General features: G+C 72.4%; 46 protein-coding genes, 1 tRNA gene and 1 pseudogene (1 of these 48 only partly in view). 37 read left to right on the top strand and 11 right to left on the bottom strand.

The genetic code is table 11. The features are described from left to right. Positions 1-64: 64 nt before the first annotated feature. Both ACWDRW_RS12145 and ACWDRW_RS12140 read left to right on the top strand, forming a co-directional pair. A pseudogene (locus ACWDRW_RS12145) lies at positions 65-1,645 on the top strand (PTS fructose transporter subunit IIC); the annotation flags it as partial. A gap of 121 nt (positions 1,646-1,766) precedes the next feature. Continuing rightward, on the top strand, positions 1,767-2,021 hold the full coding sequence (locus tag ACWDRW_RS12140; RefSeq protein ID WP_451722399.1) for a hypothetical protein: 255 nt from the start codon (positions 1,767-1,769) through the stop codon (positions 2,019-2,021). A gap of 78 nt (positions 2,022-2,099) precedes the next feature. On the opposite strand, the gene ACWDRW_RS12135 is transcribed toward ACWDRW_RS12140, so the two are convergent. The 4 genes from ACWDRW_RS12135 to ACWDRW_RS12120 form a co-directional block, all read right to left on the bottom strand. Beyond that, positions 2,100-2,846: a DUF6227 family protein gene (locus ACWDRW_RS12135; RefSeq protein WP_451722398.1), complete on the bottom strand. Its 747-nt coding sequence runs from the start codon at positions 2,844-2,846 to the stop codon at positions 2,100-2,102. A gap of 157 nt (positions 2,847-3,003) precedes the next feature. Further along, a complete protein-coding gene (locus tag ACWDRW_RS12130; protein WP_451722396.1) occupies positions 3,004-4,224 on the bottom strand; it encodes a L,D-transpeptidase in 1,221 nt (406 codons plus the stop codon). 340 nt (positions 4,225-4,564) lie between these two features. Then, positions 4,565-5,602: a P1 family peptidase gene (locus ACWDRW_RS12125; protein ID WP_451722395.1), complete on the bottom strand. Its 1,038-nt coding sequence runs from the start codon at positions 5,600-5,602 to the stop codon at positions 4,565-4,567. Positions 5,603-5,642: 40 nt separating this feature from the next. Next, the gene (locus ACWDRW_RS12120; protein WP_451722393.1) at positions 5,643-6,881 is read right to left on the bottom strand and encodes a low temperature requirement protein A; all 1,239 of its coding nucleotides are present in this window, start codon (positions 6,879-6,881) and stop codon (positions 5,643-5,645) included. Positions 6,882-7,046: 165 nt separating this feature from the next. Here ACWDRW_RS12120 and ACWDRW_RS12115 point away from each other — a divergent pair, with 165 nt between their 5' ends. Next, positions 7,047-7,229 carry a hypothetical protein gene (locus ACWDRW_RS12115; protein WP_451722391.1) on the top strand — a complete coding sequence of 61 codons (183 nt, stop codon included), beginning with the start codon at positions 7,047-7,049 and terminating at the stop codon, positions 7,227-7,229. Positions 7,230-7,278: 49 nt separating this feature from the next. Here ACWDRW_RS12115 and mscL read toward each other — a convergent pair whose 3' ends face one another. The 6 genes from mscL to ACWDRW_RS12085 form a co-directional block, all read right to left on the bottom strand. Continuing rightward, positions 7,279-7,755, bottom strand: coding sequence for a large conductance mechanosensitive channel protein MscL (gene mscL, locus ACWDRW_RS12110; protein WP_451722389.1), 477 nt, complete (start codon positions 7,753-7,755; stop codon positions 7,279-7,281). Between the two features lie 138 nt (positions 7,756-7,893). Continuing rightward, a complete protein-coding gene (locus ACWDRW_RS12105) occupies positions 7,894-8,460 on the bottom strand; it encodes a hypothetical protein (protein ID WP_451722388.1) in 567 nt (188 codons plus the stop codon). Positions 8,461-8,612: 152 nt separating this feature from the next. Continuing rightward, the gene (locus ACWDRW_RS12100; protein ID WP_451722387.1) at positions 8,613-9,446 is read right to left on the bottom strand and encodes an S-methyl-5'-thioadenosine phosphorylase; all 834 of its coding nucleotides are present in this window, start codon (positions 9,444-9,446) and stop codon (positions 8,613-8,615) included. Between the two features lie 99 nt (positions 9,447-9,545). Then, positions 9,546-9,854 (bottom strand): FmdB family zinc ribbon protein, encoded by a 309-nt coding sequence (locus ACWDRW_RS12095; RefSeq protein WP_451722386.1) that lies wholly within the window; start codon positions 9,852-9,854, stop codon positions 9,546-9,548. 67 nt (positions 9,855-9,921) lie between these two features. Then, positions 9,922-11,214 carry an MFS transporter gene (locus ACWDRW_RS12090; RefSeq protein WP_451722385.1) on the bottom strand — a complete coding sequence of 431 codons (1,293 nt, stop codon included), beginning with the start codon at positions 11,212-11,214 and terminating at the stop codon, positions 9,922-9,924. Positions 11,215-11,558: 344 nt separating this feature from the next. Continuing rightward, entirely contained in the window at positions 11,559-13,154 is a 1,596-nt protein-coding gene (locus ACWDRW_RS12085) for a potassium/proton antiporter (protein WP_451722384.1), read from the bottom strand. 217 nt (positions 13,155-13,371) lie between these two features. Between ACWDRW_RS12085 and ACWDRW_RS12080 the strand changes: the two genes are divergently transcribed. Beyond that, on the top strand, positions 13,372-16,167 hold the full coding sequence (locus ACWDRW_RS12080; RefSeq protein WP_451722383.1) for a penicillin acylase family protein: 2,796 nt from the start codon (positions 13,372-13,374) through the stop codon (positions 16,165-16,167). Positions 16,168-16,258: 91 nt separating this feature from the next. Here ACWDRW_RS12080 and ACWDRW_RS12075 read toward each other — a convergent pair whose 3' ends face one another. After that, positions 16,259-16,840, bottom strand: coding sequence for a 5-formyltetrahydrofolate cyclo-ligase (locus ACWDRW_RS12075; RefSeq protein WP_451722382.1), 582 nt, complete (start codon positions 16,838-16,840; stop codon positions 16,259-16,261). Between the two features lie 132 nt (positions 16,841-16,972). Here ACWDRW_RS12075 and galU point away from each other — a divergent pair, with 132 nt between their 5' ends. The 33 genes from galU to ACWDRW_RS11910 form a co-directional block, all read left to right on the top strand. After that, complete coding sequence (gene galU / locus ACWDRW_RS12070; RefSeq protein WP_451722381.1) at positions 16,973-17,875, top strand: UTP--glucose-1-phosphate uridylyltransferase GalU; 903 nt, start codon at positions 16,973-16,975, stop codon at positions 17,873-17,875. Positions 17,876-17,880: 5 nt separating this feature from the next. Then, a complete protein-coding gene (glp, locus tag ACWDRW_RS12065) occupies positions 17,881-19,203 on the top strand; it encodes a molybdotransferase-like divisome protein Glp (protein ID WP_451722380.1) in 1,323 nt (440 codons plus the stop codon). A gap of 129 nt (positions 19,204-19,332) precedes the next feature. Next, complete coding sequence (gene moaC / locus ACWDRW_RS12060; protein WP_451722379.1) at positions 19,333-19,812, top strand: cyclic pyranopterin monophosphate synthase MoaC; 480 nt, start codon at positions 19,333-19,335, stop codon at positions 19,810-19,812. Beyond that, positions 19,809-20,324: a MogA/MoaB family molybdenum cofactor biosynthesis protein gene (locus tag ACWDRW_RS12055; RefSeq protein WP_451722377.1), complete on the top strand. Its 516-nt coding sequence runs from the start codon at positions 19,809-19,811 to the stop codon at positions 20,322-20,324. Before moaC ends, ACWDRW_RS12055 begins: the two co-directional genes overlap by 4 nt. Further along, a complete protein-coding gene (locus ACWDRW_RS12050; protein ID WP_451722414.1) occupies positions 20,321-20,989 on the top strand; it encodes a GNAT family N-acetyltransferase in 669 nt (222 codons plus the stop codon). The genes ACWDRW_RS12055 and ACWDRW_RS12050 overlap by 4 nt, the downstream gene beginning before the upstream one ends. 184 nt (positions 20,990-21,173) lie before the next feature. Beyond that, positions 21,174-22,406, top strand: coding sequence for a divisome protein SepX/GlpR (gene sepX / locus ACWDRW_RS12045; protein ID WP_451722375.1), 1,233 nt, complete (start codon positions 21,174-21,176; stop codon positions 22,404-22,406). Between the two features lie 171 nt (positions 22,407-22,577). Next, a tRNA-Ala gene (locus ACWDRW_RS12040) sits at positions 22,578-22,651 on the top strand. A 489-nt stretch (positions 22,652-23,140) separates the two neighbouring features. Then, positions 23,141-23,317, top strand: a complete 177-nt coding sequence (locus ACWDRW_RS12035; protein WP_451722373.1) for a hypothetical protein — start codon at positions 23,141-23,143, stop codon at positions 23,315-23,317. Between the two features lie 173 nt (positions 23,318-23,490). Continuing rightward, entirely contained in the window at positions 23,491-24,528 is a 1,038-nt protein-coding gene (locus tag ACWDRW_RS12030; protein ID WP_451722371.1) for a LuxR C-terminal-related transcriptional regulator, read from the top strand. Between the two features lie 319 nt (positions 24,529-24,847). After that, positions 24,848-25,117, top strand: a complete 270-nt coding sequence (locus tag ACWDRW_RS12025) for an acyl carrier protein (RefSeq protein WP_451722369.1) — start codon at positions 24,848-24,850, stop codon at positions 25,115-25,117. Between the two features lie 34 nt (positions 25,118-25,151). After that, the gene (locus tag ACWDRW_RS12020; RefSeq protein ID WP_451722368.1) at positions 25,152-26,402 is read left to right on the top strand and encodes a beta-ketoacyl-[acyl-carrier-protein] synthase family protein; all 1,251 of its coding nucleotides are present in this window, start codon (positions 25,152-25,154) and stop codon (positions 26,400-26,402) included. After that, entirely contained in the window at positions 26,399-27,580 is a 1,182-nt protein-coding gene (locus ACWDRW_RS12015; RefSeq protein ID WP_451722366.1) for a beta-ketoacyl synthase N-terminal-like domain-containing protein, read from the top strand. Before ACWDRW_RS12020 ends, ACWDRW_RS12015 begins: the two co-directional genes overlap by 4 nt. Continuing rightward, entirely contained in the window at positions 27,577-28,644 is a 1,068-nt protein-coding gene (locus tag ACWDRW_RS12010; RefSeq protein WP_451722365.1) for a beta-ketoacyl synthase N-terminal-like domain-containing protein, read from the top strand. Before ACWDRW_RS12015 ends, ACWDRW_RS12010 begins: the two co-directional genes overlap by 4 nt. Before the next feature lie 119 nt (positions 28,645-28,763). After that, positions 28,764-29,561, top strand: coding sequence for an alpha/beta fold hydrolase (locus ACWDRW_RS12005; protein WP_451722364.1), 798 nt, complete (start codon positions 28,764-28,766; stop codon positions 29,559-29,561). A gap of 1 nt (position 29,562) precedes the next feature. Continuing rightward, entirely contained in the window at positions 29,563-30,537 is a 975-nt protein-coding gene (locus ACWDRW_RS12000) for an acyl-CoA thioesterase (RefSeq protein ID WP_451722362.1), read from the top strand. Then, positions 30,534-31,721 carry a beta-ketoacyl-[acyl-carrier-protein] synthase family protein gene (locus ACWDRW_RS11995; RefSeq protein ID WP_451722361.1) on the top strand — a complete coding sequence of 396 codons (1,188 nt, stop codon included), beginning with the start codon at positions 30,534-30,536 and terminating at the stop codon, positions 31,719-31,721. The genes ACWDRW_RS12000 and ACWDRW_RS11995 overlap by 4 nt, the downstream gene beginning before the upstream one ends. A 168-nt stretch (positions 31,722-31,889) precedes the next feature. Continuing rightward, positions 31,890-32,924, top strand: a complete 1,035-nt coding sequence (locus tag ACWDRW_RS11990; protein WP_451722359.1) for a beta-ketoacyl synthase N-terminal-like domain-containing protein — start codon at positions 31,890-31,892, stop codon at positions 32,922-32,924. Next, the gene (locus ACWDRW_RS11985) at positions 32,918-33,748 is read left to right on the top strand and encodes an SDR family oxidoreductase (protein WP_451722357.1); all 831 of its coding nucleotides are present in this window, start codon (positions 32,918-32,920) and stop codon (positions 33,746-33,748) included. Before ACWDRW_RS11990 ends, ACWDRW_RS11985 begins: the two co-directional genes overlap by 7 nt. A gap of 32 nt (positions 33,749-33,780) precedes the next feature. Next, entirely contained in the window at positions 33,781-34,893 is a 1,113-nt protein-coding gene (locus ACWDRW_RS11980) for a beta-ketoacyl synthase N-terminal-like domain-containing protein (protein WP_451722355.1), read from the top strand. A 292-nt stretch (positions 34,894-35,185) separates the two neighbouring features. Then, positions 35,186-35,461, top strand: a complete 276-nt coding sequence (locus ACWDRW_RS11975; RefSeq protein ID WP_451722354.1) for an acyl carrier protein — start codon at positions 35,186-35,188, stop codon at positions 35,459-35,461. Then, positions 35,458-35,874, top strand: coding sequence for a 3-hydroxyacyl-ACP dehydratase FabZ family protein (locus ACWDRW_RS11970; protein WP_451722353.1), 417 nt, complete (start codon positions 35,458-35,460; stop codon positions 35,872-35,874). The genes ACWDRW_RS11975 and ACWDRW_RS11970 overlap by 4 nt, the downstream gene beginning before the upstream one ends. Then, positions 35,871-36,374, top strand: coding sequence for a 3-hydroxyacyl-ACP dehydratase FabZ family protein (locus ACWDRW_RS11965; RefSeq protein ID WP_451722351.1), 504 nt, complete (start codon positions 35,871-35,873; stop codon positions 36,372-36,374). Before ACWDRW_RS11970 ends, ACWDRW_RS11965 begins: the two co-directional genes overlap by 4 nt. 13 nt (positions 36,375-36,387) lie before the next feature. Further along, on the top strand, positions 36,388-37,140 hold the full coding sequence (gene fabG, locus ACWDRW_RS11960; RefSeq protein WP_451722350.1) for a 3-oxoacyl-[acyl-carrier-protein] reductase: 753 nt from the start codon (positions 36,388-36,390) through the stop codon (positions 37,138-37,140). Further along, positions 37,137-37,877, top strand: coding sequence for a DsbA family protein (locus ACWDRW_RS11955; RefSeq protein ID WP_451722348.1), 741 nt, complete (start codon positions 37,137-37,139; stop codon positions 37,875-37,877). Before fabG ends, ACWDRW_RS11955 begins: the two co-directional genes overlap by 4 nt. Before the next feature lie 253 nt (positions 37,878-38,130). Beyond that, positions 38,131-41,601: an AMP-binding protein gene (locus tag ACWDRW_RS11950; RefSeq protein WP_451722346.1), complete on the top strand. Its 3,471-nt coding sequence runs from the start codon at positions 38,131-38,133 to the stop codon at positions 41,599-41,601. Next, positions 41,598-43,343 (top strand): acyl-CoA dehydrogenase family protein, encoded by a 1,746-nt coding sequence (locus ACWDRW_RS11945; RefSeq protein WP_451722345.1) that lies wholly within the window; start codon positions 41,598-41,600, stop codon positions 43,341-43,343. The genes ACWDRW_RS11950 and ACWDRW_RS11945 overlap by 4 nt, the downstream gene beginning before the upstream one ends. Then, positions 43,340-43,621, top strand: coding sequence for an acyl carrier protein (locus ACWDRW_RS11940; protein WP_451722344.1), 282 nt, complete (start codon positions 43,340-43,342; stop codon positions 43,619-43,621). Before ACWDRW_RS11945 ends, ACWDRW_RS11940 begins: the two co-directional genes overlap by 4 nt. Before the next feature lie 15 nt (positions 43,622-43,636). After that, positions 43,637-44,620: a 2,3-diaminopropionate biosynthesis protein SbnA gene (sbnA, locus tag ACWDRW_RS11935; protein ID WP_451722342.1), complete on the top strand. Its 984-nt coding sequence runs from the start codon at positions 43,637-43,639 to the stop codon at positions 44,618-44,620. Positions 44,621-44,623: 3 nt separating this feature from the next. Continuing rightward, positions 44,624-45,949, top strand: a complete 1,326-nt coding sequence (locus tag ACWDRW_RS11930) for a condensation domain-containing protein (protein ID WP_451722341.1) — start codon at positions 44,624-44,626, stop codon at positions 45,947-45,949. Then, positions 45,946-46,731, top strand: coding sequence for an FkbM family methyltransferase (locus ACWDRW_RS11925; RefSeq protein WP_451722340.1), 786 nt, complete (start codon positions 45,946-45,948; stop codon positions 46,729-46,731). Before ACWDRW_RS11930 ends, ACWDRW_RS11925 begins: the two co-directional genes overlap by 4 nt. A 63-nt stretch (positions 46,732-46,794) precedes the next feature. Next, complete coding sequence (gene sbnB, locus ACWDRW_RS11920; RefSeq protein WP_451722339.1) at positions 46,795-47,793, top strand: 2,3-diaminopropionate biosynthesis protein SbnB; 999 nt, start codon at positions 46,795-46,797, stop codon at positions 47,791-47,793. 49 nt (positions 47,794-47,842) lie between these two features. Beyond that, entirely contained in the window at positions 47,843-48,061 is a 219-nt protein-coding gene (locus tag ACWDRW_RS11915) for an MbtH family protein (RefSeq protein WP_451722338.1), read from the top strand. A gap of 41 nt (positions 48,062-48,102) precedes the next feature. Further along, a protein-coding gene (locus tag ACWDRW_RS11910) for an amino acid adenylation domain-containing protein (protein ID WP_451722336.1) crosses the window boundary here: on the top strand, positions 48,103-48,756 show its start. The gene runs 4,377 nt beyond the window's last position; 654 of the gene's 5,031 nt are visible here — the first part of the coding sequence; the start codon lies at positions 48,103-48,105; its stop codon lies off the right edge, out of view.

Below are 48,756 nucleotides of genomic sequence, written 5' to 3'. Positions count from 1 at the left end.
ATGACCACGTCCGGAATCCAAACCCTCACGCCGGGTGTAAACACCGCGAGCGGCCACACCGCCCCCCCCGGCGCCGGGCGCGGACGCCGAGAGCGCAACCGTCCCGGCGCCGGGCGCCTCAGCCGCCACCGGCGAGCGCCCCTTCCGTATCGTCGCCGTCACCTCCTGCCCGACCGGCATCGCCCACACGTACATGGCGGCCGAGTCCCTCGAGAACGCCGGCCGCGCCGCGGGCGTCGAACTCGTCGTCGAGACCCAGGGCTCGGCCGGCTTCACCCGGCTCGACCCGGCGGTCGTCGCGGCGGCGGACGGCGTGATCTTCGCGCACGACGTGCCCGTACGGGACAAGGACCGCTTCGCGGGCAAGCCGACGGTCGACGTCGGCGTGAAGGCGGGCATCAACCGCCCCGCCGAACTCATCGCCCAGGTGCGCGAGAAGGCGGCGCGCGGGGAGGTGAGCGCGGGGGCGCCCGCTCGCACCGGCACGCCGGTGGAGCGCGCCGGTGAGCCCGGCGAGGGCTACGGCACCAAGCTCCGCAAGTGGCTGATGTCCGGCGTCAGCTACATGGTTCCGTTCGTCGCGGCGGGCGGTCTGCTGATCGCCCTCGGTTTCGCGATCGGTGGCTGGGAGATCAACAAGGCTCCCTCGGTGATGGAGCACTTCGACTGGACCCAGGTGGACAGCTGGGGCGCCCTGCTCTTCCAGATCGGCGGTGTCGCCTTCGGCTTCCTGGTCCCCGTCCTGGCCGGTTACATCGCCTACGGCATGGCGGACCGACCGGGCCTCGTGCCCGGCTTCGTCGGCGGCGCGATCTCGCTGACCATCAACGCGGGCTTCCTCGGCGGTCTGGCGGCCGGTCTCATCGCCGGTGGCGTGGTGATGGCGATCCAGCGGGTGCGGATCCCGCCGGTGCTGCGCGGCATCATGCCGGTGGTGGTGATCCCGCTGATCTCCACGCTGATCGTCGGCTTCCTGATGTTCGTGGTGATCGGCAAGCCCATCGCCGAGGCTCAGCAGGCCATGACGGACTGGCTCGACGGCCTCTCCGGGGCCAACGCCGTCCTGCTCGGCGCCCTGCTCGGCCTGATGATGTGCTTCGACCTCGGCGGCCCGGTCAACAAGGTCGCGTACGCCTTCGCCACGGCCGGTATCGCCGTCGCCGACCCCAGCGACTCCGCGATGAAGGTCATGGCCGCGGTGATGGCCGCCGGCATGGTCCCGCCGCTGGCGATGGCCCTGGCCACCACGGTCCGCGGCAAGCTCTTCACGCAGACCGAGCGCGAGAACGGCAAGGCCGCCTGGTTCCTCGGCGCCTCCTTCATCTCCGAGGGCGCCATCCCCTTCGCGGCGGCCGACCCACTGCGCGTCATCCCGGCCTCCATGGCGGGCGGGGCGGTCACCGGCGCGCTGTCCATGGCCTTCGACGCCACCCTGCGCGCCCCGCACGGCGGCATCTTCGTCGTCCCGCTGATCGGCAACCCGCTCCTCTACCTGGTCGCCATCGCGGTCGGCGTCTGCGTCACCACGGCCCTGGTCGTCGTACTGAAGGGCATGCGAAATCCGGCCCCGGGCGCCACACCCCCCGAGCCGGGCGCCGACCTGGCGGCCTCGGCGGCGGAGCCCAAGCAGCCGGTGGCGGCCTGAACATCACGGCCCTGAGTGCTCCGAGGCGCCCCTATTGGGGAGCTGTGAGTGGTTCACGGCACCTGCGAGATACATCACGGTCCGGGCCCAAAGTCCCGGACCGTGGTGTGTACTGGGGCGCATGCCTGAGCACGTCTCGATCTTCCAGCTGCTGGGCGTCGGTCTGCTCGCCCTGCTGACCGTCGCCTGGGTGATCGGGCTGGCCCGCGTCCTGCGCGCCAGCCGCCCCACCGCCGCCGCGTGGTCCCACGGCTCCGCCCTGCACGCCCTCCCGCAGCAGCGACAGGCGCCCCCGCTCCTGGAGTCGGTACAGCTCACCCCGGCCGAACAGGACGCGTTCGCGGGCCTGGTGCGCCGGCTCAGCGACGGCCGCTGAGCGCGGAGCGCGGCCTTCGCGCCGGGCGTGGCCACGGGAACCCGAGCACCGGCGCGCCACCACGCAGGCCGGCGCGCGCTACGACAGCTGCGCCGCCCGCCGCTCCATCGCGTCCCGGGCCGCGTCCTCGCTGACGTACACCTCGCACATGTGCCGCCCGTCCGGCGTGGCCGTGTGCTCGACCTCCCACAGGGAGATCTCCTCGCCGTCGCGCAGCAGGAAGGCGTGCTCGTAGAGCGAGAAGCACAACCCGGCGCGCCCCGCACGGCAGGGGCGCCCGAAGGCCTGCGTGATCTGGTGCGCGAAGGCCGTCGTCAGCAGCGCGGCGGTGTCCGAGTCCGGCCGGTCGGGGTTCTCCGCGCGGCGCAGGAGCCGGCGCGCGTGGTCGGCGGAGTCGTCCGGCACGTACGCGTGGCGCGGCGCGTGCACCGGCGACAACTGGACCGTCACCGGCAGCTCGAAGTCCGGCGCGTCCGGCGGCAGGGGCAGCCGCGCGGTGGCGGCGCGCAGCTCCTCCTCGTCGGCGTACACCTCGTGCTGCGGGGCGCTGCCCGGCGCGGTGTTGTGCACGAGCTCCCACAGGGTGAGCGCCGAGCCGTCGGCGAGCAGCCAGGTGTGCCGGTACGTCTCGCGGTGCCGGCCCGCGCTGTGGTGCGCGGAGTGCAGCGAGCTGTCGTGCGCGAGCGCGCAGTCGAGTCGCCCTATCACCTCGTCGGGCAGCTCGAAGGAGTTCAGGGCACGGCCGAGGAGTCGCGTGAGGTGCTCCTCCGGAGACTCCGGCGACTCATGGGATTCGTACGCTGCCGTCTCGTACGGAACGCTCAAGGCTTCTCCCGGCGTTGCTGCATGTCACCTTGTGGGTGCATACCGTAGCCCCTCGGTCGGACATCATGTCCGGGAACCGAGAAAACGTACGCACGTAAAACGCGCGGGCCGCGCGGATCGTTCCCGCGCGGCCTTACGCACCGTCAGAAGTGCCTGCTCAGGCGCCACTTCCCGCGGTCCACTCGCTCCACGGCATGTTCCATCCGTTGAGCCCGTTGTCCGGCGCAACCGACTTGTCGGGGGAGTTCTTGACGATCACCACGTCGCCGATCAGCGAGTTGTCGTAGAACCACTTCGCCGTCGTGTCGCCCTGCGCGCCCCGCACGTCCTGGAGTCCGACGCAGCCGTGGCTGGTCCCCTGCCGGCCGAAGGGCGGATTGCCCTTGTTGTACCAGTAGTTGCCGTGGAGGAAGGTCCCCGACGTCGTCAGCCGCATCGCGTGCGGCACGTCCGGGATGTCGTACGCGTCGGCGAGGTTCACCGTTCGGCTGTTCATCCGCGTCTGGACGAGCTTCTCGGAGATCACCATCTGCCCGTTGTACGTCGGGAACTCCGCGCTGCCCGCCGATATCGGCACCGACTTGAGCGTCTTGCCGTCCCGCGTGACCGTCATCGTCTGCGTGTCGACGTCGACCGTCGAGACCTGGGAACGTCCGATGGTGAAGGTCACGGTCTTCTTCTGCACCCCGTAGACGCCGTTCGCGCCCTCGACCCCGTCCAGGTCGATCTTCATCGTGACCTTGGAACCGGCCTTCCAGTACTCCTCGGGCCGGAAGTCGAGCCGCTGCCCCCCGAACCAGTGGCCGACGACCTCCTGCCCACTGCTCGACGTGACGGTGATGCCCGACTGCACGGCCTTCTTGTCGCTGATCGCCTTGTCGAAGGTGAACGACACCGGCATCCCGACGCCCACCGTCGTCCCGTTGTCCGGCGTGTACGTCCCGATGAAGCTGCTCTCCGGCGTGACCGTCGTGAAGCTCGACTCGGCCGCTGTGGTCTTCCCGTCCGCGTCCTTCGCCTTCGCCGATATCTCGTACCTCGTCCCGCGCTCCAGCTGCTCCTTCGGCTTCCAGCTCCCGCCGTTCGCCGAGATCGCCCCCGGAACGGGCTGCCCCGTCTCCGCCACCGTCATCTTCACGTCGGTGAGCTCGCCGCCGCTGACCTTCACGCCGGTCGAGTTGATCGACGCGCCCGACGAGCCGTCCTTCGCCGAGATCACGATCTTCGCGGCCGACGACTTGGCCGAGCCGCCGCCCCCCTTGTCGTCGTCGTTCTTGGCGTCGGCGCTCCCGCCACAAGCGGTGAGGGTGAGGGCGCCGACCATCAGGACGGCACAGGTCCCCAGTGCGCGCCGCGCTGCTTTGTTCGGCGTTGTCACAGTCTGCTCCAAGTTCGCGTGATGTGCGTGTTCCGATCCGGTGCGTGCAGATAGAGGGAATCCGCGACGGGTCGGGTTCCCTCCATTCGCCATGAACGCCATCACGTGACAGAACCGGGACATCCGGGAGCGGGGTGGGGTGAGGGTGGCGGGAGAGGCGGGTCGCGGGGGCGGGCGCGGCTCACGCTCTGACCGTGCAACCGACTTGGCGACTACGGTCGTTGGGTGCACCCGCAGCCCGCAGCCCGCAGCCCGCAGCCCGCAGCCCGCAGCCCGCACGCCACTCACATCCGCGCCCCGTTGTTCCGCGAGCCCGGGGCCGCCCGGCGTCTCGGGCCCCTCAAGACCGTCGGCCGACCCCGTACAACTCCCCGTACGACGACCACGCCCCGCCCGTCCCCTCCACCGACTCGGCGGCGCGCACCGCGCGCACGATCGCGCGGGTCACCACATCGGCGCCCGCGGCAAGGATGTCGTTCAGCGCGAGCGGGCTCGCGGCGTCGAGCGTGCGCGCCCCGGTCGCCAGCGCGAACACCGTGTCGCCGTCGTTGAGCAGGTGCACCGGCCGCACGGCGCGCGCGATGCCGTCGTGCGCCGTACCGGCCAGCTTCTGAGCCTGCGCCTTGGAGAGGTCCGCGTCGGTCGCGACGACGGCGAGCGTCGTGTTCAGCGGGGGAGGCGCGTTCTTCGCCGCGGTCTCGGCAAGCCGCCGGCGCGCCGCCTCATGAACGCGCGCCTCGGGATACTCCACGCGCCCCTGGTACAACTCCCCGTACAGCACGCCGGTTTCCGGATCCAGCGCGCTCCCCACCGCGTTCGCCACCACCAGGGCGCCGACGGTGACCCCCGAGTCGAGCAGCATGCTCGCCGTCCCGACCCCGCCCTTGAGCGCACCCAGCACCGCCCCCGTACCGGCGCCCACGCACCCTTGCCGTACAGGGGCGCCGGTGGCGCTCGCCGCGGCCTCCTCGACCGCCGCCCGCCCCGTCGCCGCGTCCGGCCTGGCCCGGAAGTCGCCGCCGCGCCCCAGGTCGAAGACGCACGCCGCGGGCACCACGGGCACGACATGCGCCGGATCCGGCCCGACGCGCACCCCGCGCCCCTGCTCCTCCAGCCAGGCCATCACACCGGAAGCCGCGTCCAGTCCGTACGCGCTGCCCCCGGTCAGGACGACCGCCTCGACCTTCTGCACCACGTTGCGCGGGTCGAGGGCGTCGGTCTCCTTGGTACCCGGCCCGCCGCCCCGCACATCGACCGCGGCGACGGCCCCGCCCTCCGGAGCGAGGACGACAGTGGTGCCGGTGAGCCAACCGTCGCCGGTCCGCGTGGCGTGTCCCACCCGCAGACCGGAAACGTCCGTCAATGCGTCAACTGTCATGGGGCCAGTGTCGTCCAGCCCGGCGCGCGCTCCGGCGACGTCAACCGGTCGGCGTCGCCGCCGAGGGCGCCGAAGGCTTGTCTCCCCGCGCGGTGCTGCGGGCCGTCAGCGTCGTCCCGGCCGCCACCGCCAGCGCCGAGACGATGCCCGCCGCGAGCACTGCCCAGTCGCCGAGGAAGGTGCAGGCGATGACGAGCAGGGCCGTCGTCGGCAGCACCAGCTGCTGCGCGATGCCCACCTTGAAGTGCCGCGAGTGCAGCGCCCAGACCGTGAGCAGGTACAGCGCCGTCGGCAGGGTCACCGCGGCCGACGCGGCCAGCGTGGAGATGTGCGCCTTGCCGACGGTCTGCTCGACGGCGACCTCCAGCCCGGCGCCGATCGCGGCCGCCGACGCGAAGATCAGGTAGTGGCCGTAGCCCCAGAGGAAGGACTGCCGGTTGGAGCGCAGATGGCCGTGGATCGGCACCACGAAGTAGATCCACCAGGCGGAGAAGATGATCAGGAGCCCGCCCGCGGCGATCGGCAGGAGCTCGCCCAGTGCCTCGTTCTCGTCGAGGGCGGTCTTCACGGCGACCGTGGCCGCGGCGATCGTCTCGCCGAGCACGATGATCGTGAACAGGCCGTACCGCTCGGCGATGTGGTGCGGGTGCCACGACGTCGCGTGGTCCTTCTCCGCGTACGCCGGAACGCACATCTCCAGGATCGCCATGACCAGGAACAGCCAGGGCCGGGCGCCCTCGGGCAGGATCACCAGTCCCAGCCAGCCGATCTGGCACAGGAACACCCCTCCCGCGTAGCGCAGGGCCGCGGTTCTCTCCGGCCCGGTCGTGGAGCGCGCCACGCGCAGCCACTGGGTCGTCATCGCCAGCCGCATGATCACGTAACCGAGCCAGACGGCCAGGAACTCGTGGTCCTCGAACGCCTTGGAGACCCCGGCCGCCAGGACGAGCACGCCGGCGATCTGCACCAGGGTGACGACGCGGTAGAGGACGTCGTCGTTGTCGTAGGCCGAGGCGAACCAGGTGAAGTTCATCCACGCCCACCAGATGGCGAAGAAGACCATCGCGTAGTTCAGGATGCCCTCGCCGGGGTGTGCCTCGGCCACCGAGTGCACGAGTTGCAGACCGGCCTGGGCGATGGCGACGACGAAGCACAGGTCGAAGAAGAGCTCGAGCGGGGTGGCGACTCGGTGCGTCTCGCCGCGGCCGCGGGATGTGAGCTTGCGCAGGGGGCCGCGGCTCACGGGTGCGCCGGACGAGGGGGACGAACTGGAGGTCATGGGTCCAAGCACAGCAGATAGGGGGCCGAAAATCTTGTGAAGCGATTCACAAGAGGTGCGGGGGTCCAAAGCCCCTTCGAAAAGGCCAGGTCAGCCGCCATGCCCGCCGATGAGCCCACGGACGGTCCGTGGCCGGGGCGCGGGCCGGGGCCGTACTCTTGAGGCATGGACACCGCCCCCGCCCCCGAGCCGCGCGAGCCGAAGGCCGCGCTGATCTTCGACGACCCCCTGGACCAGCAGTCCTCGGACGACACCGACCGCGGGTGGGGCGAGCGGCCGAGCGGGACGAGCGACAGCGCGGCCGACCTCAAGCGCTTCCTCGACGAGAAGCCGCCGCACCACATCTGAGCCCGCCGAGCCCGGCGCGCGCCCGTGCGCGGCGCACCTTCGAGCGTCGCTACGACTCGTTGCGCCCCGGTCCGCGCTGCGCGACCAGCTCGTCGCGGATCTCCTTGAGCACCTCCAGCTCGGTCACCTCGATGATCTCGTGGGTGCCTTCCTTCGCCTTCCGGCGGGCTTCCTGGCGGGCCAGGTACTTCGCCATCGGCAGCACCATCAGGAAGTAGACCACCGCCGCGGTGATCACGAAGGAGAGCGTCGCCCCGAGGACCGAGCCCCACAGGATCATGACGCCGCTCGTGACCGTGCCGTCCGCGGCCTTCTCGCACGGGCCCTTCAGACAGGAGCTGTAGCTGTCGAGGTTCTTGGTGCCGATCGCCCCGACGAGCGGGTTGATCACGCCCCTCACCACCGAGTTGACGATGTTGGTGAAGGCGGCGCCGATGACCACCGCTACTGCCAGGTCGACGACGTTGCCGCGCATCAGGAAGGCCTTGAAGCCGTCCAGGACGCTCGGTTCCTTCTTCTCGCTCACCTCGGGGACTCTCCTCGCACGCGCAAGTTGTGGAACGGACCGCTCCGCAACCTACGTCAGCGCTGGGCCATTCTGTCCAATCCGGTAGCTCGAAAGAGCGTCTTGACACCCAGTCACGCATAAGACGCAACACACGGTTCAGCACAGCGTCACCGCCAGTCGTGCCGTCGCGCTCGCGCCCACGAGACGAGCCGCGGTGGAGCGCGGCACAGCGAGCACGACGAGCGCGCCACTGTCGACCGCGTCGCCCAGCGCCTCGGGCACCTTCGTCACCCGCACGCCGCGGGCGACCACCTGAGCGTCGCCGCCCGTGGCCGTCTCCTCGGCCGCGACGACGTCGACCCGGTCGCCGGGCCGCAAGAGCCGTACCGTCGCCCCGTCGGCGATCCGCACCGGCGCCGTCACCATCTCGACGGCGCGCCGCTCGCGTACGTGCTCCGCCGGGGGACGTCCACGCGCCCGGTCGGTGTCCCGGGGGCCCGCCGCCACGAGCGCGGCCGCCGTGACCGCGAGTCCCGCGGCCACGGCCCGCCGTCGGTGCCGTACGAGCCGGCGCGGCCGGAACCGTTCGCCGCGCACCCGCACCGGAGCGAAGTGCGGCACCTCGCAGGTCGGGGGAGCGTCGGTGCCGAGCGGGCGCGGGGGGAGGAGAGAGGCGGACGCGGAGGAGAAGGAAGAGGGAGTAGGGGACGGACCGAAGGACATGGGGTGCCACCACCTGCCACGAGGGAACGGCTTGCGAGGCCCACGATGAGGCTTCGCGCCGACGCCCGTTGAGGCCGGTGGACGGCCGAGGGGTTGTGGACAACTCCCTCACCCGAAGGGGAGGTTCCGCCGTCCGCTCCGGTCCTGGCGCCCTACGGAAGCTCGAATCCCGGGTCCATCCCGCCGAGCGCGGAGGCGCACAGGCAGTCCCGCTCCTCGGTCGAGGGCAGCGCCGCCACGGCGTCGAACAGCACGCCCCGCAGCCGGTCCACGTTCGCCGCGAACACCCGCAGCACCTCGTCGTGGGAGACGCCCTCGCCGGTCTCGGCGCCCGCGTCCAGGTCGGTGACCAGGGTCATCGACGTGTAGCAGAGCTCGAGTTCGCGGGCGAGCGCCGCCTCGGGGTGACCGGTCATGCCCACCACGGACCAGCCCTGCGACTGGTGCCACAACGATTCGGCACGGGTGGAGAAGCGCGGCCCCTCGATCACGACCAGCGTGCCGCCGTCCACGGGCTCCCAGTCCTGGCCGCGCGCCGCCTTCAGCGCGGCGGCCCGGCCGGCCGGGCAGTAGGGGTCGGCCAGCGACACGTGCACCACGTTGGGCACGGCGCCGCCGGGCAGGGGCGTCCCGTCGAAGTACGTGCCCGCGCGGGACTTCGTACGGTCGACCAGCTGATCGGGCACGAGGAGCGTGCCCGGCCCGTACTCGGCCCGCAGGCCGCCGACCGCGCACGGGCCGAGGACCTGGCGCACCCCCACCGAACGCAGCGCCCACAGATTGGCCCGGTAGTTGATCCGGTGCGGCGGCAGATGGTGGCCCCGTCCGTGCCGGGGCAGGAAGGCGACCCGGCGGCCGGCGATCTCGCCCAGGAAGAGGGAGTCGCTGGGCGGGCCGTACGGGGTGGCCACCTGGATCTCGGTCACGTCGTCGAGGAACGAGTAGAACCCGGAGCCGCCGATTACACCGATCTCTGCGTTCGCCATGCGGTCACCCTAACTGGCGGCCCATCGCCGCAGAGAGGGGCTGCGGGAAACGTCGAGAACCCCGCCGTCCTGCGACGGCGGGGTCCCGGAAGCGAAGTGCTACGCGGCGGAGCTGCTGCTGGTCGAGGTGCCCGAGCTCGACGGCTTCGAGTCCGAGGACGACGAGGAGGAGGACGTCGTGGAGGACGTCGACGACTTCGACGACGACGCCGGCGAGCTGCTCGACGAGGAGCCGCGGCTGTCATTGCGGTAGAAGCCGGAGCCCTTGAAGACGATGCCTACGGCGGAGAACACCTTCTTCAGGCGGCCACCGCAGTTGGGGCACTCGGTCAGGGCGTCGTCGGTGAACTTCTGCACCGCCTCGAGGCCCTCGCCGCACTCGGTGCACTGGTACTGGTAGGTCGGCACTGTCTTCCTCCTGGCACTCTCACTCAATGAGTGCTAACGACGGTCCATAGTGACGTATTCCTCGGGATCAGTCCACCGTCACCGGCGTGCGGTGACCGACGCCACGTGCGACGGTACGGCTGCGGGGGCGCGCCGCCAGCCGCGAACGCAGCGCCAGGAGCGTGGCGAGGGCGAGCAGCGTGCCGCCCATCGGCACCAGGAATCCGGCACCGTCCCAGAAGCGGTCCTCCAGCTGTCCGGCGACCGTGACGGCGGCCGCCTGGCCGAGCGCCACCGCGCCGGTCAGCCAGGTGAAGGCCTCGGTGCGCGCCCCGGCCGGGACCAGGCCCTCCACCAGCGTGTAGCCGGTGATCAGGGCGGGGGCGATGCACATGCCGACGAGGAGGCCGAGGCCCGCCAGGACCAGCACCGAGTGCGCGGCCCACAGTCCGGACGCGGCCAGCGCGAGCGCGGCGTAGCCGACGACGAGGCGCTGCTGCGGGGCGATCTTCCACGCGATGGCGCCGCAGGCGATGCCGGAGATCATGTTGCCGGCGGCGAAGACGCCGTAGAGGACGCCGTTGAGACCGGGTTCGCCGATCGACTCGGTGAACGCCGCCAGCGACACCTGCATGCCGCCGAAGACGGAGCCGATGCCGAGGAACGTCACGATCAGCACGCGCACGCCGGGGACGCGCAGCGCGGAAGCGTGCTTCACGCGTGCGTGGCCGTCGACGGCGACGGAGGGCTGCGTGCTCTTCTGCGCGGCGAACAGCAGACCGCCGACCAGCGTCAGCGCGGCCTCCGTGACCAGGCCGGCGGCCGGGTCGACGGCCGTGCACAGCGCGGTGGCGAGCAGCGGGCCGACGACGAAGGTCAGCTCGTCGGTGACGGACTCGAAGGCCGCGGCGGTGGTCATCAGGGGTGAGTTCTGGAGCTTCACGCCCCAGCGGGCGCGGACCATCGGGCCGACCTGCGGAACCGAGGCGCCCGTGGGCACGGCCGCCACGAACAGCGCCCACAAGGGCGCGTCGGCGAGGGCGAGCGCCGTCAGCGTCAGACCCGCCAGCGTGTGCACCAGCACACCGGGGATCAGGACGGCGCGCTGCCCGTACCGGTCGGCGAGGCGCCCGCTGTAGGGCGCGAACAGCGCCATGGAGACGCCGGTGACGGCCGCCGCGGCGCCCGCGGCGCCGTACGAGCCGGTGGTGTGCTGCACGAGCAGCACGATGGAGATCGTGAGCATCGCGAACGGCTGACGCGCCGCGAAGCCGGGGAGCAGGAACGTCCAGGCGCCGCGGGTGCGCAGCAGCTGTCCGTATCCCGGGCGGGAGGAGGCCGACGGGGTGGTCGACGGCTCGGTGGTGACCGTGGATTCCACGGCCCGTGCCTTTCTGCCGCCTGGTAGCGCGGCCCCGGCAGATGGTGGGCGGCGCCGAGAGCTGTCCTCTTGCGCGGAACTGCGGTAGATACCGGCGCCCACTGTGGAGGGCGTCGCGGCCGCCATACGGTCGCGCCAGCTCTGCGTCAGGCAGAGTTGGTTCGATCAAGGTGCGCCTTCATCGTACAGGGATCAAGGGCATGTGCACCTGTGAAAACGAGCACCATCGCGGCGGGGTGCCTGTGAATGAAGGGGGCGTGAACAGTGCGAAACACGCCCTTAACGGTCGGGTGCGCCCCGGTGCGAGCCGTGCACCACCGAGGACGCGCCGTGCACACCCCCGGTCAGCGCCGCCCGCCCGGGCTCCCGCCCCTGTTCCTGCCTTCGCCGCGCGGGTCCGCGTCCGCCCCCAGCCACCCGGCCAGCTTGCCCCCGCGCCCCACGGCCCGCAGCCGCCGCTCGGCGGCGTCCCGCACCGGATCGGTGGCGACCACGAGCAGCTCGTCCCCGCGTCGCAGCACCGTCGTCGGCAGCGGCACGAACGATGTGCCCTCCCGCACGACCAGGGTGACGGCGGCGCCGGAGGGCAGGCGCAGCTCGTTGATCTCGACGCCGTGCATCTTCGAGCCCGCGGGGATCACCACCGACAGCAGGTGCCCCCGCAACCGCTCCAGCGGGGCCGACTCGATGCCGAGGTCGGCGGCGGCCTCCGCGTCCTCGCCCAGCCGCAGCTTGCGGGCGAGCCAGGGCAGGGTCGGGCCCTGGACGAGGGTGTAGACGACGACCAGGACGAAGACGACGTTGAAGATGCGGCGGCTGTCCTCGACCCCGCCGACCATCGGGATCGTCGCCAGGATGATGGGGACCGCGCCACGCAGGCCGGCCCAGGACATCAGCGCCTGCTCCTGCCACGGCACCCGGAACGGGGTGAGGCAGAGCGTGACGCTGAGCGGGCGCGCGATCATCGTCAGCACCAGGCCGATGAGGAGCGCGGGCAGGATGTCGTCACCCAGCTCGTGCGGGGTGACCAGGAGCCCGAGCAGGACGAACATGCCGATCTGGGCCAGCCAGCCGAGGCCGTCGGCGAACCCGCGCGTGGCCGGCCAGTGGGGCAGCCGCGCGTTGCCCATCACCATCGAGGCGAGGTAGACCGCGAGGAAACCGCTGCCGTGGGCGATGGCGCCCGCCGCGTACGCCACGACGGCGATCGCCATCACGGCGATCGGGTAGAGGCCGGAGGCGGGCAGCGCGACGTGCCTGAGGCCCCAGGAGCCGAGCAGGCCCACCGTGATGCCGATGGCGGCGCCGATGGCGAGCTCCAGCACTATCTCGCCGACCAGCACGTACCAGTGCTCGATGGGACCGGCGTGCGAGAAGGCGACGACGAGGATGACCACGGGTGCGTCGTTGAAGCCGGACTCCGCCTCCAAGGTGCCCGTCACGCGCGCGGGGAGAGGGATCTTCCGCAACACGGAGAAGACCGCGGCCGCGTCCGTCGAGGAGACGACGGCTCCGATGATGAGCGCCTGACGCCATTCGAGGCCGGTCAGGTAGTGCGCGGCGGTCGCGGTGACGCCCACGCTCACCGCGACGCCCACGAGCGCCAGCGCTGTGGCGGAAGGAAGGGCCGGTTTGATCTCTGTCCACTTGGTGCCCAGACCACCCTCGGCGAGGATCACGACCAGGGCCGCGTACCCGATGACCTGCGTCAGCTCGGCATTGTCGAACTTGATGTCGCCAATGCCGTCCTGTCCCATGAGGACGCCGATGCCCAGGTACACGAGCAGGCTGGGGAGCCCGCTGCGCGAGGAGATCCGGACCGCTGCGACGGCGACGAGCAGGACGAGCGAGCAGACGAGCAGGAGCTGGTTGAGGTCGTGGACAGACAGCGGCCGTTCCCTTCCCTGGCTCACGGGCACGCGCGCGTGAGTCACGTACATAGGACACGAAGTGGCAGAACTCCGCACCCAACTACTTCGTTACCTTACCTAACTCTTGACGATTTCTTGACGCTTCGCCGGGCATGATCGAACGCTCGTGCGCGCTGGTTCCCCACTCCGCGTCAAGTGGCACGGGGCCCTGCGCCTATGGTTGCTCCAGCGCTCATTCAAAGTCACAGCCCCGCCTGCCGCTCGCGTTAGGACAGCAAGGACAGCGATGCCCCCCAACACCACCGCCTCTACGGGTCAGCAGCCCCGCAAGTCCGGCAGGAAGAAGGGGCGCAGAGCCCGTCTGATCGTCCTCGTCCTCGTGCTGGCCATGATCGGAGGCGTCGCGTACGGGGCGTACTGGTCCATCAGTACCGTGCGCGCCTCGTTCCCGCAGACCAAGGGCTCGATCACGCTGGACGGCCTGTCGGGTCCGGTCGACGTGAAGCGGGACGGCTACGGCATCCCGCAGATCTACGCCTCGTCCGACGAGGACCTGTTCATGGCGCAGGGCTACGTCCAGGCGCAGGACCGGTTCTACGAGATGGACGTGCGCCGTCACATGACCTCCGGGCGCCTGTCGGAGATGTTCGGCGAGAGCCAGGTCGACAACGACGAGTTCCTGCGCACCCTGGGCTGGGACCGGATCGCGAAGGAGGAGTACGACAGCAAGCTGTCGGACGCCACCAAGTCGTACCTCCAGGCCTACGCGAAGGGGGTCAACGCCTACCTGCAGGGCAAGGAGGGCGAGGAGCTCTCGCTGGAGTACACCGCCCTCGGCTTCGTCAACGACTACAAGCCCGCGGAGTGGACCCCGGTCGACTCCGTCTCGTGGCTGAAGGCGATGGCCTGGGACCTGCGCGGCAACATGGAGGACGAGATCGACCGGGCGCTGATGACCAGCCGCCTGGGCCCGAAGCAGATCGAGGACCTCTACCCGCAGTACCCCTACGACCGCAACAAGGCGATCGTCCAGGAGGGGCAGTACGACGAGCTGACAGGGACGTACGAGCAGGGCGACGGAACCTCCACGAACGGAACCTCCACCGGCGGCACCTCCACCGGCGGCACCTCCACGGCCGGTACGTCCGCCGGGGGCACCTCCACGGGCACGAGTGGCACCACGGGCCTGCAGAGCCAGCTCTCCGGCCTCTACGGCGTCCTGGAGGACCTGCCGACGGCCGTCGGCGTGAACGGCAACGGCATCGGCTCCAACTCCTGGGTCGTGTCCGGCGACCACACCATCACCGGCCGGCCCCTGCTGGCCAACGACCCGCACCTGTCGGCGTCGCTGCCGTCCGTCTGGTACCAGATGGGCCTGCACTGCCGCAGCCTCTCCGACAAGTGCCAGTACGACGTCTCGGGCTACACGTTCGCCGGTATGCCCGGTGTGATCATCGGTCACAACAAGAACATCTCCTGGGGCATGACCAACTCCGGCGTCGACGTCACGGACCTCTACCTGGAGAAGCTCACCGGCGACGGCTACCTGTACGACGGCAAGGTCAAGCCGTTCACCACGCGCGAGGAGACCATCCAGGTCGCCGGCGGCGAGTCCAAGAAGATCGTCGTCCGCGAGACGAACAACGGCCCGCTGCTCTCCGACCGCAGCGACGAGCTGGTGAAGGTCGGCAAGAAGGCCGAGGTCGACGCCTCCGCGCCCGACCGCGGCGACGGCTACGGCATCTCCCTGCGCTGGACCGCCCTGGACGCGGGCACCTCCATGGACGCCGTCTTCGCCATGAACAAGGCCGCGAACTGGGACGACTTCCGCTCCGCCGCCGCCCTGTTCGACGTGCCCTCGCAGAACCTGGTCTACGCCGACACCGAGGGCCACATCGGCTACACCCTGCCCGGAAAGATCCCCACGCGCGCGGAGGGCGTCGACGGCACGATCCCGCAGCCCGGCTGGGCCTCCAAGTACCGCTGGACCGGCTACATCCCGCAGGACGAGCTGCCCTCCGAGTTCGACCCCGCGCGCGGGTACATCGTCACCGCCAACCAGGCCGTGATCGACAAGGACAAGTACCCCTACACGCTCACCGAGGACTGGGGCTACGGCACGCGCAGCCAGCGCATCACCGACCTGATCAGGTCGAAGATCGACGACGGCGGCAAGATCTCCACCGACGACATGCGCCAGATGCAGCTGGACAACAGCAGCGAGATCGCCAAGCTGCTGGTGCCGAAGCTGCTGAAGATCGACATCGACGACAAGCACGTCCGCGAGGCCCAGAAGCTCCTGGAGGGCTGGGACTACACCCAGGACGCCGACTCGGCGGCCGCCGCCTACTTCAACTCGGTCTGGCGCAACATCCTCAAGCTCTCCTTCGGCAACAAGCTGCCCAAGGAGCTGCGGGTCAAGGGCCAGTGCCTGTGGGTCGACCCGGTGAACACCACCGGGCCCGCGGACGAGACCGAGAAGGTCCGCGAGTGCGGTCAGCGCGACGCCGACCAGGCCCAGCCGGACGGCGGCGACCGCTGGTTCGAGGTCGTGCGGGGCCTCATGGACGACGAGGACAGCGACTGGTGGAAGACGCCCAAGTCGGGCACCCGCCCCGCGGCAGACAACCGTGACGAGCTGTTCGAGCGGGCCATGATCGACGCCCGCTGGGAGCTGACCGCCAAGCTCGGCAAGGACATCGACACCTGGAGCTGGGGCCGGCTGCACCGCCTGTTCCTGAAGAACCAGACCCTCGGCACCGACGGTCCCGGTTTCCTGCAGTACGTCCTCAACCGCGGCCCCTGGAGGCTCAGCGGCGGCGAGGCGACGGTCAACGCCACCGGCTGGAACGCCGCCGGAGGCTACGGCGTCATCTGGGTGCCGTCGATGCGGATGGTGGTCAACCTCGGCGACCTCGACAAGTCGAAGTGGATCAACCTCACCGGCGCCTCCGGGCACGCCTACAACGCCCACTACACCGACCAGACGGACAAGTGGGCCGACGGCGAGTTGCTGGACTGGTCCTTCTCCAAGAACGCGGTAGAGAAGAGCACGAGCGACACGTTGGTGCTCAAACCGTGAGCCACTGACGGCGACCAACAGCGTCAAGGGGCCCTCCACGCGGGTGTGGAGGGCCCCTTCGTTCGTGCGGGGGAGCGGCGGCGAGGACGGCTCAGGTCGCGGGCAGGCGTCGTACGCCCGACGGCGTCACCACCGCGTGCACCGGTCGGTCGTGCGCCTCCGCCGGGACGCGCGCGACGACCTCCGTGTCGTAGAGCAGCACCACCAGGGCCGGACGGGCGTCCGCGCGCTCCAGGCGCGCGAGCACGCGGTCGTACGAGCCCCCGCCGCGCCCCAGCCGCATGCCGCGCGCGTCGACCGCGAGGCCGGGCAGCAGCACGACGTCCGCCGTGGTCACCGCGTCCGGGCCGAGGCGTTCGCCGGCCGGCTCGAAGAGGGCCATTTTGCCGCCGTGTTGAACCCGCGCGAGGGAGTCCTCGCCGGTGTACGCGCCCCAGTCGAGGTCGTTGTCGGGCAGGAGCGCGGGGAGCAGGACGTGCACGCCCCGCGTGCGCAGCGCCTCCAGCAGCGCGAGCGTGCCCGGTTCGCTCCCCACCGAGACGTACGCTGCCACCGTGCGCGCACGCGCCAGCTCGGGCAGGTCGAGCGCGCGCGCCGCGAGCGCGAGCGATGCCTCCCGCACGTCATCGGCCGTCAACCTGCTTCTCACCGAGAGGAACTCTCGCCGCAACATTCGCTTGTCAGGCTCGGCCGGACGTCCGATGTGTCCCACTGGTCGTACCCGTACCCTTTCAATACGCTCATATGAGAGCCAATTAACCGGAGCCACAGATTCCCTACAAAGGCACCGGATAAGGTTGCGGGCATGACTCAGTCGCACCCTCGGATCAGCAAGGCTGTCATTCCCGCAGCAGGCCTCGGCACCCGGTTCCTGCCGGCCACCAAAGCCACTCCCAAGGAGATGCTGCCGGTCGTCGACAAGCCGGCGATCCAGTACGTGGTCGAGGAGGCCGTGTCCGCGGGCCTCGACGACGTCCTCATGATCACGGGCCGTAACAAGCGCCCCCTCGAGGACCACTTCGACCGCAACTACGAGCTCGAATCCGCGCTCGAGAAGAAGGGCGACGCCGAACGGCTCGCCAAGGTGCAGGAGTCCAGCGACCTCGCCACCATGCACTACGTGCGCCAGGGCGACCCCAAGGGCCTCGGTCACGCGGTGCTGTGCGCGGCCCCGCACGTCGGTCACGAGCCCTTCGCCGTCCTCCTCGGCGACGACCTCATCGACCCGCGCGACCCGCTCCTCAAGCACATGGTCGAGGTCCAGGAGCAGCACGGCGGCAGCGTCATCGCGCTCATGGAGGTCGCTCCCGAGCAGATCCACCTCTACGGCTGCGCGGCGGTCGAGGCCACCGAGGACGGCGATGTCGTCAAGGTGACCGGCCTGGTCGAGAAGCCCGACGCCGCCGACGCCCCGTCGAACTACGCGATCATCGGCCGCTACGTCCTCGACCCGCACATCTTCGACATACTGCGCAAGACCGAGCCCGGTCGCGGCGGCGAGATCCAGCTCACCGACGCCCTCCAGCAGCTCGCCGCGGACGAGAAGGTCGGCGGCCCGGTGCACGGCGTCGTCTTCAAGGGCCGCCGCTATGACACCGGCGACCGTGGCGACTACCTGCGTGCCATTGTCAGACTCGCATGCGAACGTGAAGACCTGGGCCCGGACTTCCGGACCTGGCTTCGCAGTTACGTAGCCGAGGAGATGTAGCCACTTTGAGCAGCGCCGCGCCCCGCACCACCGGCCAGGACCACCTCTGGTCGGTGGACGAACACCTGGAGGACATCCTCGCGACCGTCCGCCCCCTCGAACCCATCGAGCTGCAACTGCTCGACGCCCAGGGCTGCGTCCTGGTCGACGACGTCACGGTGCCGGTCTCCCTGCCGCCGTTCGACAACAGCTCGATGGACGGGTACGCGGTACGGGTCGCCGATGTCGCGGGCGCGAGCGAGGAGTTCCCGGCGGTCCTGGAGGTCGTCGGGGACGTCGCGGCGGGCCAGGCGGAGCTGCTTCAGGTGGGCCCCGGCCAGGCCGCCCGCATCATGACCGGTGCCCCGCTGCCGCCCGGCGCCGAGACCGTCGTACCCGTCGAATGGACCGACGGGGGACTCGGCGAGGGCCCCGTCGCCGGGATGCGCGCGCGCAGCCTCGCGCCCGAGGGCGCCTTTGGGCAGGTGCACGTGTACCGGCCCGCCGAGGCGCGCGCGCACGTGCGCGCGACGGGCAGCGACGTGAAGGCCGGCGACCGCGCCCTGGAGGCCGGGACCGTCCTCGGCCCGCCGCAGATCGCCCTGCTCGCCGCGATCGGCCGCGGGACGGTCCGCGTCCGCCCGCGCCCGCGCGTGGTCGTGATGTCCACCGGCAGCGAACTCGTCCAGCCCGACGAGGAATTGCGCAGCGGCCAGATCTACGACTCCAACAGCTTCGCCCTCACGGCGGCCGCGCGGGACGCCGGCGCCATCGCCTACCGCGTGGGCGCCGTCGCCGACGAAGCCGAGACGCTGCGCTCCACCATCGAGGACCAGCTGGTGCGCGCCGACCTCATGGTCACCACCGGCGGTGTGAGCGTCGGGGCGTACGACGTCGTCAAGGAGGCGCTCGAGTCCGTCGGCGACGAGGACGAGGCGGGCAGCGGCATCGAGTTCCGCAAGCTCGCCATGCAGCCCGGCAAGCCCCAGGGCTTCGGATCCATCGGGCCCGACCACACCCCGCTGCTGGCCCTCCCCGGCAACCCGGTCTCGTCGTACGTCTCCTTCGAGCTGTTCGTGCGACCGGCCATCCGCACCCTCATGGGGCTCGAGGACGTGCACCGGCCGCGCACGACCGCGACCCTCACCGCGGACAAGGCGCTGACCTCGCCCAAGGGGCGCAGGCAGTTCCTGCGCGGGCTGTACGCCGACGGCGCCGTCACCCCGGTCGGCGGCGCCGGATCGCACCTGGTCGCCGCCCTCGCGCACGCCGACGCGCTGATCGTCGTCCCCGAGGACACGGAGTCCGTCGAGCCGGGCGCCGAGGTCGAGGTCGTGCTGCTCGGCTGAGCCCACGCGCGCGTGCCGGTCCGCGGGCCGGTCCTGCTCCGGTGCGCGCGCCGACTTGGCGGTACCGTGTCGCGCACAGCAGGCCCAGCGCCGCACCGCACGGGGCCCGGACCGGGAGCGCCACACAGCATGAGTACGCAGGACCGACTGACGCACATCGACGACGCGGGTGCCGCCCGCATGGTCGACGTATCGGAGAAGGACGTGACCGCGCGCACCGCCCGCGCGAGCGGGCGCGTCCTGGTCTCGCCCCGGGTGATCGAGTTGCTGCGGGGCGAGGGTGTGCCCAAGGGCGACGCGCTGGCCACCGCCCGGATCGCCGGGATCATGGGCGCCAAGCGCACCCCGGACCTGATCCCGCTGTGCCACCCGTTGTCGGTGTCGGGTGTGAAACTGGATCTGTCGGTCGCGGACGACGCCGTGGAGATCCGGGCCACCGTGAAGACCACGGACCGCACGGGCGTCGAGATGGAGGCCCTCACCGCGGTCTCCGTCGCCGCGCTCACCGTGATCGACATGGTCAAGGCGGTCGACAAGGGAGCGGTCATCACGGACGTACGCGTGGAGGAGAAGACGGGCGGCAAGTCGGGCGACTGGAGCCGGGCGTGACCGCCGGGACGCGCCGCGCGCTGGTCGTGACCGCCTCCAACCGCGCCTCCGCCGGGGTCTACGAGGACAAGGGCGGCCCGCTGATCGCCGAGGGGCTCAAGGGCTTCGGCTTCGCCGTCGAGGGGCCGCAGGTCGTGCCGGACGGCGACCCGGTCGAGGCCGCGCTGCGGGCCGCCGTGGACGCCGGGTACGACGTCGTCGTCACCACCGGCGGCACCGGCGTCTCGCCCACCGACCGCACCCCTGAGGCGACCCGCAGGGTGATCGACTACGAGGTGCCGGGCATCGCGGAGGCCATTCGGGCGTTCGGGCGGGAGAAGGTGCCGACCGCCGCGCTCTCGCGGGGCCTCGCCGGGGTGGCGGGCGGCACGCTGATCGTCAATCTGCCGGGTTCCACCGGCGGGGTGAAGGACGGGCTCGCCGTCCTGGAGCCCCTGCTGGCGCACGCCGTGGACCAGATCCGCGGCGGCGATCACCCCAGACCCGGCGCCGGCAGTGGGGGTGCGAGCTGAACAGCCCGTCCTGGCCCGTCGTACTGGCGGACGGCGATGTCGTCCTCCGGCCGATAAAGCTGCGTGACCAACGGGCGTGGCGCGAGGTCAACCGGCGCAACCGGGACTGGCTGCGCCCCTGGGAGGCGACCATTCCGCCGCCCACCCCCAGCGGGCCGATCGCGCACCGGCCGACCTACCGCCAGATGGTCCGCCACCTGCGCTCCGAGGCGAACTCCGGCCGCATGCTGCCGTTCGTCATCGAGTACCAGGGGCGGCTCGTCGGACAGCTGACGGTCGCGGGCATCACCTGGGGCTCGATGTGCTCGGGGCATGTCGGCTACTGGGTCGACGAGGCGGTGGCGGGCCGCGGGGTGATGCCGACGGCGGTGGCGCTCGTCGTGGACCACTGTTTCCGGACCGTCGGACTGCACCGCGTCGAGGTATGCATTCGTCCGGAGAACGGGCCGAGCCGCCGGGTGGTGGAGAAACTCGGATTCCGGGAGGAGGGGCTGCGGCCCCGTTATCTCCACATCGACGGGGCCTGGCGGGACCACCTCGTGTTCGCGCTCACCGCGGAAGAGGCGCACGACGGGTTGCTGAGCCGCTGGCACCGGGCACGATCCCAGGGCAGGACGCACGACGGTCCGCGCAACGCGCACAACACCCCAGGGAATCCCGGGTAGCGGGGAAATTGAATAAGTGTTCGATAATGATCGGCTCGTGACCGTCTTGGAGCGCTGAATTCGCCGCCTCTGTGGCCTGCTGATCGCATCGGTCACAAAAAAATTTCGAAATATCAGCCAGATCGTGCGACACACCGGCTCAATTGGCGGATGGCCTCACACAAACCCCTCTACCGTGTGAGGCGTGAGCAGCAGCGGCCTCATCTACGCAGTCATTGTCGGGGCCTGGGCCGCCTACTTGGTGCCGATGTGGCTCCGTAGGCAGGACGAGCTGAACGAGGCCCGTCCGACGGAACGCTTCAGCACAGCCATCCGGTTGCTGTCCGGACGGGCCGGGATGGAGCGTCGGTACGCCAAGGACCTGCGCGCGCGCTCCGCCGACGAGGGGGAGCCCAGCGCCGACGACCCGGACGGCGTCACCGCATCGGTGGACGTCCGGGCCTTCGCCATGCCTCCGACGCGCCCGCAGGCGGTGGTTCAGGCGCGCACGCAGGAGCAGGAGCGGTCCGAGCCCCCTCGCGCGCACGCCTCCGCGGCGGAGCCCGAACCCGGCCCCGCCCCGGCGCGCAAGTCACAGAAGGCGAAGGCGGCGCAGAAATCGGTGCCCGCCGCACGCCGCACGGCTCCCTCGCCCAGCGCGGAGGCGGCCGCGGCACGCGCCCGGCGCACGAAGGTGCTCGCGCGCCGCCGGCGCACCACGGTGATGCTCTTCCTCGCCTTCACACTCGGCGCGATCGTCGCGGCCGTCGGAGGGCTCGCGTTCCTCTGGGCGCCCGGCGTGCCCGCCGTGCTGCTCAGCGGATACATCGCCTACCTGCGCTCCCAGGAGCGCCGCCGCTTCGCGTACCAGATGGACCGCCGGCGCGCGGAAGCCGCCGCGCAACGGCTCAGGGAGCGTGCGCGCCAGCCGCGTCGGCGGGCGGACGCCGACGTCGGCGCGGACGCAGAGGAGCCGGACGAAGCCTCCGGACCGCAGTCCGACCCCGGCCTGTCGGCGCTCGCCGCGGACCGGCGGGCGCTCGTGGAGCAGACCGATCACGCCGAGTGGGTCGACCAGCAGCGGGAGCGGCAGCGCAGGCCGGGGCAGGGCGAGAGCTGGGATCCGGTGCCCGTGCCGTTGCCGACGTACGTGACCGCCCCGGTCGCGCCGCGGGCCACCGCCGACGTGGACCTCGGGGCGCCGGACGCCTGGAGCTCGGCGCGGTCCAGTGCGGCCGCGCCGGAGCGGGAGGCGGCGGAGCCCCGCGCGGGGGCGGCCGAGCAGGCGGAGGCCGCCGACGGTGAGGAGAGGGCCGACGGCGGCGGGCGCAGTGACGCCCGCCGGGCCGCGTCCGCCCGGCGGGCGCGTGAGCGCGGACGCACGCCGTTGTTCGACCAGTACGAGGACGGCGGGCGGCCGCGGGCGGCCAACGAATAGGTCAGGCTCGCGGCGCGCGTCCGCCGTGGGCCGTCCAGGGGTGCCGGTCGGCCTCCACGCGGGTCACTCGTCGTGGGCGGTCGCGCGTCCGCGCCGGTCACCGGCCAGGGCTCTGTGCGGAACGGATTTCCAAGCGGGCGGATCGGGATGCTAGAGTTTCACTCGTTGCAAGGGCCTGTGGCGCAGTCCGGTAGCGCACCTCGTTCGCATCGAGGGGGCCAGGGGTTCAAATCCCCTCAGGTCCACCGCAACAACTGCTCCTGAGGAATCAGGGCAGTTGATGAGATCCCGTCCGATCGGTAGATCGGGCGGGATCTTTTTTTGTCCGGACTGAGGCCGTGTCAGGTGTGTGCCAGGCCTCCCGCCGGACCTCCAGATGTCGTGTGCGGGGATGGCATCATGCTGCACCCCCCGCCCGGGGCGGGCTCCCGGGAGGCGGGGGTGGGCGCGGGGCGCGGGGGGCGTTCGGCGCGGGGGCGCGGTCCTGGGGAGTGGGGCCGGGGCGGTCGTGCAGCTCAGGTGGGTGGAGAGGGCCTGCCGGGGTGGGGCGGGGGGAAAGCGGGTGATCCAGTTCCGCTGTCAGCACCCTGCCAGCGCAGGTCCCTGCATTCCTTTTCGCTGGTGATCCGTGGGGCCGCTCAGCAAGAATTCAATCACCGGGCGGCGAGGGGAGCCGGACCGGGGAATCGTTCGGATGGTTCAGGAATTCATAATTCCGAGGGGGAATTCTTTTCATGGGCAAGAATCTGCTGCGCGCCGCGGTCGTCGCTCTGGGTCTGGTCCTCGCCGGTGTCGGTGCGGGCAGCTCGTCGGCCGTGACCGAGAGCGGTGTCTCCACGACCGAGAAGTACGGAGACCCGATCTGGGGGGCGGCGCCCGCAGGGGAAGCGGGAGACCCCATTTGGGGCTGATTTCCTGATCGGCCGAGTCGAGTTTCGGCCAAAGATGTCTTAAAAGGGCCCATCCTTCGGGATGGGCCCTTTGTTACTGCCCGGTTCGATCACATATTCGTTGCGGAACCGTTTCCCCATCCACATAATTGGCCGAGACCTTACGGGGGCGACACCGAGGCGAGGGGGCATGCGTGCTGGAACCGCTGGGGTTGGGGGCCCACGCGGCCGAGGTCTACCGGGCCATGCTCAAACGGCCTGATTTCAGCGTCGACGATCTCGTGACGACCCTCGGGTGGCAGCCCGAGCTGGTCAGGTCGGCGCTCGACGAATGTGTACGACTCGCGCTCATCAAGCCGTCCTGGGACGCGCCCGGCGAACTGCGCGTCGTGAGCCCGGAGATCGGCCTCCAGGCACTGCTCACCCGACAGGAGAACGAATTCCTGGAACGGCAGAAGCGGATTGCCGAGGCGCGCATCGAAGTGGCGCGGTTCATCGACGAGTACACCGCGGCGCAGCAACGGCAGCGCAGTACCGTCATCGAACGGCTCATCGGAATCGACGAGATACGTACGCGCATCGAGGAATTCACCCAGGAATGTGAAACAGAGTTGCTCGCCTTCGCCACGGGGGGTCCGCAGACCGAGGCCAGCCGGGAGGCCAGCCGGCCGTTGTGCGAGAAGCTGGCGCGGCGCGGCGTGGTGATGCGCAGTATTTATCTGGACAGCGTTTATAACGACCCGGCGACGGTTGAACATCTGCGGTGGTTGCACTCGCACGGGGATCAGGTGCGGACGACCGCTTCGTTGCCGTCGCGGATGTTGTTGTTCGACCGGACGCACGCGGTGTTGCCGATCGATCCCGACGCGTCGGCGGCGGGGGCGTTGGTGCTGCACGGGCAGGGGATCATCGCGATTCTGGGTGAGCTGTTCGAGCGGGTGTGGGAGAACGCGCTGGCCTTCAGCGGGGGGCGGCCGCAGCCTCGGGAGCGGGGGGACGAGGAGCTGTCCGGGCAGGAGCAGGCCGTGTTGCGGCTGCTCGGGGAAGGGCTCACGGACGAGGTGGTGGCGCGGAAGCTGGGGGTTTCCGTGCGGACCGGGCGCCGGATCACCGCGGAGCTGATGGGGCGGCTGGGGGCGCGGAGTCGGTTTCAGGCGGGGTTGCGGGCCGCGCAGTTGGGGTGGCTCGCGGGGGCGGACGGCGTGGAGCCGGAGAGTCGCACGGCCGTCTAGCGGTACGGCTGCGTTGGCGTACGGCGGCTTGGGCGTAAGCCGGCTGGGGGGTAAGCCGGTTGGGGCGTGCGGCGGTTCGGGCGTGCGGCGGTGAAGGCTCCCTGCGGCGATCCGGTGCCGTAGGCAGTCGATGAACCGTCCCTTCTGTGACGCCCGTTGGATTCGGTGGTGGGCGCGGGGGCACGGCCGCGCGGGCTCGCGTTGTGGGGCGGTGGGCCTCGTATAGGCCTCGTATAGCGGTTGATTCCAGGCTCGGGGCAACGCTTGGAGGACGGGGGCTGTGTCCCGGACTCCGTTACCGATCCTCATTGGAGTCGAGATGCCCAACGCGAACGTGACCACCGTGCTGGACGAGGCCCGCAAGCAGGAGATCAAGGAGATCGTCTGCGACATCCTCGAGATCGACGAGGACGAGGTCACCGAGACCAGCCTCTTCAAGGAGGAGCACGACGCGGACTCGCTGCGTGCCATCGAGATCCTCGCCGCGCTGGAGCGCACCCAGAACGTCACCATCGACCAGGCCGAGCTCAGCCGCATGGTCAACCTCGAGGGCGTCTACATCGTGGTCGCCGAGGCCGCCCAGAGCTGATCTGCCGTCCCGACCGTCAGATGGGTGAGCTTCGATGAACGCTTCGAGCAACACAGGGCGCCGGGTGGTCATCACCGGACTCGGCGTGGTCACCAGCATCGGCATCGGTGTGGAGGCCTTCACCGCCGGCCTCCGGACAGGACGCAGCGGCGTCAAGCCGATCACCGCGTTCGACACGACCGGCTTCGCCCACGCCAACGGCTGCGAGGTCACCGACTTCGAGCCGGAGCACTGGGTCACCCGGCAGTCCCCCGAGGAGCTGGGCCGGGCGAGCCAGTTCTCCGTGGCGGCCGCCAGGATGGCGGTCGAGGACGCGGGTCTGAGCGTCGCGGACGTACGGGCCCGCCGATCCCTGGTGTCCGTCGGCACCACGGACGGCGAGTCCCGCGACCTCGACCAGCTCGTCGCCGCGAGCCTGGACAGCGGGCCCGAGGAGTACGAGCCGACCGTCGCCCGGCGCATCCCCGCCGGTCGGCTCTCCGCCGGGATCGTGCGCGAACTGGAACTGGAGGACGTGGAGGCGGTCACCCTGCCGACCGCGTGCGCGGCCGGCAACTACGCCGTCGGCTACGGCTACGACGCCATCCGCAGCGGGGACGTCGACGTCGCCCTGTGCGGCGGCGCGGACGCCGCCTGCCGCAAGACCTTCACCGGGTTCTACCGGCTCGGCACCATCGCTCCCGAGGTGTGCCGGCCCTTCGACAAGGACCGTGAGGGCATCCTCACCGGCGAGGGCGCGGGCATCCTCCTCATGGAGAGCCTGGAGTCCGCGCTGGCCCGGGGGGCCCGGATCTACGCCGAGGTGCTGGGGTACGGGCTCGCCTGCGACGCCCTGCATCCCGTGGCCCCGGACCGGGACAGCATCGCCCGGACGATCCGGATCGCGCACCGCAACGCGGGCGTCACCCCGGACCAGGTCGACTTCGTCTCCGCGCACGGCACCGGGACGAAGGCCAACGACATCACCGAGGCGGGCGCCATCCGCCAGGTCTTCGGCGCGGACGCCATGCCGCGCACCGTCTCCATCAAGTCGATGATCGGTCACAGCATGGGCGCCGCCAGCGCGGTCGCCGCCGCGGCCTGCGCGCTCGCGCTGACCGAGGGGTTCATCCCGCCGACCGTCAACCACCGGGAGACCGACCCGGAGTGCGGGGTCGACTGCGTGCCCAACGAGGCGGTCGAGGCCGAGCTGAACGTCGTGCAGAACAACGCGCTCGCCTTCGGCGGCAACAACGCCGTGCTGATCCTCGGGGCGTACCGGGGTGAAGCGGTGGGTGCGGCATGAGCTGGATCGTGACCGGGATGGGCGCCGTCGCCAGCATCGGCGGCAGCGTCGAGGAGATCTTCGACTCGCTGGTCGCCGGCCGCAGCGGGCTCGCGCCCCTGCGCGGGTACGACCGGGAGAAGTTCCGGGCGCAGGTGGCGTACGAGATCGACGACCGGCCCGCGCCGGGCGTGGACGAGCCGCTGCGGGCGACCCGTTGGCTGGAGCAGGCCGTCGCGGCGGCCGCCGCGGACGCCGGGCTCGGGGACGATCTGACCGGGGTGCCCGTGCTGGTCGGCACCACCCTGCGCGAACTGCGCTCGGTGGAGCTGTCCTGGCGGGACAAGGTGCCCTTCGACGCGGCCGACCTGCACTTCGGCACCATGCTGCGGCGCCGGTTCGGGGCCGCGGACACGCACACCGTGGCCAACGCCTGTTCGGCCTCGCTGTACACGCTGGCGCTCGCCACTGATCTGCTGGAACTGGGGGTGGCGGACACCGTCGTCGTCGCCGGGGTCGACACCATCAGCGAGAGCACGTACGGGCTGCTGGACCGCTGCTATCCCGAAGCGCCCGACCGGGTACGGCCCTTCGACCGGGCCCGGCGCGGGATGCTCCAGGGCGAGGGCGCGGTGGCCGTGGTGCTGCGGCGGGAGAGCGACGGGGCGGGCCCCGGGGCGCGCGCGCACGCCCGCGTGCGCGGTGTCGCGGTCAACTGCGACGCCCATCACCCCTCCGCGCCGGACGCGAAGAACATCACCGCGGCCGTGCACGAGGCGCACGCGCGGGCGGGTGTACGGCCGGCCGACATCGACCTCGTGATGCTGCACGGCACGGGTACGCCGCTGAACGACGAGGCCGAGTCCACGGCGCTCGGCGCGGTGTTCGCGGGGGTCGACCCGTCGCCGTACATGACGGCGATCAAGTCGATGACCGGGCACACCGCGGGGGCGTCCGGGCTGCACAGTCTGGTCGCGGCGGTGGACGTGCTGCGCGGCGGGGTCGTGCCGCCGACCGTGTATCTCGACGATCCGGTGGACGCCGTGGCCGGGTTCCGGCTGGTGCGGGGTGCCGCCGAGCGGGCGGACGGGCCGCTGCGGATCGCGCAGGTCGACTCGTTCGGCTTCGGCGGGCTCAACGCGGTCGCCGTGGTGGAGGCCGTACCGGAGTCGTCCGCAGGGGAAGGAGCGGGGAGTTGACTGCCGCACGCAGGGCGCAGGTCGTGATCACCGGGCTGGGTACGGCCGTACGCGGGCTCGACGGGCCTGCCGGGCTGCTCGGGCCGCTGCCCGCGGGGCACCGGGCCGCGGACGATCCGGTCTCCCGGCTCACCGGGCGCGGGCTGCGCTACAAGGACCGGGCCACCAAGCTCGCCATGGCCGCCGCGCGGGACGCGCTGGAGGCGGCCGGGCTGCTCGACGGCGCGGGGGAGCTGACGGTCCCGGGCGAGAGCGTCGGGGTCGTCGCCAGCACCAACTACGGCAACTGCGACACCGTCTGCGAGACCGTGCAGACGATCGCCGAGTCGACGTATCTGGGCACGAGTCCGATGATGCTGCCGGCCACGTCCAGCAATGTCGTCGCTTCCTGGGTGGCCATCACCCACGGGCTGCGGGGCGCGAACCTGACCCTGTGCAACGGGCCGACCTCCGGTCTGGACGCCGTGAACTGGGCCCGGCTGCTGGTCGCCGCCGGGCGGGTGGAGCGGGTGCTCGTCGTCGGGGTCGAGCCGGACAACGCGGCCGTGCGGCATGTCACGGAGACGCCGGAGCCGGAGGGTTCCGACGCCGAAGGGGCGCCGGAGCTCTTCGACGGGGCGGTCGCCCTGGTCGTCGAGTCGCCCGCGTCGGCCCGTGCGCGCGGGGTGCGTGCGCTGGCGGCGCTCGGGCCGTACGCACGCCGGGGCGCGCACGCCGAGGCGGTCGCTGAGGTCCGTGCGCTGCGGCCCGGGCCGGTGGGGCTGTGGTGCGTGCCGGAACATCCCACCGGCGTGCGGGCCCCCGCGCCCGCGCTCGGGGCGGCCGCCGGGTCGGTTCCGGTCCACGATCTCTCCGCGCTGTACGGCCCGGCGTCCGGGGCACTCGGAGTCCTCCAGTGCGCCGCCGCGGCCGTATGGCTGGAGCGCGCGAGCGGGAACGCCGGGGACCCTGAGGCCACCGTCCTCGTCAGCGCGGGCACGGGTGACGCCGGCGGTGACGACGCGGGCGCGGCGCTGCTCCTGGCGGCGCCCGAGGCGCTCGCGGTGGCGGGCAGTGCGGCATGAGCGCGCACGACGTGAGTGCGGGGCGCTCGGACCGAGGTGCGCGCCCTTCTCAGGGGCGCGCGCCGCGCCCTCCGCGCGGAGAGCGTGGGCTCGGTGGCGGCGGCCGGCGTGAGCCCGTCGTGCGGTTGCGCCGGGAGGCGCGCGCGGGCTCCCCGGTCGTGCGGATGCTCGTGCTGCACGGGCTGGCCGGGAGTACCGCCGTGTGGCGGGCGTACGAGGAACTCGCGCCGGAGTGCGTCGAGCTGTGGGACGGGGCACTGCCCTGGGGGGCCGACGGGGATCCCGAGTGGAGCATCTCCGACGATCCCGCCGGGCATGTGGCGCGCGCCCTCGACTCGGTGCCGGGCGGGGTGGACGTGCTCGTCGCGCACTCCTTCACCGTCGGACCCGCTCTCGAAGCCGTCGTGCGGCGGGACGTGCGGCCCCGTGGGGTCGTCGCCGTCGCGCCCTTCCACCGGCGGGATCCCGGCGAGTTCGGCTGGGACGACGCCGCCTACTACCTCAACGGCTTCCACCGCATCCTCGAGGAGGGGCTGCGGATCAGCGCGGGGGACCGGCTGTCCCCGCAGCTCAGGGCCGCGATGGCACTGCGGGTGCGGGACCGGATCGGGCCCTACGGCTGGCAGCAGTTCTTCGGCGCCTATCTGCGCAGCCCCTTCCTCGACGTCGACGCGCTGCGGATGCCCGTGCTCGTCGTCGCCGGGGCCGAGGACTTCGCGGCCCCGCCGGCCGACGCGGCGGCGCTGGCCGCTGCGCTCCCCGACGGACGGCTCGAACTCCTCGAGGACTGCGGGCACTTCGCCATGGCGGAGCAGCCCGAGCGGTTCGCCCGGGCGGTGGCCGGGCTGCTGCGGGACGCGGCACCTCCCGCCCCTTCCGACCTTTCCCTTCTGACCATCCCTACGCACCGGAGTTGACGTGACCACGAACACCGCTGACATCGAGGCCGCGGTCCTCGCCCTCCAGGAGCCCAGTTCCCTGGAGATCCGGCCCCGCTACGAGGGCTCCAACATCTGCACCTGGATCGGCTTCAAGCACGTCAACTACCTCGTCGAGGAAGCCGTTCTGAACCATCTGCGCCAGGCCGGACTCGCCCCGGGCACGATCTACGAGGTCTACGGACTGTGCACGGACCTCGTCGACATCGACACCCGCATCCTGCACGCCTTCCACATCGACGACACCGCCGTCGCGGAGGTCAAGCCGCACCGCAAGGCCAAGGCCGACGAGCTGGTCTTCGCCGTCACCCTCCACGTGCGGCGGGAGAGCCTGCTCAAGGCGGTCACCTCCACCGTCCGCGTCCAGCTGCGCCTCGACCCGCGCGGCGGCGGCGAGCTGCCGGTGCCGGCGCCGCTCGCGCCGTACGCCGTCGACAGGCTGGCCGCTAAGCCGGGCTGGACGCCGGAGCCGGTCGAGGCCGACCTCGCCGCCGACGACCTGGTCAAGGAGCTGACGGCCGGGCGCAACGCGTACGCCTGGAAGTTCCGTATCCCCTACTGGTACTGCCACTTCACCGAGCGCCAGCAGATGTCGGGCTACCTGCGCCTGATGGAGGAGGCCAAGGACCGGCTCGTCGCCGACCGCGGGGTCTCCATCAAGACGCTGCTCGACGAGCAGAACTGGATCCCGGTCGTGCCGCACTCGCGCGTCACGATCCTCGACGAGGCGCGGATGGAGGAGGACCTGTACATCGTCCTCACCGTCGAGAACGTCTTCAAGGGCTTCACCTACGACTCCCGGATGGACACCTACGTCGTCCGCGACGGCGAGCTGGTGCAGACCGCGACCGGGCGGATCACCCACGGGTACGCCGTGATCGAGAACCGTCGCGACTGGAGCCTGGTGCCCTTCGACGACCGCATGAACGCGGCCCTGGAGGGCCGGACGGCATGAGTGCCGAGGTCGAGGTCCTGGTCACCGGGATCGGTGCCGTCACCTGTCACGGTGCGGGCGCCGACACGCTGTGGGGCGCCATGACGGCGGCCGGCGTCCGCCTGCCCGACCGGCCGGCCGACCCGCTGGCCCGGATGGAGCTGCCCCTGATCAGCCTGGTGCCGGACCCCGACCTCGCGGCGGAGCGGGCGACGCGGTTCGCCTCGCTCGCCGCACGGGAGGCGCTCGCCGACGCGGGGCTGGACGCCGAGGCGCTCGGCGACGGTCGTACGGCCGTGGTGCTCGGCAGCTGCATGGGTGAGCCGGGAACCAATGAGCGCGGGCGAGGGCCGGAGGGCGGCTGGGCGCCGCCGTTCCGGCTCGCGACGGCGCTCGCCGGGGAGCTGGGCGTCCACGGCACCGTCCACGACCTGGGCAATGCCTGCGCCGCGGGGGCGTACGCCCTGGGCGTGGCCGCCGATCTGGTGCGGGCGGGCGAGGCGGACGTGGTGATCGCCGGGGGTTCCGACGCGTACTCGCGGGTCGCGCTCGGCTGCTTCAACCGGCTCGGCGCGGTGGACGCGGAACGCTGCCGGCCCTTCGAACGGGACCGCGCCGGGACGGTGTTCGCCGAGGGCGCGGGCGTGCTGATCGTGGAGTCGGCCGAACATGCGCGGGCGCGTGGAGTGCGCGCCGGTAGCGGTGCCGTGCGGCTCGGCGCCGTCGCGTGGAGTTGCGACGCCGGGCATCCGACGGCCCCCGAGGCCGACGGGGACCAGATCGTACGGGCGATGCGCGAGGCCGTGGGCGCGGCGCCGGAGTCCGTGGGGTGTGTGGTTCCGCACGGCACCGGGACGCGGCTCAACGACGTGCTGGAGAGCCGGGCGCTGCACCGGGTGCTCGGGCCCGGCGCCGCGCGGGTGCCGCTGTACAGCCTGAAGGCGCTGCTGGGTCACGCGGGCGGGGCGTCGGCCGCGCTCGGCGCGGTGGCGGCGGCGCTGATCCTGCGGCACGGCGAGATCCCGCCGAACGTGCCGCTCACCGACCAGGACCCCGAGTGCGAGGTCCTGCTGCCGCAGGTCACGCCGGTACCGCTGCCCGCCCGGGCACGACGGGTGCTGGTCAACGCCTACGGGTTCGGCGGGAACAACGCCTCGGTCGTGCTGGAGGGGGTGACGGGAGATGGGCGTGGTGCTGCTGCCTGAGGCGGGCGGGGCGCTCGTCGGCCCGGGTGCCTTGGGGTCGGGCGGAGGCAACCGCCGGACGGGGACGCGGGGAACGGGTGCGGCGCTGCTGCCGGAGGCGGGCGGGGCGCTTGTCGGCCCGGAGGGCTCGGGTTCGGGTGGGGACATGCGTGGAGGGGGTGACGGGTGATGAGTCTGATCGTGTCCGAGGCCGTGGAGTCCGCGCGGTCGGCGGGGTACGGCGAGCTGGCCGTGACCGGGGTCGGGGTCGTGTCCCCCTGGGGTGACTCCGCCGCGGACGTGCTGGCCGCGGGGGGTGCGGATCGGCCGGGGGACGACGGGTGGTTCGACCATCGGGCGCGGCTCGGCGCGCGGGGGTACAAGTACCTGCCGCCCGCCGCCCAGTACGTGCTCGCCGCCGCCCGTGCCGCCGTCGCCGACGGCGGTCGGCCCGACGCTGTGCCGGCCGCTCGGCGCGGGCTGCTGCTCGCCACCGGGGCCGGGCTCGCGGGGCTGTTCGACGCCATGGACGTGACCGTGGCCGAGGAGGGCGCGCACGCGCTGTCCCCGGCGACGGCCCCCTACTTCGCCGTCAACGTGCTCGGCAACCGGCTCGCCGCCGAGCTGGAGCTCAAGGGGTTCTCGCTGACCGTCGCCACCGCCGGTACGGCCGCCGCGGACGCGCTGTCCGCGGGGGCGCTGGCGCTGGCCGCCGGGCGCTGCGACGCGCTCCTGCTCGCGGCGGTCGAGGAGCCGGTGCCCGCCGGGCGCGGCGGAGGCGGCCAGCAGGGGGCGGTCGTCCTCGCCCTGGAGCCGCCGGCCGCCGCGCTGGACCGGGGGGCACGGGTGCACGGCACCGTACGGGCCCGGTCGCTGTTCCTCGCCCCCACCTCACTGCGTCAGAGCGCGGGGCGCGAACGGGCCGTCCGGCGGGTGGCCGACGCGGTCGCCGAACTCACCGGCGCCGCCGCCTTCGCCGTACACCTCGATCTTGACGGGTCCCCGGTCGCGGAGGTGGTCGCCGAGGCCGTCCCCGGGACGGTCCACCGGGGCGGTGGAGCCGGTTGTCTGCGCCCCGCCCTCGCCGTCGCCGACGCGCTCGGAGCCGAGGCGCGGCTCGTCGTCACCGCCACCGGGGAGGGCCATGTCGCCCTCGTCCGGGTGGCCCCGGACCACCCGGTCCTCCTCAACGCCGCTTCGTCCACAGGAGTCTCCGCATGCTGAAGTCACTGGAAGGGAGCTGGTGCCTGGTTCTCGGGGCGTCCAGCGGGATCGGGCGGGCCATCGCCCTGGGAATGGCCCGGGAGGGCGTCCATGTCGCGGGCGTGCACTTCGACACCGCCGGCCGGGCCGAGGAGGTCCGGGAGCTGGTCGAGGAGATCCGCGGCCACGGAGTCGAGGCGCACTTCTTCAACGCCAACGCGGCAGCCAAGCGCACCCGCGCCGAACTGGTCCCGCAGCTGGCCGAGTTGACCGGGGCGACCGGTGGCATCCGGATCCTGGTGCACTCGCTGGCCTTCGGCACGCTCGTGCCGTTCACGCCACGCCCCGGCTGGGACAAGGAGATCAGCTCCCGCCAGCTGGAGATGACCCTCGACGTGATGGCCAACAGCCTCGTCTACTGGACCCAGGACCTGCTCGGCGCGGGGCTGCTGCGCGACGGTTCCAAGGTGTACGCCATGACCAGCGCCGGCACCTCGCAGGCGCTGCCGAGCTACGGCGCCGTCTCCGCCGCCAAAAGCGCGCTGGAGGCCCATGTGCGCCAGCTCGCATGCGAGTTGGCGACCCGGGGCGTCGCGGTGAACGCGCTGCGCGCCGGTACGACGGTGACGCCCGCCCTGCGCCGGATCCCCGAACACGCCGGGTACGTCGAGCGGGCCGCCGAGAACAACCCGCACGGGCGGCTCACCCGGCCCGACGACGTCGCCGAGGCCGTGGCGCTGCTGTCCCGCTCCACCTCGTCCTGGCTGACCGGCAACACGATCGGGATCGACGGCGCGGAACTGCATGCCGCGGCCGGCGCCTGGGGTGCGCCGACGGCTGTCTGAAATCCGCCACTTCACCAACAGGAGCAGTAGCGATGAGTGTCAGTGTTGTCACCGGGGCGGGCCCGGACACCCTGGTCGTGTCCGGATGGTCGGCCGTCTCGCCGTACGGGCTCGGCGCCGAGGCCTTCGTCGAAGGGCTGCGCGAGGAGCGCGACGCCGTGCGCGGAGCGGACGCGGACGCGGATCTCGGACCCTACGAACGGGCCGGGCGCATACCTGAGTTCGAGGTGCGCGCGGTGCTCGGCCGCAAGGGGACGCGGTCCATGGACCGGGCCACCGCGCTGGCCGTCGCCACCGCCGGGATGCTGCTGGAGGCGGCCGGGCCGGGGCTCGCCGGGGACGACCCGGAGGCCGTCGGCATGGTGCTGGGCACCGGGCACGGCAGTGTGCAGAGCATCATGGACTTCACCCGCGACTCGCTGCGCGGGGAGAAGCCCTTCCACGTCGATCCGGCGCTGTTCCCCAACACGGTGATGAACCGTGCGGCCGGACAGAGCGCCATCTGGCACACCCTGCGCGGGCCCAACACCACGGTGGCCGGTGGCGCCCCGACCGGGCTGCTCGCCCTCAGTTACGCGACGCGGCTGCTGCGGCAGGGGCACTGCGAGGCGGTGCTGTGCGGGGCGGTGGAGGAGTTCTCGGCCGAGCGCGCCTGGCTGGAGTACCGGGCCCGGACCGGCTCCGCGTACCGCCAGCCGGCCGGACCGCTCGGGGAGGGCTGCGCGCTGTTCCTGCTGGAGTCCGCCGAGCGGGCCCGCGCGCACGGCCGTACGGCGCTGGCGTCGATCGCCGCGTCGCGGTTCATCGCCTTCTCCGACGTGGAGCGGGCGCAGGGCGCTGTCGCGCGGGCCGCCACCGAGGCGCTGAAGGAGGCCGACGTCGCGGTCGACGAGATCGCGCTCCTGGTGCCCTCGGACAGTGGCGGGCCGCTCGGCGCCCGCGAGGACGCGGCGCTGGCCGAGCTGTTCGGCGAGCAGCGCCCGCCCCGGCTGCGGCTGCGCCGCCTGGTCGGCGACTGCGGTGCCGCCTCCGCCTCCCTCCAACTCGCCGCGGCCCTCGCCTCCGGCGTGGACGGCCCTGTCCTCATCACCTCCGTCGACCCGGACGGCCAGGCGGGCGCGACGATCCTGCGAGCCACCCCGTGACCGCGTCGCCCGCGGCCCGCCGGCAGCTCGCGGCACGCCGTTCGTACGGCGGTGTCCCGGGCGGTGCCGGGCGCCCCGAGGGGGCCGTTGTCGCCCTCGGGGCGGATCGTCGGCGGGCCGCTCGGGTGCGGCGGGTCGTCGGGCGGGCCTCGTATGCCGGCCGGCCCGGTGCCGCCGGTCGTTCCCGGGGATCCGCGTGATCGCCGCCGCCCGTCGTCGGGCCCATCGGCTGCGACGGGTCCTCATTCACTACTCGTACGCCAACCACCATCCGGAAGGACGTGTGTTTTCCATGACCGAGTCTGTTGTCGCCCCCGCGCTCGCCGCTCTCGACAAGGAGCAGCTGCGGGAGCTGGTCGCCGATGTGCTGGACCTCGACGTCGCCGAAGTCACCGACGACGCCCACTTCGTGGAGGATCTGGACGTCGACTCGCTGATGGCGCTGGAGATCGCGGTGCGCCTGGAGAAGGAGTACGGCGTGCGGCTCGCCGAGTCCGAGCTGACCTCGATCACCTCCCTCGGCGACACCTACACGCTGCTCTCCGCCAAGAAGGAGGCCTCGGCATGAGCGCCGCCACGCCGCTGGGCGAGCTGGAGCTGATCCGTACCGGTCCGGACGGGGCGGTCACCGCGTTCGACGCGCCCGTCGACGGGCCGATCGTCGCCGGGCACTACCCCGGATTCCCGGTGCTGCCGGGCGTGTTCCTCATCGAGGCCGCCGACCGGACCGTGCGGACCTGGGCCCACGGCCGGGCCCGTGAGACGCGGGAGGGCGACGGCGAGGTCGAGCTCGTCGCCATGGACCGCTGCCGGTTCCACCGTCCCGTCTTCCCCGGTGACCGCGTCCGCGCCGACGTGAAGGTCACGGACAACGCCGCCGGGCTGCTGATCAAGGCCGCCGTCGCCACCAACCGCGGCAAGGTCGCCGACATCAAGCTGCGCTACCGCCCGAAGCAGAACCCGGACGAGGAGACCCCGTGAGCACGCACGGCATCGAGCGGATCAAGAACACCATTCCGCACCGGGGCGAGATCCTCCTGGTGGACCGGGTCGTGGACGTCGTCCCCGGCCAGTCGCTGACCGCGTACAAGGCGATCTCCGGCAACGAGCCGTGCTACGCGCCGCTCGGCCAGGACGCCGCCGCCGAGGACTACGCCTACCCGACCTCCCTCGTCATCGAGTCCTGGGCGCAGTCCGCGGTCCTGCTGTCGGTGTGGGAGAACCCCAACCCGGACGTGCTCGCCGGGAAGGTGGAACTCGCCGGTTCCATAGGCGAGGTGGCCTTCTCCGCCCGCGCCTACCCCGGCGACGTGCTGGAGCACCGGGTACGGCTGGTCAAGGCCGTCGACGAGACGGCGATCCTCGCGGGCGAGACGTACGCCGGCGGGCGTGAGGTGCTGCGGATCGGCGCGTTCGTGGTGGCCCTGCGCGATGTCAACGAGCTGCTTCCGGCGCCCGATCGCGCCCTGCTGACTGTGTGAGGAGAGGACCACCATGTCCCATCGTGAAACCGCCGACAAGGTCGCGCTGGTCACCGGCGGGTCGCGGGGCATCGGCCGCGCGGTCGTGCAGCGGCTGGCCGCCGACGGCTACGACATCGGCTTCTGCTACCGCTCCGACGAGCAGTCCGCCGCCCTGGTCGAGAAGGAGGTGCGCGAACTGGGCCGGCGCGTGCTGACGCGGCGCGTGGACGTCACCGACGGCGCGCAGGTGAGGGAGTTCGTCGCCGCGGCCGAGGACGAGCTGGGGCCGGCCTCGGCGGCGGTCACCTCGGCCGGCATCACCAAGGACAGTCCGCTGGTGCTGATGCCGGAGGAGGACTGGGACGCGGTGGTGCGCACCAACCTCGACGGCACGTTCAACCTGTGCCGGGCCGTGGCCTTCCCGATGGTCAAGCGGGGCGGCGGTGCCGTCGTCACGCTGTCCTCGGTCGCCGGGGTCGCGGGCAACGCGGGGCAGACCAACTACTCGGCGTCCAAGGCCGGGATCATCGGGTTCACCCGCTCCTTCGCCAAGGAGGCGGGGCGGCACGGGATCCGGGCGAACGCGGTCGCGCCCGGGTTCATCGACACCGACATGACCTCCGTACTGCCGCCGAAGGTGGCCAAGGAGATGCTCGGGCGGATTCCGCTGAAGCGGTTCGGGCAGCCGGAGGACGTCGCCTCGCTGGTCGCCTTCCTGCTGTCGTCCCAGGCGTCCTACATCACCGGGCAGGTGTTCCAGGTGGACGGGGGCATCGCGCTGTGAGCACCGCGTCCGGGGGCGGTGGCCGGGTCCGGCGCAGGCGTCCGCCCCGGTTCTACTTCTCGCTGCGCAGCCCGTACTCGTGGCTCGCCTACCGGGACCTGCTGGACCGGTATCCGGGGGTGGCCGAGGCGGTGGAGTGGGTGCCGTTCTTCGAGCCGGACGAATTGAGCCGGAAGCTCCTGGCGGAGGCGAAGGGGGCGTTCCCGTACACGCCGATGTCCCCCGAGAAGCATCGGTACATCCTTCAGGACGTACGGCGGCTGGCGGCCGAGCGGGGGCTGTCCTTCAGCTGGCCGGTGGACCGGGAGCCGGTGTGGGAGGTGCCGCATCTGGGGTATCTCGCGGCGGCCCGGCACGGCAGGGGTCCGGAGTTCATCGCGCTCGCGCAGCGGGCCCGCTGGGAGCTGGGGCTCGATGTGTGCGATCGGGCGGTGATCGGGGGGTTCGGCGCGGAACTCGGTCTGGACGGGGAGGAGCTGGCCTCTGCCTCGGACGACTCCTCGTTGCGGGCGGAGGGTGTGCGGGTGCTGCTCGAGATCCAGCGGGACGGGGTCTTCGGGGTGCCGTTCTTCGTGGATCACTTCGACAAGTACTGGGGAGTCGACCGGTTGCCCGCGTTCGCCGCGGCACTGTCGGCGAAGAGTGGTGCGGATCTTGTCGGGGCCTCGGAGGTTTCCGGGGTTCCGGCTTTGGCGCCCGCGTCCGTCGAGGACGGGCATGCGGGCGGGTGCGGCTGAGCCTTCCCCCGGGCCGGCGGCGCCTCTTGAGGGCCGCCGTACTGACGCCAACCCCCCGGCGTCGGTACGGCGGCCTTTCCGCTGCCGGGCTTTCGCGCGCGGGCGCTCCGGGGCCGGCGTGCGGGCGGGTTCGCCCGAGGGATGCCGACGTAACGGACATATAGGTGCCGCATAGCCCTCCGCTGTTCGCTGGGTGCTAGGTCGCGGGTGGGTTTGTGTGGCCTCAAGTGGTCTTTGGACGTGGGGAGTTGGGGTGGACCGGTTCGAGGGGTTGGTCGGCGCGGTGCGGCGGAGGGTTGGTGCCGCGCCCGAACGCAGCGCCGTGCGCTTTCAGGCCGCCGCCGCCGAAGAGGACGTTTCCTACGCCGAGTTGGACCGCCGGGCCCGAGCCGTGGCCGATGTTCTCGGGCGTACCGTCTCGCCCGGGGACCGCGTCCTCGTCTCCTGCGCCGCCGGTACCGGTTTTCTGCGGGCCTTCCTCGGCTGTCTGTACGCCGGTGCGGTGCCCGTTCCCGTGCCCGCGCCCGGAGGCTTCGGGCGCCAGGAGTCCCGTACGACGGCCATCGCCGCCGACACCGGGGCGCGGCTCGTGCTCACCGACACCGCCACCGCCCCGGCCGTGGAGCGGTCCCTGGACGGCATGCGGGCCCTCACCGTCGAGCGGGCCGAGGAGGACGGGGATCCCGAGTCCTGGGTCGAGCGGCCCGTGGAGCCCGGCACGCTCTGCTTTCTTCAGTACACCTCCGGGTCCACCTCCGACCCCAAGGGCGTGATGGTGTCGCACGGCGCGCTCGTGCACAACCTCGGGCTGATGCGCGACAGCCACGGCTGGCACGGCGACATGACCTGGTGCAGCTGGCTGCCCGCCTACCACGACATGGGCCTCATCGCGATGATGCTCGCCCCGCTCTATCTGGGCGGCACCGCCGTGCTCATGTCCTCCACCGACTTCCTCAAGCGGCCCGTGTCCTGGCTGCGGCTCATCGAGAAGCACCGCGCCGACATCAGCTGCGCCCCCAACTTCGCCTACGACCTGTGCGCGCGCCGTCTGTCGCAGGAGCAGACCGCGGACCTGGACCTGTCGAGCTGGACCTACGCCTGCAACGGCGCCGAACCCGTCGACGCCGCGACCCTCGCCGCGTTCGCCGAGCGGTTCGCCCCGGCCGGCTTCAAGGCGAGTTCCCTGCTGCCCGGCTACGGACTGGCCGAGGCCACCCTCTACGTCTCCGGCACCCCCGCCGACCGACCGCCCACCGTCCTGTCCGCCGACCCCGACGCCCTCGGCCGCGGCGAGGTCCGTCAAGGCGAGGGTCACACCCAGGAGTTGGCGAGCAGTGGCATCGTGCGCGGGCTCGATGTGCGGGTCGTCGACCCGGACAGCCTCGCCGAGCTGCCCGACGGGCGCGTGGGCGAGATCTGGATCCGCGGGGACAGCGTGGCGCTCGGCTACTGGAACCGGCCCGAGGAGACCGCCCGCACCTTCGGCGCCGTCATCGAGGGCGGCGACGGCGGCTTCCTGCGCACCGGCGACCTCGGCGCCCTGCGCTCGGGCGAGCTGTACGTCACGGGGCGCATCAAGGAAATGATCATCGTGCACGGGCGGAACCTCTACCCGCACGACATCGAGCGCGAACTGCGCGAGACCGACGAGGCGTTCGACGGGCTGCCCGCCGCCGTGTTCGCCGTACGGTCCAAGGGCGGCGCCGGCGAGGAGATCGTCGCCGTGCAGGAGGTGCGCAGCCGCGGTGTCGACGCGGACACGCTCGCCGCCCTCGCGCGCAGGGCCCGCGCCCAGCTCGCGCGGCGGCTCGGCGTCCGGGTCGGCGGGCTCGTGCTGGTGCGCTCCGGGCGGATCCGGCGCACCACCAGCGGCAAGATCCAGCGCACGCTCATGCGGAAGCTGTTCCTGGCCGGGGAACTCCAGTCCCTGCACCAGGAGGTGGCACCCGACGTCGCGGACCTGGTGGCTGCGCCCTGGGAGCCGTACGCCCTCGTGCGGGAGCTGGAGACCGGGCTCGGGGACCCCCGTGACCCGGCCAACCCCTTCACCTACGCGCGCAGTTCCGAACTCGACCGCGCCGAGGCCTTCCCCGCGGACGTCTGCCGGGCGCTGGACGCGCTCGGGGTGCCGCGCTGGTTCGCGCCCGCGCGGTACGGCGGTGCGCTGCGGTCCAGCGAGGAGCTGTCGCAGCTCATCCGCACGCTGGGCCGACGTGACTTCACCGTGGCGCTCGGGCACGTCAAGACGTATCTGGGTGCCGTCTCCGTGTGGGTGGCGGGGCGGCCGGAGCAGGCCGCCGCGCTCGGGCGGCGGGTCGCCGACGGTGCCGTCGTCTCGCTGGCGCTCACCGAGCGGGAGCACGGCAGCGATGTGCTCGCCGGGGAGCTGCGGGCCGAGCGCACCGAGCGCGGCTGGCGGCTGTACGGCGAGAAGTGGCTGATCAACAACGCCACGCGGGCCGAGCTGCTGTGCGTGCTGGCCCGTACCGAAGCGGGTGGGGGCAGCCGTGGCTTCAGCATGCTCCTCGTCGACAAGGCGCGTCTCGCGCCCGGCAGTTGGCGTCCGCTGAGCAAGGTGCCGACCCACGGTGTGCGCGGAGCCGACATCAGCGGTATCGCCTTCGACGGGGCCGAGCTGCCCGCGGACGCGCTCGTCGGCGGGGAGGGTGAGGGGCTCGAGGTCATCCTCAAGGGGTTCCAGATCACCCGTACCCTCTGCTCGGCGATGTCGCTCGGCATGACCGACCACGCGCTGCGGATCGCCCTGGACTTCGCCCGCTCCCACCGGCTCTACCAGCGCCGGCTCGCCGATCTCCCGCACGCCGCCCGCACCCTGGCCGAGGCCCACGCCGACCTGCTCGCCATGGAGGCCGTCAGCCTGGTCGCCACGCGGTCCGCGCACACCCTCACCGAGGAGCTGAGCGCGGTCTCGGCGGTGGTGAAGTACCTGGTGCCGACCTTGGGGGACGAGGTGATCGGCGCGCTGCGCTCGCTGCTCGGGGCCCGCGCGATGCTGACCGAGGACTTCGCGGACGGTGCCTTCCAGAAGCTGGAGCGCGACCACCGGATCGTCGGCATCTTCGACGGCAGTACGGCCGTCAACCTCAACTCCCTGATCAACCAGTTCCCGGCGCTCGCCCGCGGCTGGCGCCGGCGGTCCGCCGACCGGGACGCGGTGGCCGCCGCCGCCCGCCTGGACGGGCCGGTGCCGGAGCTGGACCACGGACGGCTCACGCTGTACGCGCGCTCGGGCATCGCCGTGGTCCAGTCGCTGCCCGACGCCGTCGAGCGGGCCCGCGCCCTCGCGCCGCCCGCCGTCGCCGCCCGCGCCGAACACCTCCTCGCCCTCGCCGGCGAGCTGCACGAGGAGCTCGCCGCCCACCGGCACACCGCCCGCGCGGTACCCCCGCCGGCCTTCGCCGCCGCCCGCCGCTACGCGCTCGTGTACGCCGGGGCCGCCGCTCTGCACCTGTGGCTGGAGAACACCGGCACCGACCGTGCCACGGGCCCGCTGTGGCAGGACGCCGCCTGGCTCGACGCCGTCCTCGCCCGCGTCACCCGCCGTCTCACCGCCGAACCGGACCTGGACGACCTCGACGGCCCGGCCCTGGACGCCCTGCTGCCCGCCCTGCACGCCCAGTACGACGAGGGCCTGCTGTTCTCCCTGCTGCCCTGCCCCCTGGCGGAGGCCCGGACCGACCGCTCGACGAAGGACGTGGCATGACCGATCTGCTGACCGCCCCCGCCGCCACGACCCCCGCCGCCACAATCCCTGTCCTCGAGCGCATCGGCCGTCTGGAGGCGTTGCTCGGTGACCCGCACGACCCGGCCAATCCACTCGGCCTCGCCGCCGTGCTCGCCGCCGACGAGCGAGGCGAGCTGCTGCCCGAGGGGGAGCGCGCGCTCGCGGAGTACGGGCTGGCCGCCGAGTTCGTGCCCGCGGCCCTCGGGGGGCGCTTCGAGCGCGCCGATCGGTTCGCGCTGCTGATGCGTGCCCTGTTCCGGCGGGACTGCGCGCTCGGGATCGGGCACGGCGTCACCAGCTTCATCGCCGGGCTGCCCGTGTGGGCCGACGGCAGTGACGCGCAGCGACGGCGCGCCGCCGGCCTCCTGCTCGGCGGGGGGCGCATCGCCGCCGCCTACACCGAGCTCGACCACGGCAGCGACTTCGCCCGGATCTCCCTGTCCGCCCGGTCGACCCCGGACGGGCACGTCCTCAGCGGCGGAAAGCAGCTGGTCAACAACATCGGCCGCGCCGAGGCCGCCGTGCTCTTCGCCCGCACCGGTGACGGGCCCGGCAGCCGGGGCCACTCCCACTTCCTGGTCGACCTCGACGACCGGGCCGACCGTGCCCGGCGCTACCCCACCTCCGGCGTCCGCGGCTGCCGGCTCGGCGGGATCGACTTCGACGACCACACGGTCCCCGCCGACGCCCTCCTCGGGGAACGCGGCGCCGCCATGGAGACCGTGCTGAAGGTCTTCCAGGTGACCCGCAGCGTGCTGCCGGGCATGGTCGTCGGGGTCGGCGACACCCAACTGCGCACGGTCCTGGACTTCGCCGTACGACGGCGGCTGTACGGCCGTCCCGTCGCCGAACTCCCCGAGGTGCGGGCGGCCCTGGTGGACGCCTTCGTCGACCTCCTCGTCTGCGACGCCGTGTCCGCCGTGGCGGCGAGGTCGCTGCATCTGACGCCGGACGAGTGCAGTGTGCGGTCCGCCGCCGTGAAGTACCTGGTGCCGAAGTTCCTCCAGGACAGCTCCTACCGGCTCGGCACCGTGCTCGGCGCGCGCAGCTATCTGCGGGAGGGGCCGTACGCCGTCTTCCAGAAGGCCGCCCGGGACCTGCCGGTGGTGGCGCTCGCGCATGCCAGCGGCTCGGTGTGTCTGTCGAACATCGTCCCGCAGCTGCCGAGGCTCGCCGACCGGCTTCTCGCCGGGTCCGCGGCACCCGCACCCGACGCGCTGTTCCGGCTCGACGACCCGTTGCCCGCCCTCGACTTCGGCCGCCTGGAACTGACCACGCGCGGCGCGGACTCCCTCGGCGGACAGCTCCTCCGGGAGCCGGCCGACCATCCCGAACTCGGTGAGCTCACCGCACTGTTCGCCGCCGAGCTCCGCGATCTCGCCCGCCGCGCCGCCGCCCTGCCGCCGCGCGACCGGACGCCCGTCGCCGGGCGGCGCGCCTTCCTGCTCGCCGAGCGCTACACCCTGCTGCTCGCGGCCGCCGCGGTCCTCGGCGTCCGGCGCCACGCCGAGGACGGCTTCACCGCCGGCCCGTCGTGGGCCGGCGCCGCCCTGCACCGGCTCGCCCAGCGCCTCGGGCTGCGCCACGGCCCCCTGCCCGAACCCCTCGTACAGCGGCTGGCGGACGAACTGGCCGAGCGGCACGAGGCCGACCTGACCTTCGACCTGTTCCGCGGACGGCTCGCCCGCCGCTCCGCCCCCGACCGAGGAGACACCCCGTGAACGAGACCACCGTCACCGCCGTCGACACGGCCCCGCAGGCGATCCGCGCCTGGCTCGTCGACCGCGTCGCCTACTACCTGGAGCGCAGCCCCGCCGACCTCGACGAGGGCGCCCAGCTCGCCGAGCTGGGCCTGGACTCCGTCTACGCCCTCACCCTCTGCGGCGACGTCGAGGACCGCTTCGGTCTCATCGTCGAGCCGACCATGGCCTGGGACCACCCGACGATCGACGCGATCACCGCGTACCTCGCGGCCGAACTGGCCGCGCAGGCCGACTGACGGGAAGAGACAGCCGTGCCCGAGAAAACCTTCCCCGGCATACTTTCGACCGTCGGCAACACCCCTCTGGTGGAACTCCGGAGGCTGCTGCCGGACCTCGGCTCCCGGGTCTTCGCCAAGATCGAGCGGTTCAACCCGGGCGGCAGCATCAAGGACCGTTCCGCGCTCGGCATGCTGCTCGCGGCCATCCGCAGCGGTGAGGTGGAGCCGGGACGTTCGGTGATCGTCGAGTCCAGCTCCGGCAACCTGGCCGTCGGACTCGCGCAGATCTGCCGCTACTTCGGGCTGCGCTTCATCTGCGTGGTCGACGGCAAGACCACCGAGCAGAACCTCGCCATCCTGCGCGCCTTCCGCGCCGAGGTGGAGATCGTCACCGACCGCGACGAGCTGACCGGCGAGTACCTGCCGGTACGGCTGCGCCGGGTGCGCGAGCTGGTCGCCGAGACGCCCGGGTCGTACTGGCCCAACCAGTACGCGAGCCTGCTCAACCCCAAGGCCCACGAGACCACCATGCGGGAGATCGAGGAGGCCCTCGACGGCCGCGTCGACTACCTGTTCTGCTCGGTGTCCACCTTCGGCACCCTGCGCGGCTGCCGCGACCACATCAAGTCCCGGGGCCTGGACACCACGATCGTCGCCGTGGACGCCCTGGGCAGCGCGATCTTCGGCCTGGAGTCCACCCAGCGGCTGATCCCGGGGCACGGCGCGTCCGTCGTCCCGCCGCTGATGGACGCCTCGGCGGCCGACGAGGTGGTGCACATCTCCGACCTGGAGTGCGTCGTCGCCTGCCGCCGGCTCATCGGCCGGGAGGCGGTGCTGGCCGGCGGCTCCTCCGGGGCGACCGTGGCCGCGCTGAGCAAGCTGCGCGACCGGATCCCCGAGGGATCGAACTGCGTCCTCGTCTTCCCGGACGGCGGCGACCGCTACCTGGACACGATCTACGACGACACGTGGGTGCGGCGGAACTTCGGTGACGTGTCCCATCTGTGGAAGGGCTGAACCGTGCGCGTCTCCGTCGGCCAGGAAGGGCTCTGGCTCACCCACCAGCTCGACCCGGACAGCCCCGCCTACAACGTCGTCCTCGCGGTACGGCTGCGCGACCGAGTGGACACCGGCCTGCTCCAGCGGGCGCTGACCGCGCTGGCCGAGCGGCACGAACTGCTCCGGTCCCGGTTCCCGGCGGGCGAGGACGGCCCGGTCCGGGTCACCGTGCCCGCCGACGCCGTACGGCTCGATGTGCGCGAGGTGCCGGGCGCCGGGGACGAGGAGCTGTTCCGGCTCGCCCGGCGGGCCGGCGAGGAGCCGTTCCGGCTCGCCTCCGAGGGCGCGTTCCGGGCGGTGCTGCTGCGCCGGGCCGAGGACGACGCCGTGCTGGTCACCGTCACCCACCACATCGTCAGCGACGCCACCTCGCAGTGGCTGCTGGTGCGGGACCTGTTCGCCGCCTACGAGGGGACGGCGGCGGAGCCGGGCGAACCCGTCGAATGGGACCAACACGTCCTGGCGGAGGAGGAGTTCATCGCCTCCCCGCGCGGGCGGCGGGCCGCCGAGCACTGGCGCCGGGTGTGCGCCGGGCTCGGGCCCGCCGCCCTGCCCACCGACCGGCCCCGGCCGGAGCAGCGCACCCTCAACGGCGCGACCGTCGAGCTCGACGTCCCCCACCCCACGGCGGCGCGGCTCTTCGAGGCGGCCGCCGGGCGCGCGGTGACGCCGTTCGCCTGGCTGCTCGGCATGTTCCAGACGGCCCTGCACCGGCTCGGGGCCGGCGACGGCTTCCTCATCGGCTGCCCGGCCACCACCCGCTTCACCCCGCGCAGCCGCCAGGCCGTCGGCTACTACGTCAACGCCCTGCCCATGGCCGCCCGGTTCACCGGGAGTACGACCCTCCTCGCGGCCGTGGAGGAGGCCCAGACGCAGCTCAGGTCCGGGCTCGCGCACGCCCGGCTGCCCGTCGAACTCATCGACACCGGCGGCCCGTTGTTCCGGATCTCCTGCACCCTGGTCGCCGCCGACCGGCTGCCGGTCCCGGGGCTGTACGAGGGTCCCGTCCGGCTCGGCGGGCTGCGCGCCGAACTGTGCGACGTACCGCAGCAGGAGGGCCAGCTCGACCTCACGGCCGAGGTCCTCCAGGACAGCCGGGGCTTCAGGGCCGTCCTGCGCTACAACACCGACCTCTTCGACGCGGCGACCGTCGAGTGCTTCCGCGACACCTGGCTGCGCCTGCTGGAGGCGTCCCTGGACACCCCGGACGCCCGGGCCGCCGAGGTTCCGCTGGCCGCCGCGGCCGACCTGGACTTCCTGCTGGCCCTCGGGGCGGGGACGCCATGACCGACGCCGCCGTTCCGCTGCGCCAGGAACTGCCCGAGGGGCCCGTGGTGTGGTGCGTGAACGGCCCGGCCGCCGTGGCGATGTGGCGGGAGATGCTGCCGCCCGGCGGCTACCACCGCGCCGCCCGGCGGCTGCGCCCCGGCGACACGCTCCTCGACATCGGCGCCAACGTCGGCCTCATGTCGGTGCTCTGCGCCCGCACCACGCCCGGCCTGCGCATCGTCGCCGCCGAACCGGCCCCGGCCCTGCACGCCTGTCTGCGCCGCAACCTCGCCGAGCACGCGGACGGCGACTGGCACACCGAGTGCGCCGCCGTCTCCGACCGCCCCGGCTCGCTGCGCTTCACCTACTACCCCGAGGCGCCCGGAAACTCCGGCCTGTACGCCGACCGGGCCGCCGACGACGACATCACCCGGGCCTTCCTGCACAACAGCGGGATCGGCCCCGAGGACGCCGGTGAGCTGCTCGAAGGGCTGCACGACGGCGTCGAGTTCACCGTGCCCGCCGTCACCGCCTCGACGCTCGTCGAGCGCCATGGCCTCGACCGCGTCGACCTGCTGAAGGTCGACGTGGAGCGCGCCGAGCTGGACGTGCTGCGCGGCCTCGACGCCGCGCACTGGCCGCGGGTGCGCGCCGTCGTGGCCGAGGTGCACGACGAGGACGGCCGGCTGGACGCCGTACGACGGCTGCTGCACGGCCACGGCTTCGACGTACGGGTGACGCAGGACCCCCTGCTCGCGGGCACCGCGCTGTACGACCTCGAGGCCGAACGCGGCGTATAGGCCCCATATAGCGGCCGGTCGGAGCATCGAGGCATCCGATCCGCCCCTGAGAGAGGGAACCCCATGCTGATTCTCCGGCGTGCCGATGTGACGGACGTGCTGTCCGGCCGGGAGACGGAGATCATCGACCTCGTCGCCGAGACCTACCGGCTGCACGACGAAGGGCTCACGTCCCTGCCGCACTCCACCTTCCTCCGCTTCCCCGAGGAGCGGCACGCCCGGGACCGGATCATCGGCCTGCCCGCCTACCGGGGCGGGGAGCGGCCCGTCGCCGGGATGAAGTGGATCTCCTCGTTCCCGGGCAACGTGAGCGCCGGGACCGAGCGGGCCAGCGCCGCCGTCGTGCTCAACTCCCTCGACACCGGTCACCCCGTGGCCCTCGTCGAGGGGTCGGTGATCTCGGCCAGGCGGACGGCCGCCAGCGCCGCGCTCGCCGCCCGGGAGCTGACCGCCGGTAACCCGCCCGCGTCCGTGCTGCTCATCGGCTGCGGGGTGATCAACCGGGAGATCCTGCGTTTCCTGGCCGCAGCCCTGCCCGGCCTCACCGAGGCCGCCCTGTACGACACCGACCCGGCCCGCGCCGAGGCCTTCGCCGAGCAGTGCCGCGAGGTCGCGCCGGACGTCAAGGCGTACCCGGTGACCGACCTCGCCGCGGCGCTCGGCGCGCACCGCCTCGTCTCGCTCGCCACGACCGCCGCCACCCCGCACATGGACCTGGCCGACTGCGGTCCCGACACCACGGTGCTGCACGTCTCCCTGCGGGACCTGACCGCGCAGACGATCCTCGGCGCGGTCAACGTCGTCGACGACACCGACCACGTCTGCCGCGAGCGCACCTCCCTCGACCTCGCCCAGCAGGCCGTCGGCCACCGTGACTTCGTCGCCGCCCCGATCGGCGCGCTGCTGCGCGGCACGGCCGAGCTGCGCCGGGAGGCCGGCACCCCGGTCGTGTTCTCGCCGTTCGGCCTGGGCGTGCTGGACATCGCCCTCGCCGAGTTCGTGCGCGAGGAGGCCGCCCGGCGCGGGCTCGGCACCCGCGTCGAGGACTTCCTCACCGCCTGACACCTGTTTCGACCTTCCGTCAAATGACCTTCACCTGCAAGGAGTTGTGATGAGCGACGTCCAGAACGAGGGCCCCCGCCAGCGCGTGGTGTTCAACGACGAGGAGCAGTACTCGCTGTGGCCCGCCGGCCGTGAGCTGCCCGCCGGCTGGCACGCCGAGGGCACCGAGGGCACCCGCGAGGAGTGCCTGGCCCGGATCTCCGAGGTGTGGACCGACATGCGCCCGGCGAGCCTGCGCCGCCGGATGCACGAGTCGTCCGCGGCCTGATACCCCGCCCACCCACGCCCAGGTCTGTGACAGGAGTAACCGTGAACGCCGAACTGCTGTCGGAACGCTTCGCCGAGCAGGCGTTCCGTACCCCGAGCGCGGCCGCCGTCGTGGACGGCGCCAAGGTGGTGACGTACGAGGAACTGGACCGTGCGTCGCTGCGCCTGGCCGCCCGTCTGCGGGACCTGGGCGCGGGCCCGGAGACGCTCGTCGGGGTGGCCCTGCCCCGCAGCGTCGACCTGGTCGTCGCGCTGCTGGGCGTCTGGCGGGCCGGAGCGGGCTACGTCCCGCTCGACCCCGCCCAGCCGCCCGCGCGCCTGACGGAGCTGGTCCGCGAGGCCGGGGCGGCGCTGCTCGTCTCCGGCCCCGAGCTGTCCGCCCTGGCCGCGCGGGCGGGCGCGCGGCACGTCCCGGCGTCCGTGAACTCCGACACGGACTCCGAGCCTGGGACGGCCGACGCCCCCGAGCTGCCCGCCGCCGACCCCGCCGGTGTCGCCTACGCCGTCTTCACCTCCGGTTCCACCGGCAAGCCCAAGGCCGTCGCCGTCACGCACGCGGGCATCGCCAACCGGGTCGGCTGGACCGTCGAGCGGCACGCGCTCGGCGCGGGCGACCGGGTGCTGCACAAGACCACCATCGGCTTCGACGCCGCCGTGTGGGAGATCTTCGCCCCGCTCGTCAGCGGCGGCACCGTC

This window comes from Streptomyces sp. NPDC003635 (assembly GCF_053587635.1).
Note: the sequence above shows the minus strand (reverse complement) of the source record. Positions and strands in the feature narration are given on the sequence as shown.

Excerpts from the sequence above, each read along its gene's own strand:
- ACWDRW_RS12140 (WP_451722399.1), top strand. The coding sequence starts at position 1,767 with ATGCCTGAGCACGTCTCGATCTTCCAGCTGCTGGGCGTCGGTCTGCTC.
- ACWDRW_RS12125 (WP_451722395.1), bottom strand. The coding sequence starts at position 5,602 with ATGACAGTTGACGCATTGACGGACGTTTCCGGTCTGCGGGTGGGACAC.
- ACWDRW_RS12120 (WP_451722393.1), bottom strand. The coding sequence starts at position 6,881 with ATGACCTCCAGTTCGTCCCCCTCGTCCGGCGCACCCGTGAGCCGCGGC.
- ACWDRW_RS12115 (WP_451722391.1), top strand. The coding sequence starts at position 7,047 with ATGGACACCGCCCCCGCCCCCGAGCCGCGCGAGCCGAAGGCCGCGCTG.
- ACWDRW_RS12105 (WP_451722388.1), bottom strand. The coding sequence starts at position 8,460 with ATGTCCTTCGGTCCGTCCCCTACTCCCTCTTCCTTCTCCTCCGCGTCC.
- ACWDRW_RS12100 (WP_451722387.1), bottom strand. The coding sequence starts at position 9,446 with ATGGCGAACGCAGAGATCGGTGTAATCGGCGGCTCCGGGTTCTACTCG.
- ACWDRW_RS12085 (WP_451722384.1), bottom strand. The coding sequence starts at position 13,154 with ATGTACGTGACTCACGCGCGCGTGCCCGTGAGCCAGGGAAGGGAACGG.
- ACWDRW_RS12080 (WP_451722383.1), top strand. The coding sequence starts at position 13,372 with ATGCCCCCCAACACCACCGCCTCTACGGGTCAGCAGCCCCGCAAGTCC.
- ACWDRW_RS12075 (WP_451722382.1), bottom strand. The coding sequence starts at position 16,840 with ATGTTGCGGCGAGAGTTCCTCTCGGTGAGAAGCAGGTTGACGGCCGAT.
- galU (WP_451722381.1), top strand. The coding sequence starts at position 16,973 with ATGACTCAGTCGCACCCTCGGATCAGCAAGGCTGTCATTCCCGCAGCA.
- moaC (WP_451722379.1), top strand. The coding sequence starts at position 19,333 with ATGAGTACGCAGGACCGACTGACGCACATCGACGACGCGGGTGCCGCC.
- ACWDRW_RS12035 (WP_451722373.1), top strand. The coding sequence starts at position 23,141 with ATGGGCAAGAATCTGCTGCGCGCCGCGGTCGTCGCTCTGGGTCTGGTC.
- ACWDRW_RS12025 (WP_451722369.1), top strand. The coding sequence starts at position 24,848 with ATGCCCAACGCGAACGTGACCACCGTGCTGGACGAGGCCCGCAAGCAG.
- ACWDRW_RS12020 (WP_451722368.1), top strand. The coding sequence starts at position 25,152 with ATGAACGCTTCGAGCAACACAGGGCGCCGGGTGGTCATCACCGGACTC.
- ACWDRW_RS12015 (WP_451722366.1), top strand. The coding sequence starts at position 26,399 with ATGAGCTGGATCGTGACCGGGATGGGCGCCGTCGCCAGCATCGGCGGC.
- ACWDRW_RS11995 (WP_451722361.1), top strand. The coding sequence starts at position 30,534 with ATGAGTGCCGAGGTCGAGGTCCTGGTCACCGGGATCGGTGCCGTCACC.
- ACWDRW_RS11990 (WP_451722359.1), top strand. The coding sequence starts at position 31,890 with ATGAGTCTGATCGTGTCCGAGGCCGTGGAGTCCGCGCGGTCGGCGGGG.
- ACWDRW_RS11985 (WP_451722357.1), top strand. The coding sequence starts at position 32,918 with ATGCTGAAGTCACTGGAAGGGAGCTGGTGCCTGGTTCTCGGGGCGTCC.
- ACWDRW_RS11980 (WP_451722355.1), top strand. The coding sequence starts at position 33,781 with ATGAGTGTCAGTGTTGTCACCGGGGCGGGCCCGGACACCCTGGTCGTG.
- ACWDRW_RS11975 (WP_451722354.1), top strand. The coding sequence starts at position 35,186 with ATGACCGAGTCTGTTGTCGCCCCCGCGCTCGCCGCTCTCGACAAGGAG.
- ACWDRW_RS11970 (WP_451722353.1), top strand. The coding sequence starts at position 35,458 with ATGAGCGCCGCCACGCCGCTGGGCGAGCTGGAGCTGATCCGTACCGGT.
- fabG (WP_451722350.1), top strand. The coding sequence starts at position 36,388 with ATGTCCCATCGTGAAACCGCCGACAAGGTCGCGCTGGTCACCGGCGGG.
- ACWDRW_RS11945 (WP_451722345.1), top strand. The coding sequence starts at position 41,598 with ATGACCGATCTGCTGACCGCCCCCGCCGCCACGACCCCCGCCGCCACA.
- ACWDRW_RS11925 (WP_451722340.1), top strand. The coding sequence starts at position 45,946 with ATGACCGACGCCGCCGTTCCGCTGCGCCAGGAACTGCCCGAGGGGCCC.
- sbnB (WP_451722339.1), top strand. The coding sequence starts at position 46,795 with ATGCTGATTCTCCGGCGTGCCGATGTGACGGACGTGCTGTCCGGCCGG.
- ACWDRW_RS11915 (WP_451722338.1), top strand. The coding sequence starts at position 47,843 with ATGAGCGACGTCCAGAACGAGGGCCCCCGCCAGCGCGTGGTGTTCAAC.